This window comes from Salmonella sp. WC3 (assembly GCF_042932255.1).
GTDB classification, from domain to species: Bacteria; Pseudomonadota; Gammaproteobacteria; order Enterobacterales; family Enterobacteriaceae; genus Salmonella; species Salmonella enterica.
Window position 1 is genome coordinate 571908 of sequence record NZ_CP170629.1, and the last position, 57671, is coordinate 629578.

Annotated in this window: 46 protein-coding genes and 2 pseudogenes (1 of these 48 only partly in view); 23 read left to right on the forward strand and 25 right to left on the reverse strand. The window is 52.8% G+C overall.

Translation table 11 applies throughout. The annotated features are described in order from the left end of the window. Positions 1–151, reverse strand: partial view of a YjcB family protein gene (locus tag ACFK9X_RS02665; RefSeq protein ID WP_000719058.1) — the 5' portion only. It extends 131 nt beyond the left edge of the window; the window shows 151 of its 282 coding nt (coding positions 1–151); it begins with the start codon at positions 149–151; the stop codon falls past the left edge of the window. A 560-nt stretch (positions 152–711) separates the two neighbouring features. On the opposite strand from ACFK9X_RS02665, the gene ACFK9X_RS02670 reads away from it, so the two are divergent. Continuing rightward, positions 712–2313: an EAL domain-containing protein gene (locus tag ACFK9X_RS02670; RefSeq protein WP_000083650.1), complete on the forward strand. Its 1602-nt coding sequence runs from the start codon at positions 712–714 to the stop codon at positions 2311–2313. Here the strand turns inward: ACFK9X_RS02670 and soxS are convergent. Continuing rightward, positions 2301–2624: a superoxide response transcriptional regulator SoxS gene (gene soxS, locus ACFK9X_RS02675; RefSeq protein WP_000019483.1), complete on the reverse strand. Its 324-nt coding sequence runs from the start codon at positions 2622–2624 to the stop codon at positions 2301–2303. The two genes, ACFK9X_RS02670 and soxS, sit on opposite strands and share 13 nt — an antisense overlap. Before the next feature lie 86 nt (positions 2625–2710). Between soxS and soxR the strand changes: the two genes are divergently transcribed. The 4 genes from soxR to ACFK9X_RS02695 all read left to right on the forward strand — a co-directional run bounded on the left by soxR (position 2711) and on the right by ACFK9X_RS02695 (position 7622). Then, complete coding sequence (gene soxR, locus ACFK9X_RS02680; RefSeq protein WP_000412686.1) at positions 2711–3169, forward strand: redox-sensitive transcriptional activator SoxR; 459 nt, start codon at positions 2711–2713, stop codon at positions 3167–3169. Positions 3170–3461: 292 nt separating this feature from the next. Then, positions 3462–4130 (forward strand): glutathione S-transferase family protein, encoded by a 669-nt coding sequence (locus ACFK9X_RS02685; RefSeq protein WP_000958575.1) that lies wholly within the window; start codon positions 3462–3464, stop codon positions 4128–4130. Between the two features lie 346 nt (positions 4131–4476). Further along, positions 4477–5826 (forward strand): guanine/hypoxanthine transporter GhxP, encoded by a 1350-nt coding sequence (gene ghxP / locus ACFK9X_RS02690; protein WP_000106901.1) that lies wholly within the window; start codon positions 4477–4479, stop codon positions 5824–5826. A gap of 149 nt (positions 5827–5975) precedes the next feature. Then, on the forward strand, positions 5976–7622 hold the full coding sequence (locus ACFK9X_RS02695) for a Na+/H+ antiporter (RefSeq protein WP_151115454.1): 1647 nt from the start codon (positions 5976–5978) through the stop codon (positions 7620–7622). A gap of 94 nt (positions 7623–7716) precedes the next feature. Here ACFK9X_RS02695 and ACFK9X_RS02700 read toward each other — a convergent pair whose 3' ends face one another. Then, complete coding sequence (locus tag ACFK9X_RS02700; RefSeq protein WP_000354962.1) at positions 7717–8604, reverse strand: LysR family transcriptional regulator; 888 nt, start codon at positions 8602–8604, stop codon at positions 7717–7719. 103 nt (positions 8605–8707) lie between these two features. Between ACFK9X_RS02700 and ACFK9X_RS02705 the strand changes: the two genes are divergently transcribed. After that, the gene (locus tag ACFK9X_RS02705; protein WP_000257347.1) at positions 8708–9118 is read left to right on the forward strand and encodes a CidA/LrgA family protein; all 411 of its coding nucleotides are present in this window, start codon (positions 8708–8710) and stop codon (positions 9116–9118) included. Further along, positions 9111–9800: an LrgB family protein gene (locus tag ACFK9X_RS02710; RefSeq protein WP_001067096.1), complete on the forward strand. Its 690-nt coding sequence runs from the start codon at positions 9111–9113 to the stop codon at positions 9798–9800. The genes ACFK9X_RS02705 and ACFK9X_RS02710 overlap by 8 nt, the downstream gene beginning before the upstream one ends. Before the next feature lie 38 nt (positions 9801–9838). On the opposite strand, the gene actP is transcribed toward ACFK9X_RS02710, so the two are convergent. From actP to acs, 3 genes are all read right to left on the reverse strand, one after another. Beyond that, positions 9839–11488 carry a cation/acetate symporter ActP gene (gene actP / locus ACFK9X_RS02715; RefSeq protein ID WP_000832536.1) on the reverse strand — a complete coding sequence of 550 codons (1650 nt, stop codon included), beginning with the start codon at positions 11486–11488 and terminating at the stop codon, positions 9839–9841. Next, the gene (locus tag ACFK9X_RS02720) at positions 11485–11799 is read right to left on the reverse strand and encodes a DUF485 domain-containing protein (protein WP_000999620.1); all 315 of its coding nucleotides are present in this window, start codon (positions 11797–11799) and stop codon (positions 11485–11487) included. Before ACFK9X_RS02720 ends, actP begins: the two co-directional genes overlap by 4 nt. 245 nt (positions 11800–12044) lie before the next feature. Next, positions 12045–14003, reverse strand: coding sequence for an acetate--CoA ligase (gene acs / locus ACFK9X_RS02725; protein WP_021001033.1), 1959 nt, complete (start codon positions 14001–14003; stop codon positions 12045–12047). A 431-nt stretch (positions 14004–14434) separates the two neighbouring features. Here acs and nrfA point away from each other — a divergent pair, with 431 nt between their 5' ends. From nrfA to gltP, 7 genes and pseudogenes are all read left to right on the forward strand, one after another. Continuing rightward, positions 14435–15871 carry an ammonia-forming nitrite reductase cytochrome c552 subunit gene (gene nrfA / locus ACFK9X_RS02730; RefSeq protein ID WP_151115457.1) on the forward strand — a complete coding sequence of 479 codons (1437 nt, stop codon included), beginning with the start codon at positions 14435–14437 and terminating at the stop codon, positions 15869–15871. A gap of 111 nt (positions 15872–15982) precedes the next feature. Then, positions 15983–16549 (forward strand): cytochrome c nitrite reductase pentaheme subunit, encoded by a 567-nt coding sequence (gene nrfB / locus ACFK9X_RS02735; RefSeq protein ID WP_000115065.1) that lies wholly within the window; start codon positions 15983–15985, stop codon positions 16547–16549. Further along, positions 16546–17217 (forward strand): cytochrome c nitrite reductase Fe-S protein, encoded by a 672-nt coding sequence (gene nrfC / locus ACFK9X_RS02740; RefSeq protein WP_001278035.1) that lies wholly within the window; start codon positions 16546–16548, stop codon positions 17215–17217. The genes nrfB and nrfC overlap by 4 nt, the downstream gene beginning before the upstream one ends. Beyond that, complete coding sequence (gene nrfD, locus ACFK9X_RS02745) at positions 17214–18170, forward strand: cytochrome c nitrite reductase subunit NrfD (RefSeq protein WP_151115459.1); 957 nt, start codon at positions 17214–17216, stop codon at positions 18168–18170. Before nrfC ends, nrfD begins: the two co-directional genes overlap by 4 nt. Continuing rightward, positions 18163–20401 (forward strand): annotated as a pseudogene (nrfF, locus tag ACFK9X_RS02750) (heme lyase NrfEFG subunit NrfF). The gene nrfD and the pseudogene nrfF overlap by 8 nt, the downstream one beginning before the upstream one ends. Further along, positions 20398–21018, forward strand: coding sequence for a heme lyase NrfEFG subunit NrfG (gene nrfG / locus ACFK9X_RS02755; RefSeq protein WP_000083232.1), 621 nt, complete (start codon positions 20398–20400; stop codon positions 21016–21018). Before nrfF ends, nrfG begins: the two are co-directional and overlap by 4 nt. Before the next feature lie 342 nt (positions 21019–21360). Then, positions 21361–22671, forward strand: a complete 1311-nt coding sequence (gene gltP, locus ACFK9X_RS02760) for a glutamate/aspartate:proton symporter GltP (RefSeq protein ID WP_000793278.1) — start codon at positions 21361–21363, stop codon at positions 22669–22671. Positions 22672–22827: 156 nt separating this feature from the next. Here the strand turns inward: gltP and yjcO are convergent, their stop codons facing one another. From yjcO to ACFK9X_RS02790, 6 genes are all read right to left on the reverse strand, one after another. Further along, on the reverse strand, positions 22828–23517 hold the full coding sequence (yjcO, locus tag ACFK9X_RS02765) for a Sel1 family TPR-like repeat protein YjcO (RefSeq protein ID WP_000771454.1): 690 nt from the start codon (positions 23515–23517) through the stop codon (positions 22828–22830). A gap of 176 nt (positions 23518–23693) precedes the next feature. Further along, the gene (gene fdhF, locus ACFK9X_RS02770) at positions 23694–25841 is read right to left on the reverse strand and encodes a formate dehydrogenase subunit alpha (protein WP_151115465.1); all 2148 of its coding nucleotides are present in this window, start codon (positions 25839–25841) and stop codon (positions 23694–23696) included. 354 nt (positions 25842–26195) lie between these two features. Further along, positions 26196–27104, reverse strand: coding sequence for a lipid A hydroxylase LpxO (gene lpxO, locus ACFK9X_RS02775; protein WP_000457037.1), 909 nt, complete (start codon positions 27102–27104; stop codon positions 26196–26198). A 257-nt stretch (positions 27105–27361) separates the two neighbouring features. After that, entirely contained in the window at positions 27362–27796 is a 435-nt protein-coding gene (gene phnO / locus ACFK9X_RS02780) for an aminoalkylphosphonate N-acetyltransferase (RefSeq protein WP_001526214.1), read from the reverse strand. 151 nt (positions 27797–27947) lie between these two features. Continuing rightward, entirely contained in the window at positions 27948–28391 is a 444-nt protein-coding gene (yjdN, locus tag ACFK9X_RS02785) for a VOC family metalloprotein YjdN (RefSeq protein ID WP_001131305.1), read from the reverse strand. 119 nt (positions 28392–28510) lie between these two features. After that, a complete protein-coding gene (locus tag ACFK9X_RS02790) occupies positions 28511–28846 on the reverse strand; it encodes a zinc ribbon domain-containing protein YjdM (protein WP_000056482.1) in 336 nt (111 codons plus the stop codon). A gap of 467 nt (positions 28847–29313) precedes the next feature. On the opposite strand from ACFK9X_RS02790, the gene proP reads away from it, so the two are divergent. Both proP and pmrR read left to right on the forward strand, forming a co-directional pair. Then, positions 29314–30816 carry a glycine betaine/L-proline transporter ProP gene (gene proP, locus ACFK9X_RS02795; protein WP_151115467.1) on the forward strand — a complete coding sequence of 501 codons (1503 nt, stop codon included), beginning with the start codon at positions 29314–29316 and terminating at the stop codon, positions 30814–30816. Between the two features lie 69 nt (positions 30817–30885). After that, a complete protein-coding gene (gene pmrR, locus ACFK9X_RS02800) occupies positions 30886–30975 on the forward strand; it encodes an LpxT activity modulator PmrR (protein ID WP_000844399.1) in 90 nt (29 codons plus the stop codon). Between the two features lie 7 nt (positions 30976–30982). On the opposite strand, the gene pmrB is transcribed toward pmrR, so the two are convergent. The 7 genes from pmrB to melR form a co-directional block, all read right to left on the reverse strand. Then, the gene (gene pmrB / locus ACFK9X_RS02805; protein ID WP_001212189.1) at positions 30983–32053 is read right to left on the reverse strand and encodes a two-component system sensor histidine kinase PmrB; all 1071 of its coding nucleotides are present in this window, start codon (positions 32051–32053) and stop codon (positions 30983–30985) included. 9 nt (positions 32054–32062) lie between these two features. Beyond that, positions 32063–32731 carry a two-component system response regulator PmrA gene (gene pmrA, locus ACFK9X_RS02810; protein WP_000697899.1) on the reverse strand — a complete coding sequence of 223 codons (669 nt, stop codon included), beginning with the start codon at positions 32729–32731 and terminating at the stop codon, positions 32063–32065. Further along, a complete protein-coding gene (gene eptA, locus ACFK9X_RS02815; RefSeq protein WP_151115469.1) occupies positions 32728–34362 on the reverse strand; it encodes a phosphoethanolamine transferase EptA in 1635 nt (544 codons plus the stop codon). Before eptA ends, pmrA begins: the two co-directional genes overlap by 4 nt. Before the next feature lie 133 nt (positions 34363–34495). Continuing rightward, on the reverse strand, positions 34496–35833 hold the full coding sequence (adiC, locus tag ACFK9X_RS02820) for an arginine/agmatine antiporter (protein WP_000093130.1): 1338 nt from the start codon (positions 35831–35833) through the stop codon (positions 34496–34498). Between the two features lie 139 nt (positions 35834–35972). Next, positions 35973–36734 (reverse strand): AraC family transcriptional regulator, encoded by a 762-nt coding sequence (locus ACFK9X_RS02825; protein ID WP_001217071.1) that lies wholly within the window; start codon positions 36732–36734, stop codon positions 35973–35975. A gap of 296 nt (positions 36735–37030) precedes the next feature. After that, on the reverse strand, positions 37031–39298 hold the full coding sequence (adiA, locus tag ACFK9X_RS02830) for an arginine decarboxylase (protein WP_151117891.1): 2268 nt from the start codon (positions 39296–39298) through the stop codon (positions 37031–37033). Positions 39299–39530: 232 nt separating this feature from the next. Beyond that, positions 39531–40463, reverse strand: coding sequence for a transcriptional regulator MelR (gene melR, locus ACFK9X_RS02835; protein ID WP_000106992.1), 933 nt, complete (start codon positions 40461–40463; stop codon positions 39531–39533). Between the two features lie 268 nt (positions 40464–40731). On the opposite strand from melR, the pseudogene melA reads away from it, so the two are divergent. Next, positions 40732–42087: pseudogene (gene melA, locus ACFK9X_RS02840) on the forward strand (alpha-galactosidase). A gap of 83 nt (positions 42088–42170) precedes the next feature. Further along, positions 42171–43601 carry a melibiose:sodium transporter MelB gene (gene melB / locus ACFK9X_RS02845; RefSeq protein ID WP_086813607.1) on the forward strand — a complete coding sequence of 477 codons (1431 nt, stop codon included), beginning with the start codon at positions 42171–42173 and terminating at the stop codon, positions 43599–43601. Between the two features lie 97 nt (positions 43602–43698). On the opposite strand, the gene fumA is transcribed toward melB, so the two are convergent. From fumA to ACFK9X_RS02870, 5 genes are all read right to left on the reverse strand, one after another. Continuing rightward, positions 43699–45345: a class I fumarate hydratase FumA gene (gene fumA / locus ACFK9X_RS02850; RefSeq protein ID WP_000037202.1), complete on the reverse strand. Its 1647-nt coding sequence runs from the start codon at positions 45343–45345 to the stop codon at positions 43699–43701. Between the two features lie 95 nt (positions 45346–45440). Then, positions 45441–46781, reverse strand: coding sequence for an anaerobic C4-dicarboxylate transporter DcuB (gene dcuB, locus ACFK9X_RS02855; protein ID WP_000899149.1), 1341 nt, complete (start codon positions 46779–46781; stop codon positions 45441–45443). 146 nt (positions 46782–46927) lie between these two features. Next, the gene (locus ACFK9X_RS02860) at positions 46928–47194 is read right to left on the reverse strand and encodes a hypothetical protein (RefSeq protein WP_012512896.1); all 267 of its coding nucleotides are present in this window, start codon (positions 47192–47194) and stop codon (positions 46928–46930) included. A gap of 316 nt (positions 47195–47510) precedes the next feature. After that, positions 47511–48230, reverse strand: coding sequence for a two-component system response regulator DcuR (gene dcuR, locus ACFK9X_RS02865; RefSeq protein WP_000611307.1), 720 nt, complete (start codon positions 48228–48230; stop codon positions 47511–47513). Continuing rightward, positions 48227–49858, reverse strand: coding sequence for a sensor histidine kinase (locus tag ACFK9X_RS02870; protein WP_151115471.1), 1632 nt, complete (start codon positions 49856–49858; stop codon positions 48227–48229). The genes dcuR and ACFK9X_RS02870 overlap by 4 nt, the downstream gene beginning before the upstream one ends. Positions 49859–50232: 374 nt before the next feature. On the opposite strand from ACFK9X_RS02870, the gene ACFK9X_RS02875 reads away from it, so the two are divergent. The 4 genes from ACFK9X_RS02875 (at position 50233) to ACFK9X_RS02890 (ending at position 54737) form a co-directional block, all read left to right on the forward strand. Continuing rightward, positions 50233–52662 carry a DMSO/selenate family reductase complex A subunit gene (locus ACFK9X_RS02875; RefSeq protein WP_151115473.1) on the forward strand — a complete coding sequence of 810 codons (2430 nt, stop codon included), beginning with the start codon at positions 50233–50235 and terminating at the stop codon, positions 52660–52662. A gap of 13 nt (positions 52663–52675) precedes the next feature. Next, positions 52676–53302 (forward strand): DMSO/selenate family reductase complex B subunit, encoded by a 627-nt coding sequence (locus ACFK9X_RS02880; protein WP_000816143.1) that lies wholly within the window; start codon positions 52676–52678, stop codon positions 53300–53302. Further along, complete coding sequence (locus ACFK9X_RS02885; RefSeq protein ID WP_000544929.1) at positions 53295–54068, forward strand: DmsC/YnfH family molybdoenzyme membrane anchor subunit; 774 nt, start codon at positions 53295–53297, stop codon at positions 54066–54068. The genes ACFK9X_RS02880 and ACFK9X_RS02885 overlap by 8 nt, the downstream gene beginning before the upstream one ends. A 75-nt stretch (positions 54069–54143) precedes the next feature. Further along, a complete protein-coding gene (locus tag ACFK9X_RS02890; protein ID WP_001524257.1) occupies positions 54144–54737 on the forward strand; it encodes a molecular chaperone in 594 nt (197 codons plus the stop codon). An 83-nt stretch (positions 54738–54820) separates the two neighbouring features. Here ACFK9X_RS02890 and ACFK9X_RS02895 read toward each other — a convergent pair whose 3' ends face one another. Next, positions 54821–56221, reverse strand: a complete 1401-nt coding sequence (locus ACFK9X_RS02895; RefSeq protein WP_023227456.1) for a DUF1996 domain-containing protein — start codon at positions 56219–56221, stop codon at positions 54821–54823. A gap of 303 nt (positions 56222–56524) precedes the next feature. On the opposite strand from ACFK9X_RS02895, the gene ACFK9X_RS02900 reads away from it, so the two are divergent. After that, positions 56525–57430 carry an SdiA-regulated domain-containing protein gene (locus tag ACFK9X_RS02900; protein WP_001268195.1) on the forward strand — a complete coding sequence of 302 codons (906 nt, stop codon included), beginning with the start codon at positions 56525–56527 and terminating at the stop codon, positions 57428–57430. The last annotated feature ends 241 nt before the right edge of the window (positions 57431–57671 follow it).

The window sequence follows — 57671 nt, forward strand, 5'->3', positions numbered from 1 at the left end:
CGGATACCACGCCCAGACCGCTACTGATCACCGCCAGACCAATATAATCTGATTTACGGAAACGGATATTGAGCGTGCTGGCTAAAAACATGAGCACGGCGCTCAGCAGTTGCCAGCGGAGAAGAACGACACCAGTGGTTATGGCAGCCATGAAATATTTCCTCTGAATAGACCTTTGTCCAGGACAGCACGGCGTTGTTCCCGGGAAACGTGGGACATTCTGGCTATCAACGGACGTCACATCAACATCGAATGAAACATTGTTTCTGTTTCATTTTTTTTGTGAACTATATCACAAAAATAGGCTTATTCGCCAGATCGGCAATGTATTTTTTGTGCGTTTTATAACCGTATTTTTTGTGTGACTTCTGCGCGTCCGTAGAGAAACTGCCGGAAAGCAAAGATGTATTATTACTACTCTTTTATTTTTTTCGTGAAATTCAGACCTGATAAAATATCAAGTTATTTATCAAAAGAAAGGAGTAAAGATGTATACCCCATCGTTTACTTAGGTATAAATCTGATATTATCAAAAATATTTAGCGTCCTGCCTGGTATGCGAAAGAGATTGCGCGTAGTTATTAATGGTAAATGTTGATCGGTAAAAGTCTGTTGCTAATATTGATAAATTCATGCACCGTAAACCTCCGTTTGGTTCACGTCTTATTTTGCCAACAATAGTCACAAATAATGCAGGGAAATAGGCTGAAAATGAGTCAAAGCACACGACGCAAGGTGTTGAGATTTCTCGGAACGATCATTGTGGTGTTACTTCCTGTATTGCTGGCGATCTGGTTTGCTCATATCCGGGCAGTCTCTGAAACCAGAAATCAGTTACATTCATTTGCGCAGTTGGTATTAGATAAAACGGAGCGGGTTATCCTGCAAGCAGATTTAGCCCGCGATGCCGCTGAACAATATCAGGGGCAAGCCTGTACGCCAGCCCATCAACAGCGAATGCTGAATATTATCCGCGGTCGTTTGTACATTAATGAGTTGATTTATGCTAAGGGCCAGCGTTTTCTATGCTCTACGGTTATGACGCCAACAAGTCCTTATTTTATTCCCCGCGCTGACTATAAACGAAAGCCTGACATCGCTATTTATTACTATCGTGATACGCCTTTTTTCAACGGTTATAAAATGACATATATGCAGCGGGGAAACTATGTCGCGGTTATCAATCCCTTATCTTATAGCGAGGTGATGTCAGACGATCCGGCGTTGGCCTGGGGAATGTATGATACGGTGACCAACACCTTTTTCTCCCTGAGTGAACAGGCGCAGGCTGATCAGCTATTACCTTTGGTACGACGGAGTGAACCTGTGTTCCAACAGGGTGAACGTTTTTATACTCTGGTTAAATCAGCAAAACGACCGGTTGCCGCGATTGTGTCAACCTCAAAGCAACGCTTTTACCAGAACCTCTTTCATCAGCTTACGTTAACGCTACCGTTAGGGATCATCTGTAGCATTATCATCTTATTTATGTGGTCACGATCCCGGCAGGCATATTACTCACCGCGTCGATTGCTGCAACGGGCCATTACCAGGCACCAGCTTTGCCTTCATTATCAGCCGATCATTGATATCCGAAACGGGACATGTGTAGGTGCCGAAGCGCTATTGCGTTGGCCGGGCTATCACGGTCCGGTGATGAGCCCGTGCGAATTTATTCCGCTGGCGGAAAAAGAGGGGATGATTGAGCAGATCACCGATTATGTCGTCGAAGAGGTATTTAATGATTTAGGTGGTTTTCTGGCCGCGCACCCGCATCTTTATGTCTCTATCAATCTCTCTGCCGCCGATTTTCTCTCTTCCCGACTAATTGTGATGATTCATGAAAAAACGCGTCAGCATTCAGTGCTTGCGCAACAGATAAAGGTTGAAGTGACTGAGCGCGGATTTATTGATGTGCCTAAAATGACGCCGATTATTCAGGCGTTTCGCCAGGCGGGATACGAGGTGGCAATTGATGACTTTGGTACCGGCTATTCGAACTTGCATAACCTGTACTCATTAAATGTCGACCTTTTAAAAATTGATAAATCTTTTGTCGACACGCTAACCACTAATAGCGCCAGCCATTTGATTGTGGAACATATTATTGAAATGGCGCAAAGTTTGCGGCTAAAAATCATTGCGGAGGGGGTTGAAACGGCTGAACAGGTTAGCTGGTTGCTAAAACGCGGCGTTCAGTATTGTCAGGGATGGCACTTTGCGAAGGCGTTACCACCGCAGGAATTCATCGCCTGGCTACAACAAACGCCCGCGCCTCTGACGATACGCGGGCAGACGCCCTACAGGCGGTGACGGTAATCGCTGGGAGTGCGATCGAACTCGCGGCGGAATACACGCGAGAAGGTTTGCTGCGATACATAGCCCAGGTCCATCGCGATATCAAAAATCGGGCGCTCGGTCGTTCGTAGCTCAACGGCCGCCAACAGGAGACGGCGCTGGCGAATATACTCGCCTAATGTTTGATGCGTTACCGTACGAAACATCCGCTGCAAATACCACTTGGAGTAGCCCGATTTTTTTGCCACCACATCAATGTTTAGCGGTTGGTCGATATGTTCATCAATCCATTCGATAAGGGTCTGAATTATCTGCTGATGAGACATATTGTTGCCTCTTAAACAGTATTCGATTCGTCGTTTTGTCTGCGGGCGAGTATAATTCCTCAAGTTAACTTGAGGTAAAGCGATTTATGGAAAAAAAATCTCCCCGTTTAAAAGCCTTACTGACGCCGGGGGAAGTTGCGAAACGTAGCGGTGTTGCTGTGTCCGCCCTGCACTTCTATGAAAGCAAAGGGCTAATTACCAGTATCCGTAATAGCGGTAACCAACGGCGATACAAGCGTGACGTGTTGCGTTATGTCGCGATTATCAAGATCGCCCAGCGTATCGGCATCCCGCTGGCAACTATCGGCGACGCGTTTGGTATCTTGCCGGAAGGACATACGTTAAGCGCGAAAGAGTGGAAGCAGCTCTCCTCGCAGTGGCGCGAAGAGTTAGACCGACGTATTCATACGCTGGTGGCGTTGCGCGATGAGCTGGACGGTTGTATCGGCTGCGGCTGTTTATCGCGTAGCGACTGTCCGCTGCGAAATCCAGGCGACAGGCTTGGCGAACACGGGACGGGCGCCCGGCTGCTTGAAGATGATTAACATGCACTCGGCCATCGGGCTGAGTTCACCTAAAACTAAAGCGCCGCTAAGGGCGCTTTAGTTTGTTTCCGGTCTTTGTCTTTCGCTCTATCCCGCTGATTACAGGAGGGTTTCCCCCGACGTCAACACCCCTCATATCGAGCACGTGGTGGAGGTTCCGGTTTGTGTTGATACTGTAAGTGTAAGCGACGACGCCCTGTTCGCCAGCGAAATGCTGATTTTTTAGCCGAAATTTTTACGGCAACTGCCATAATTTTCTATAGTTAGTTGGCATACCTTACAGGAGACAGCCATGCTGACGGTGCACCATTTAAATCAGTCTCGTTCGCAGCGCATCCTCTGGGCGCTGGAAGAGCTGGCGTTGCCTTACCAGATTGTGCGTTACCAGCGTGAAAAGACCATGCTGGCGCCGCCGGCATTGAAAAAAGTGCATCCGCTGGGCAAGTCTCCGGTTATCGAAGATCACGGTATGGTTATTGCGGAATCGGGCGCCATCCTGGAATATTTGCAGGACACTTACGACAGTATCGGACGCTTTAAACCTGCGGATGCGCAGGGGAAACAACACTATCGATTCTGGCTACATTACGCTGAAGGTTCGCTCATGCCCTTGCTATTGATGAGACTGCTCTTTACCTCTCTGGGTAAACCGCCGGTCCCATTGGGCCTGCGAACGTTGGGCGGCGTTATCGGTAAGGGCGCGCAAAAAGCGTACCTCAATCCGCAACTGGAAACCCATGCGCGCTTTATTGACGGGCATCTGGCAAATCACCCCTGGTTTGCCGGAGAGCAGTTAAGTATGGCGGATATCCAGATGAGCTTCCCGCTATTTGCGCTGCTTGCCCGAGGCGGAATCGCTCATCTCGACCATATCAACGCATGGAAAGCGCGGGTAGAAATGCGTCCAGCCTGGCAGCGAGCGATTCAGCAGGGCGGTCCGTTTACCATTCCCGGCGGATAATGGCGTTTTTGTGAGCAGATTGCGCAACGTATTTGCTAACAGCGATGCGAAAAATTGTTGCTGGATTGCGCAGGGACGATAACGTTTGCGCATCGTCTGGCGATTTATTGAGCATATTAAGCAGAAAAGCATAAAAAGCGGCAAAGTTCAGTTGAAAAAGCGTTGATGATCGCTGGATAATCGTTTGCTTTTTTTTGCCACCCGTTTTGTATACGTGGAGCTAAACGTTTGCTTTTTTGCGGCGCCCCGGTTGTCGTAAATGTAGCACAAGGAGATAACGTTGCGCTGTTAGTGGATTACCTCCCACGTATACCGACGAATAATAAATTCTCAGGGGATGTTTTCTATGTCTACGCCTTCAGCGCGTACCGGCGGTTCACTCGACGCCTGGTTTAAAATTTCACAACGCGGGAGCACCGTTCGCCAGGAAGTCGTTGCTGGCTTAACCACGTTTCTTGCGATGGTTTACTCCGTCATCGTGGTGCCAGGGATGCTGGGTAAAGCCGGGTTCCCGCCTGCTGCCGTCTTTGTAGCGACCTGCCTGGTCGCAGGCGTCGGCTCTATCGTTATGGGGCTTTGGGCGAATCTGCCGCTGGCTATCGGTTGCGCTATCTCGTTGACGGCGTTTACCGCGTTTAGCCTGGTCCTGGGGCAGCATATTAGCGTCCCGGTCGCGCTTGGCGCCGTATTCCTGATGGGCGTACTGTTTACCATTATCTCCGCCACCGGCATTCGTAGCTGGATTTTGCGTAACTTGCCACAGGGCGTGGCCCACGGAACCGGTATCGGTATTGGCCTGTTTTTGTTGCTGATTGCCGCCAACGGCGTCGGCCTGGTCATTAAAAACCCGCTGGATGGCCTGCCGGTCGCGCTGGGCGATTTCGACACCTTCCCGGTGATTATGTCGCTTGTAGGGCTGGCTGTTATTCTCGGTCTGGAAAAGCTGAAAGTCCCCGGCGGCATTCTGTTGACCATTATTGGCATTTCTATTGTGGGTTTGCTCTTCGATCCTAACGTCCATTTTTCCGGCATTTTCGCCATGCCTTCGTTGAGCGATGAAAACGGCAACTCACTGATCGGCAGCCTGGATATTATGGGCGCGTTAAACCCTGTCGTTCTGCCAAGCGTACTGGCGCTGGTGATGACGGCGGTGTTTGATGCGACCGGCACGATCCGTGCGGTCGCAGGGCAGGCTAATCTGCTGGACAAAGACGGACAAATTATCGATGGCGGCAAAGCGCTAACCACCGACTCCCTGAGTAGCGTTTTCTCCGGCCTGGTCGGGGCGGCGCCAGCCGCGGTGTATATCGAGTCTGCGGCCGGTACGGCGGCGGGCGGTAAAACGGGCCTGACGGCGATTACCGTGGGCGTGCTATTTTTGCTGATCCTGTTTCTTTCGCCGCTCTCTTATCTCGTTCCCGTCTACGCAACTGCCCCGGCGCTCATGTATGTCGGTCTGCTGATGCTGAGTAACGTGGCGAAAATCGATTTTGCTGATTTCGTCGATGCGATGGCGGGGCTGGTAACGGCCGTATTTATTGTACTGACCTGTAACATCGTCACCGGGATTATGATTGGCTTTGCCACGCTGGTCGTCGGGCGTCTGGTTTCCGGTGAATGGCGTAAGCTGAATATCGGAACTGTCGTCATTGCGGTCGCGCTGGTCGCTTTTTATGCCGGCGGCTGGGCTATCTAGTTCTGCCTTCATTCTGAAAAACGGGCGGCGTTGATCGCCCGTTTTCATTTTCAGGACACATCACGTTACCTTTTGCGTTAATCTGAAGAAGGTGAAACCGAGGCATGATGCCTCTCTCCATCATAAAAAACATCGCAAACAGGGAACGCATGGAAATTTTCTTCACAATACTCATCATGACCCTTGTGGTCTCGCTGTCGGGGGTATTTACGCGTGTATTACCCTTCCAGCTTCCTTTACCCCTTATGCAGATCGCCATTGGCGCGCTGTTGGCGTGGCCGACGTTTGGTTTGCATGTGGAATTCGACCCGGAACTCTTCCTGGTGCTGTTTATTCCGCCGCTGCTGTTTGCGGATGGCTGGAAAACGCCGACCCGTGAATTTCTTGAGCATGGACGAGAGATTTTCGGGCTGGCGCTGGCGCTGGTCCTGGTAACGGTCGTGGGAATCGGCTTCCTGATTTATTGGCTGGTGCCCGGCATTCCGCTGATCCCCGCCTTTGCGCTGGCCGCCGTGCTGTCGCCGACCGATGCGGTAGCGCTCTCCGGAATTGTGGGCGAGGGGCGTATCCCAAAAAAAATCATGGGCATTCTGCAGGGAGAGGCGTTAATGAACGACGCCTCCGGTCTGGTATCGCTGAAATTCGCCGTCGCGGTGGCGATGGGGACGATGGTCTTTACCGTCGGCGGCGCGACGCTGGAATTTTTTAAGGTCGCTATCGGCGGTATTCTGGCGGGTTTTGTGGTCAGTTGGCTGTATGGCCGCTCGCTGCGTTTTTTGAGCCGCTGGGGCGGCGATGAACCCGCGACGCAGATCGTCCTGTTGTTTCTGCTGCCCTTCGCGTCTTACCTGATTGCCGAACATATTGGCGTCTCAGGCATCCTGGCCGCGGTTGCCGCCGGGATGACCATCACCCGTTCTGGCGTAATGCGCCGCGCGCCGCTGGCAATGCGTTTGCGCGCGAACAGTACCTGGGCGATGCTGGAATTTGTCTTTAACGGTATGGTCTTTCTGCTGTTGGGACTGCAACTGCCGGGGATTCTGGAATCTTCGCTGGCGGCGGCGGAAGCTGACCCGAATGTCGAAACCTGGATGCTCTTTACCGATATCGTGCTGATTTATGCGGCATTGATGCTGGTTCGCTTCGGCTGGCTGTGGACCATGAAAAAGTTCAGCCTGCGCTTTTTGAAGAAGAAACCGATGGAGTTCGCCAGCTGGACGTCGCGTGAAATTCTGATTGCCTCCTTCGCTGGCGTTCGTGGGGCGATCACCCTAGCTGGTGTGCTCTCTATACCGTTACTTTTGCCGGATGGCAGCGGATTTCCGGCGCGTTATGAACTGGTATTCCTGGCGGCTGGCGTCATTCTGTTCTCGTTATTTGTCGGCGTGATCATGCTGCCGCTGCTGTTGCAACATCTGGAAGTCGCCGATCATGCGCAACAGTTGAAAGAGGAGCGTATCGCCCGCGCGGCGACGGCGGAAGTAGCGATTGTCGCCATTCAGAAAATGGAAGAGCGTCTGGCGGCGGATACCGAAGAAAACATCGATAATCAGTTGCTTACTGAAGTAAGCTCACGTGTCATTGGTAACTTGCGTCGCCGTGCCGATGGGCGACACGATGTCGAAAGCTCCATACAGGAAGAAAACCTGGAGCGACGTTTCCGTCTGGCGGCGCTGCGTTCCGAACGCGCCGAGTTGTATCATCTGCGCGCCACGCGAGAAATCAGCAATGAAACATTGCAAAAGCTGCTGCACGACCTGGATTTGATGGAAGCGCTACTGATAGAAAATCAGTAGTCCTTGTGGCCCGGTGGCGCCATGCTTACCGGGCCTACAAGTAGGCCGGATAAGGTGCTTGCGCCGCCATCCGGCAAGGGTCTTAACCCATGGCTTACGGTTGTTTCAGCCAAAACCCTTCGCAACAGGTTAACCATGCCCGGGCGCTGTGCGACAGATACACGCCCTCTCGCCAAATCATGCCCAACTGCCAGCGGAGATCGCTTTCCAGCGGTAGCCAGCGCAGCGTGGCCTTATCCAGACGCTGACAAATCGGCTCTGGCAAAATGGCGATGCCGACGCCCGCTTGCACCATGGCGGCGAGAAAATCCCATTGCCCGCTGCGCACGGCAATCCGTGGTTTTACGTCATGCTGGCTAAATAAGGTCATCAACTGGCGGCTCAGGGCAAAGTCTTCGTTATAGATAAGAAGAGGATGCTCCGCCAGAGCTTCAGGCGCGATGGAGTCGCAGGTTGTCCACTGACCGGAACGGGGAACCAGCACGCACAGCGGATGACTGAACAGCGATAACGTCGTCAGCCCGCTCGCTTCTTCCACCGGGAGCGCGGTCATCGCAACATCCAGCTCGCCATTCATTACCGCCTGCTGTACCGTCAGGCCGCCAAACTCCGAAATTTTGAGTTCAACGCCAGGATAGCGTTGTCGAAACAAACTGATTGGCCCGGCCATCAACATACCGACCATCGGGGGAATACCCAGCCGCAGCACGCCCTTATTGAGATGGTTAATATCGCTCAACTCGGCCTCTAACTGGCGAAACTCAGCGAGGATCGCCAGACCGCGTTCAAACACCACGCGTCCGGTATCGGTCAGCAATAACTTACGTCCGTCGCGGATCAGTAGCGTACAGTTAAGCTCATCTTCAAGATTTTTCAGCATCTTGCTAATGGTGGGCTGGGTGACAAATAACTTCTCCGCTGCGCGGGTGAAACTTTGCTGGCGCACGACCTCGACAAAATAACGCAGCGTTCTGATATCCATGATTATTCCTTCCGACTATGCCTGCAATGATTTTAATTCATTTCTGCCCGTGACGGAGGTTCTCTATACTGGCGCTCCGTATTATTTTTCAGGACATTCCCTCATGGCTGTGGCGATAAGCCGCGTTACGCCTGCCGTTGTGCAACGACTCCAGGTACCGGTTCAGGTACTGCTCTATGCAGGTTTATTCATTTTTTCCCAATATCTTGTCTCCTGGCTGCACCTGCCGTTGCCCGCGAATCTGGTCGGCATGGTGCTTATGTTGGCGCTGATCGTTTGCCGGATTATTCCGCTTAGCTGGGTACGCGCAGGCGCACGCTGGCTGCTGGCGGAGATGCTGTTATTCTTTGTTCCCGCCGTCGTGGCGGTAGTGAACTATGCCCATCTGTTACTGGTGGACGGCTGGCGCATTTTCTCGGTGATAGCGATCAGTACCTTAATGGTACTCGGCGCGACGGCGTGGGTGGTGGATAAAGTGTATCGCTATGAGATGAGCAGGCTAAACCGTGAATAACGTTCAGTTAAGCGTACTGTGCCTGGTGATTACGCTGGGAATTTACTTCGCCAATAAGCGTCTGTATCGCCGTTTTCGCAAATTGCCGCTGATGCCATTAGTGTTGACGCCGGCACTGCTGGTGTTAATGCTGGTGTTCGGTCATATCTCCTGGCAAAACTATATTGGCGAATCGCACTGGCTATTGTGGCTGCTCGGCCCGGCGACCATTGCCTTTGCGGTGCCGGTGTACGATAACCTCGCGATTATCAAACGTCACTGGATGTCGCTCACCGCGGGCGTAGTGACGGCGACGGTGGTGGCAGTCACCAGTTCCGTTTGGCTGGCGCGTCTGTTCACGTTATCGGATGAGATTCAGCGTAGTCTGGCGGTACGTTCCGTGACTACGCCGTTTGCGCTGGCGGCGGCAGAACCCCTGGGCGGGCAGCCGGATCTGGTGGCGCTGTTCGTGGTCGTCACTGGCGTGTTTGGCATGGCGGTCGGCGACGCGCTATTTTTGCGTCTCTCTATCCGGGAAGGCATGGCAAAAGGGGCAGGATTCGGCGCGGCGTCACATGGGGCGGGCACGGCGCGTTCCTATGAACTTGGTCAGCAGGAGGGCGTCGTCGCCAGTCTGGTAATGATGCTGTCCGGCGTGGTGATGGTACTGGCTGCCCCGCTGGTGGCGAGGGTGATGTTCTGATTTTCCTCCGACCCACAGGGCCGGAGGAAACGGTAAGATTAATGCGCACGCCCTTGTTGTACGCCGAATCCCGTTTGGGAGCGGATAAACTGAGCGCGGAACTGCTCACGTTCACGGTTGCCTTCTGCCGAGTTATCGGTGGCCGAGAAGAACCAGATCCCCAGGAACGCCACGCTGATAGAGAACAGCGCCGGATACTCATACGGGAAGATCGCTTTTTCGTGGCCGAGGATCTGCACCCAAATAGTAGGGCCAAGAATCATCAGCACCACCGCTGTCAGTAAACCTAACCAGCCGCCCAGCATAGCGCCGCGCGTGGTCAGTTTTGACCAGTACATGGAAAGCAGAATGATGGGGAAGTTGCAGCTCGCGGCGATAGCAAATGCCAGGCCCACCATAAAGGCGATGTTCTGATTTTCAAACAGGACGCCGAGGATAATGGCGATCACGCCCAGCACCAGGACGGTGATTTTCGACACCTTCAGCTCTTCACGTTCGGTTGCGCCTTTGCGGAACACGTTAGCGTACAAGTCATGCGACACCGCCGATGCGCCCGCCAGCGTCAGACCGGCGACCACCGCCAGAATGGTGGCAAACGCCACTGCCGAAATAAAGCCGAGGAACAGGTTGCCGCCTACCGCGTTGGCCAGATGCACCGCCGCCATGTTATTGCCGCCAATCAGCGCGCCCGCGGCATCTTTATAGGCTGGATTCGCCCCCACCAGCATGATAGCGCCGAAGCCGATAATAAAGGTCAGAATGTAGAAATAGCCCATAAAACCGGTGGCGTAGAACACGCTCTTGCGCGCTTCGCGGGCATCGCTGACCGTAAAGAAACGCATCAGAATATGCGGCAAACCGGCGGTGCCGAACATCAGTCCCAGACCCAACGACAATGCCGAAATCGGATCTTGCACCAATCCTCCTGGGCTCATAATCGCCGTGCCTTTCGGGTGTACCGCCATGGCTTCGGTAAACAGATTATTGAAGCTAAAGCCGACGTGTTTCATCACCATAAAGGCCATAAAACTGGCGCCAAACAGCAACAGGACGGCTTTGATAATTTGCACCCACGTTGTCGCCAGCATCCCGCCGAACAGCACGTACATCATCATCAGCACGCCGACCAGCACCACAGCGATGTGATAGTTGAGGCCGAACAGCAGTTCAATCAGTTTACCGGCGCCGACCATTTGGGCGATGAGATAAAGCGCCACCACTACCAGGGAGCCACAGGCCGAAAGAATACGGATTGGCCCCTGTTTCAGGCGATAAGAGGCAACGTCAGCAAAAGTATAACGTCCCAGATTACGCAGGCGCTCGGCAATCAAAAACAGGATGATTGGCCAGCCGACAAGGAAGCCCAGCGAATAGATCAGCCCGTCATAACCGGAGGTAAACACCAGCGCGGAAATGCCGAGAAATGACGCGGCAGACATATAGTCGCCGGCAATCGCCAGGCCGTTCTGGAACCCGGTGATATTGCCGCCAGCGGTGTAGTAGTCGCTACGGGAACGTACGCGTTTAGAGGCCCAGTAGGTAATACCGAGCGTAAACACGACGAAAATCAAAAACATGATAATCGCCTGCCAGTTGGTGGGCTGGCGTTCAACCGCGCCGCTAATGGCATCCGCCGCATGAGCGGCGAAGGGGAGTGCGGCGGCGAGCGCCGTCAGAACTCTCTTCATAATGCTTTCACCTCATGCAGTACGGCGTTATTAAGACGATCGAATTCGCCGTTCGCCCGCCAGATATAAATTCCGGTCAACACAAAAGAAATCACAATCACCCCGACGCCAATGGGAATTCCTCGGGTGACGCTGGTTCCCGCATGTAGAGGCGTGCCCAGCCAGCCAGGCGCGAAGGCGATCAGTAAAATAAAGCTGATATAAACCGCCAGCATGATAACCGACAGAATCGTGGCAAACCGTTGCCGTTTTTCAACTAATTCCCTGAAACGCGCACTGTCTTCTATCCGCTGATAAATTTGGTCATTCATCACAGAGCTCTCCAGAGGTCCCCCTGCGTCTTTCGCGCTACAGGCGCGTTGGCCGCACTCGCGCGCCCCAGCCACATAGTGAACTTGAACTATGCTGCTGAGGGTGTGCTCGCTTGCCGCCTTCCTGTAACACGAAATCCTTTGGGGGAGGGTTTTTTATATTTCCCTCTCCCGGTTTGAGAGAGGGCAGGGGTAGGGTCGTAGGCCGGGTAAAACGCGTTCGCGTTGCCATCCGGCATTTATGGTTATGACGGCATCGCGATGGCCTGCTTCTCTTCGAGCAGTTTCTCCACCACGCCAGGATCGGCGAGAGTCGAGGTATCGCCCAGATTGCTGGTATCGCCCGCCGCGATTTTGCGCAAAATGCGGCGCATAATTTTGCCGGAACGGGTTTTTGGCAGTGAGTCGGTCCAGTGCAGCACGTCCGGCGTCGCCAGTGGGCCAATCTCTTTACGTACCCAGTTGCGCACCTCCGCGTACAGTTCTGGCGACGGCTCCTCGCCGTGGTTGAGCGTCACATAAGCGTAAATCGCCTGACCTTTGATAGCGTGTGGAATACCCACCACCGCCGCTTCGGCGATCTTCGGATGCGCCACCAGCGCTGACTCGATTTCCGCCGTACCCAGACGGTGGCCGGAGACGTTTAACACGTCATCCACGCGACCGGTGATCCAGTAATAGCCGTCTTCATCGCGACGCGCGCCGTCGCCGCTGAAATACATATTCTTAAAGGTAGAGAAATAGGTCTGCTCAAAACGTTCATGATCGCCGAACAGAGTGCGCGCCTGGCCCGGCCAGGAATCGGTGATGACCAGATTGCCTTCCGTCGCGCCTTCTTGCGGATGGCCTTCGTTATCCACCAGCGCAGGCTGTACGCCAAAGAAAGGACGGGTGGCGGAACCGGCTTTCAGTTCGATAGCGCCCGGTAGCGGCGTGATCATAAAACCGCCTGTTTCAGTCTGCCACCAGGTGTCGACGACCGGACATTTTTCCTTGCCGATCTTCTTCCAGTACCATTCCCACGCTTCGGGATTGATCGGCTCGCCGACGGAACCCAGAATGCGCAGTGAAGAACGGTCGGTGCCTTCAATGGCTTTATCGCCTTCCGCCATCAGCGCGCGGATGGCCGTCGGGGCGGTATAGAGAATGTTGACCTGGTGTTTGTCGACCACCTGGCACATGCGAGCGGGCGTTGGCCAATTCGGCACGCCTTCAAACATTAAGGTGGTCGCGCCGCAGGCCAGCGGGCCATACAACAGATAGCTGTGCCCCGTCACCCAACCCACATCGGCGGTACACCAGTAAATATCGCCAGGGTGATAATCAAAGACATACTTAAAGGTGGTCGCGGCGTAGACCAGATAGCCGCCGGTGGTGTGCAGCACGCCTTTCGGCTTGCCGGTGGAGCCGGAGGTATAAAGGATAAACAGCGGATCTTCGGCATTCATCGCTTCAGGCTGGTGCTCAGGGCTGGCTTTTTCAATCAAATCGCGCCACCACAGGTCGCGGCCTTCTTGCCAGTCAATGTCGTTGCCGGTGCGCTTCAGGACGATCACATGCTCAACGCTAGTGACATTCGGGTTTTTCAGCGCGTCATCGACATTCTTTTTCAGCGGGATACTGCGTCCGGCACGTACACCTTCGTCAGCGGTGATCACCAGCCGCGAGCTGGAGTCGATAATGCGTCCGGCGACGGCTTCCGGCGAGAAGCCCCCGAAGATCACCGAATGCACCGCGCCGATGCGGGCGCAGGCCAACATTGCCACCGCCGCTTCCGGCACCATCGGCATATAAATCGCTACCACATCGCCTTTTTTAATGCCCAGATCCAGCAGTGTATTCGCGAAACGGCAGACATCGCGATGCAGTTCGCGATAAGAGATATGTTTACTCTGCGACGCGTCATCGCCTTCCCAGATAATGGCGGTGCGATCGCCATTTTCCTGCAAATGGCGGTCAAGACAGTTCGCCGCCAGATTCAGCGTGCCGTCCTCGTACCATTTAATCGACACATTGCCTGGCGCAAAGGAGGTGTTTTTCACTTTTTGGTACGGCGTGATCCAATCGAGAATTTTTCCCTGTTCGCCCCAAAACGTATCGGGGTCGTTAATAGACTGTTTATATTTAGTCTCATACTGCTCTGGATTTATCAGGCAACGATCCGCAATGTTGGCGGGAATGGCGTGTTTATGTGTTTGGCTCATGCTGTTGTTCTCCTTGTAGGATGTTAATAATATGTCGCATAAACGTTAAATGTAGGGTCTTAATAAGTTTTGTTTAGTATTTGGGCGACAGATCACGCAAAAAGGGAACTGTGCAAATAAGCAGCAATCTATTTTTTGATTGTGTCCCGCAAAATTAGATAAATTTTCGGGATAACATGACGTTATATGAAATTTTTAAAAAAAGTGATCCGTGTCCGGAAATCAGAAAAGAGAGGGAGTTTTGTCCAGGTTACTAACTCTAAAGTGGTATTTTACATACACTTACAATTGATTAAAGACAACATTTTAAGTGTGGTTATTTGTTACACATAGAGGAGATCAATGTAATAACAGTATTTGTGCGGTTGCTGTTATGGAAAACGATAAAAAATCGCCATTAAAGATAATGGCGCAATCTGGATGAGACCTCTATGGCAAGGAAAACACTACGCGCACGCCGTTTCTTCAGCCTTATATTTCCTTTTTTCTTCATTACCTCTGTTTACGCTGAGCAAACGCCTGAATCCGCAAAAACCGTTACTGTTGAAGCGAAAAATGAAATGTTCGCGCCTCAACACCCCGACCAATATCAGTCATGGAAAGCGACGTCAGAACAGTCTGCCCGTGAAGATGCGCTGGCGGAAGACCCTCGTCTGGTGATCCTGTGGGCGGGCTATCCCTTCTCCCGTGATTACAACAAACCACGCGGCCACGCGTATGCGGTAACTGACGTGCGCGAAACACTGCGTACCGGCGCGCCAAAAACGGCGGAAGACGGCCCGCTGCCGATGGCCTGCTGGAGTTGTAAAAGCCCCGATGTCGCGCGCCTTATCCAACAAGAAGGCGAAGACGGCTACTTCCATGGCAAATGGGCGCGCGGCGGCCCGGAAATTGTTAACGATTTGGGCTGTGCCGACTGTCATAACACCGCGTCGGACGATTTCGCCCAGGGGAAGCCAGCATTAACGTTGTCGCGCTCCTATGCCGAACGGGCGATGGAGGCTATCGGCAAACCGTTTGATAAAGCGGGACGATTTGATCAGCAATCGATGGTCTGCGGCCAGTGCCACGTGGAGTACTACTTTGACGGTAAAAACAAAGCCGTTAAGTTCCCGTGGGATGAGGGCATGAAAGTCGAGAACATGGAGCAATACTACGACACTATCGCCTTCTCTGACTGGACTAACTCTCTGTCCAAAACCCCGATGCTGAAAGCGCAGCACCCGGAATATGAAACCTGGAGCGCGGGCATTCACGGTAAGAACAACGTGGCCTGTATCGACTGTCACATGCCGAAAGTACAGAACGCCGAAGGCAAGCTCTACACCGACCATAAAATCGGCAACCCGTTCGACAATTTCGCGCAAACCTGCGCCAATTGCCACACCCAGGACAAAGCGTCCCTGCAAAAAGTGGTCGCCGAGCGTAAACAGGCGATTCATGACCTGAAAATCAAGGTTGAAGATCAGCTGGTACATGCGCACTTCGAAGCGAAAGCCGCATGGGATGCGGGGGCGACAGACGCGGAAATGAAACCGATTCTGAACGATATTCGCCACGCGCAGTGGCGTTGGGATCTGGCGATTGCGTCACACGGTATTCATATGCATGCCCCGGAAGAAGGTCTACGGATGTTAGGCAGTGCGATGGATAAAGCCGCGGATGCCCGTACTAAACTGGCGCGACTGCTGGCGACCAAAGGCATTACCCATGAAATTCCGCTGCCGGATATTTCGACGAAAGAGAAGGCGCAGAAAGCGATTGGTTTGAATATGCAACAAATCAACGCGGAGAAGCAGGACTTCCTGAAAACGGTCGTACCGCAGTGGGAAGATCAGGCGCGTAAAAACGGTCTGTTAAGCCAATAACCTCACATGTGACAAATTTGCCGGATGACAGCGCAAGCGCTTTATCCGGCCTACAGAAGTCTTGTAGGCCTTAAAGCTGCGCGCCATCAGGCATTATGTAATGGAGTGAATATGAGCGTATTACGTTCGTTATTAACTGCTGGGGTGCTGGCTTCAGGCCTGTTCTGGAGCCTGAGTGGAATCACTGCCACGCCAACGCCGCAGGAGTCGGATCAACGCTGGACGGTCACCCAGCAGCGTAATCCGGATGCTGCCTGTCTGGACTGTCACAAACCGGACACCGAAGGTATGCACGGTAAACATACGGGCGCTATCAACCCGAACAATAAATTGCCGATAACCTGTACCAACTGCCACGGTCAACCGTCGCTTCACCACCGTGAAGGGGTGAAAGATGTGATGCGTTTTAACGACCCGATGTATACGGTAGAGCAGCAGAACAGCGTCTGTATGTCCTGCCACTTGCCTGAACAACTGCAAAAAGCGTTCTGGCCGCACGATGTTCATGTTACTAAAGTGACCTGCGCCAGTTGCCATTCCCTGCATCCGCAGCAAGACACGATGCAGACGCTAAGCGAGAAAGGGCGGATCAAAATATGCGTGGATTGCCACAGCGATCAGCGTACTAACCCGCACTTTAACCCGGCGTCCGTTCCGTTGCTTAAGGAGCAGCCATGAGTTGCACCCGACGTCAATTTATTACCCGCGTCGGCGCGCTGGCGGTGGTCAGTGGGATGGCAGGACGCGTTGTAGCGAACACGTTGAATATTAACGGCGTGCGTTATGGCATGGTACACGATGAGTCATTATGCATCGGCTGCACGGCCTGCATGGATGCCTGTCGGGAAGTCAACAACGTGCCGGAAGGCGTATCGCGCCTGACGATTATTCGCAGCGAGCCGCAGGGGACGTTTCCTGATGTGAAATATCGCTTCTTCCGCCACTCGTGCCAGCATTGCGACCATGCCCCCTGCGTTGACGTCTGCCCGACCGGCGCATCATTCCGCGATGCCGCCAGCGGTATTGTCGACGTGAACCCGGACCTTTGCGTCGGCTGCCAGTACTGCATTGCCGCGTGTCCCTACCGCGTGCGCTTTATCCATCCGGTCAGTAAGACGGCGGATAAATGCGATTTCTGCCGGAAAACCAACCTGAAAGCGGGCAAACAGCCCGCCTGCGTTGAGTCATGCCCGACGAAGGCGCTGACGTTTGGTAATCTGGACGATCCCAACAGCGATATTTCCCGTTTGTTGCGGCAGAAAACCACCTATCGTTACAAGCTGGCGCTGGGCACAAAACCGAAGGTCTACCGCGTTCCCTTTAACTATGGGGAGGTGAGCCAATGACATCCGCTTCTGCATTTCATTTTGCATCACTGGTGTGGGACTGGCCCATCGCCATCTATCTGTTTCTGATTGGCATCTCCGCCGGACTGGTTACGTTGGCGATTCTGCTGCGCCGCTTCCATCCGGAGGCGGGCGGTTCGGACAGCACGCTGCTGCGCACTACGCTGGTGTTAGGGCCGGGGGCGATTATCTTCGGTCTGCTGATTCTGGTCTTTCACCTGACGCGCCCGTGGACCTTCTGGAAGCTGATGTTCCACTACAGCTTTACCTCGGTGATGTCGATGGGGGTGATGCTGTTCCAGTTGTACATGGTAGTGCTGGTGCTGTGGCTGGCGAAAATCTTTGAAAAAGAGGTGATTGCCCTGCAACAGCGTTGGCTGCCGCGGTTAGAGATCGTGCAGAAAGTGTTGGCGCTAATAACGCCGTTTCATCGCGCGCTGGAGACGTTAATGCTGGTGCTGGCGGTCCTGCTCGGAGCGTACACCGGCTTTCTGCTGTCGGCGCTGAAATCCTATCCGTTCCTGAATAACCCGATCCTGCCGGTACTATTCCTGTTCTCTGGAATTTCCTCCGGTGCGGCGGTGGCGCTGATCGTTATGGCGTTACGCCATCGTAGCAACCCACACAGCACCGAGGCGCGCTTTGTACATCGCATTGAAACCCCAGTGGTATGGCTGGAGATCTTCCTGCTGGCGGCCTTTTTTATCGGGCTGGCGCTGGGCGATGACGGCAAAATGCGCGCGCTGGCGGCGGCGCTGGGCGGCGGATTCTGGAGCTGGTGGTTCTGGCTTGGGGTCGTAGGGCTGGGATTGATTATCCCGCTGCTGCTGAAGCCCTGGGCAAACCGTAGCGTCACGTTTCACGGCGTGCTGGCCGTTTGCGGCGCCAGTTTGACCGGCGTGCTGCTGCTGCGCTTTTTCATTCTTTATGCGGGACAGCTAACGGTTGCATAATCTGGACATCTTCCTTCCTGAAGCCGGATTTCTGGCGCTGTTGTTGAGTCTCGGGGTCAACGTGTTGACCCCGCTGGCGACGTGGTGCGGGATGGGGCAGCATTGGCGCGGCGTCATGCGCCTGACGACCTGCGGCGCGTGGACGGCGTTCACGCTGCTGCTATTGGCGTTTGCGATTCTGGTTAGCTGTTTTCTGACCAGCGATTTTTCGGTCGTTTATGTTGCGCAGCATAGCCATAGTCAGTTGTCATGGGGACTGAAACTGGCGGCGGTATGGGGCGGTCATGAAGGCTCGCTCCTGCTGTGGGCGTTGCTTCTTTCGGGGTGGACGGCGCTATTCGCCTGGCGCTCCCGGCATGAATCTGACGCGCTTTTTCCGCTGACCCTGAGCATCTTGTCCCTCATTATGGCCTCGCTGCTGCTATTTATTGTGCTGTGGTCCGATCCGTTCCTGCGTATTTTCCCTCCCGCCATGGAAGGGCGCGACCTTAATCCCATGCTGCAACATCTGGGGCTGATCTTACATCCGCCGCTGCTCTATCTGGGTTATGGCGGCCTGATGACCGCGGCGAGCGTAGCGCTGGCCTCGCTACTGTGCGGCGGCTTTAACGCGGCAACCGCCTGGGTGTGCTGGCGCTGGGCGTTACCCGGCTGGTGCGCTCTGACGCTGGGGATCATTCTCGGATCGTGGTGGGCGTATTGCGAACTGGGCTGGGGCGGCTGGTGGTTCTGGGACCCGGTGGAAAATGCCTCGTTGTTGCCGTGGCTTGCCGCCAGCGCGTTGCTGCACAGTCTGTATGTCAGCCGCCAGCGCGGGAGCTTCCGTCACTGGTCGTTGCTGCTGGCGATACTGACGCTGATCCTCTCGTTGCTGGGAACGCTGATTGTGCGTTCCGGCATTCTTGTTTCGGTACATGCCTTTGCGCTGGATAACGTGCGCGCGGTGCCGCTGTTTACCCTTTTTGCCGCGTTAAGTCTGGCATCGCTTGTTCTGTACGGCTGGCGGGCGCGGGAGCCGTATCCGGCGACGCGTTTGGGCGGCGGAAAGTGCGAAACGCTCATTCTGGCGACGCTGCTGCTCTTTAGCGCCGTCTTGTTGATCGTGCTGGTCGGGACGCTCTACCCCATGATTTATGGTTTGATGGGCTGGGGAAGGCTTTCGGTGGGCGCGCCCTATTTTAATCGCGTCACGCTGCCGTTTGGCCTGCTGATGCTGGTAGTTATCGTGCTGGCGACAATCAGAAGCCGCAAAGTCTCTGTGCGTTGTCAGCTTCCGGCGTTGCTGGCGCATACGGGCGTATTTATCTTCGCCGCCGGGATCATGGTTTCCAGCGGCAGTCGGCATGAAATCAGTCTTAACCTCAGCCCCGGTCAGCAGGTGGTACTGGCGGGCTATACCTTTCGTTTCGAGCGTCTGGATCTGGAGGCCAAAGGCAACTACACCAGTGAAAAAACGCGGATCACGTTGTGGCGGAATGAAAAACGCATTGGCAGCCTGCAGCCTGAAAGGCGCTTCTATGCCGCGCGTCGTCAACAGATGATGGAGCCGGGGATTCACTGGAACCTGCTACATGACTGGTACGCGGTGATGGGCGAAAAAACCGGACCGGATCGTTACGCCATGCGCTTATACGTGCAGACCGGCGTGCGCTGGATCTGGGGTGGGGGATTGTTGATGGTGTGTGGCGCGCTGCTGAGCGGATGGCGGGGGAGGAAGCGTGACGCGTAAATTACTCACAGCGTTGCCGGATGGCGGCGTAAACGCCTTATCCGGCCTACAGGATGCGCAAACCGTAGGCCGGATAAGCGTAGCGCCATCCGGCAGAAAGTTTTTACTCTTAACGATCGTCCTGTTTTTAATCACCTTCGCCACCCACGCCCAGGTGGTGGATACCTGGCGCTTTGACAATCCGCAACAGCAGGAAAAAGCGCTGTCTATTGCCAGTCAACTGCGCTGTCCGCAGTGTCAGAACCAGAATTTGCTGGAATCCAATGCGCCCGTGGCGGTCAGTATGCGCCATCAGGTTTACAGCATGGTGGCCGAAGGTAAAAGCGAAGCGGAAATCACCGCCTGGATGACCGACCGTTATGGTGATTTCGTACGCTACAACCCGCCGTTGAATGAGCAAACGCTGCTGTTGTGGGCGCTGCCGTACCTGCTGTTATTGCTGGTGGGTGTGGTGGCCTGGCGGGTGAGAAAGCGTCAGCACGCAGAAAAGGGGGAACAATGAGCCAGTCTGAACACTCCACTGCGCCGTTACGTCCCATGCCCGTAAAGCGTCTGGCGGCTGCGGCGGTGTTGATGGTGGCTGCCTGTGTCGGCGGCTATCTGTTGACGCCGAAATGGCAGGCTGTGCGTAGCGAGCAACAGCGTCTGGCCGATCCGCTACGTGACTTTACGAACCCGCAAACGCCAGAGGCGCAGCTTTCCAGGCTGCAAGAAAAAATCCGCGCCAATCCGCAGGATAGCGAGCAATGGGCGCGGCTGGGCGAGTATTATCTCTATCGCAATGCGTATGACAATGCGCTGCTGGCATATCGTCAGGCGTTGCGTCTGCGAGGCGATAACGCGCAGCTTTTCGCCGCGCTGGCAACGGTGCTGTATTACCAGGCCGGGCAACATATGACGCCTGCGACGCGTGAAATGATTAATAAAGCGTTAGCGCTGGATGCGACAGAAGTGACCGCGCAGATGCTGCTGGCGGCGGATGCGTTTATGCAGGCGGATTATGCGCAAGCCGTGTCGCTGTGGCAAACCTTACTGGATGCCAACTCGCCGCGAGTGAACCGCGCGCAGCTGGTAGAGGCCATTAATTTGGCTAAATTGTTACAAAATCGGCAGAAATAATTTTTTCTTTTTTGTGACTTTTGTCATGTGTGCTGTTTAAAAAAACGGCGAATGAGACACAAGTAAAAATTAATTACCTCTGTATTATTCGTTTTTGACGAAGTAAAAAACTTTCCATAACAAATAGTTATCCATCATTAACGCCATAAACTCGCGTTATTATGCATAAAAACAGCCAAAAGCCCTGTTATGAAAGGGTTGCGCAAGACGCTATGCAAATGATACTGATTATGCGCGTTAAAAAACTCTACAAACCAACGCAACACAAATCATACCCTTTCAGTATGTATTGCTCTCATGCTTTCGGCGGAGAGCAACGCTTCATCGAGGAAGTCTGTTGTTATGAAAAATTTGAAAGTCAGCCTGGCCTGGCAAATTTTGCTGGCTATGGTGCTGGGCATTCTGTTGGGCAGCTATCTGCATTATCACAGTGACAGTCGTGAATGGCTGATTGCCAACCTGCTGTCGCCTGCTGGCGATATCTTTATCCATCTGATTAAAATGATCGTCGTGCCGATCGTGATCTCGACTCTGATTGTCGGCATCGCCGGCGTTGGCGATGCGAAACAGCTAGGCCGTATCGGCGCCAAAACCATTCTCTATTTTGAACTGATCACCACGGTGGCGATTATCCTCGGCATTACGCTGGCGAATGTCTTTCAGCCAGGCTCAGGCATTGATATGTCGCAACTGGCGACCGTCGATATTTCGAAATACCAGAACACCACGGCGGAAGTACAAAGTCATGCGCATGGGCTGATGGGGACGATACTGTCGCTGGTGCCGACCAATATCATCGCATCGATGGCCAAAGGGGATATGCTGCCAATTATCTTTTTCTCGGTCCTGTTTGGGCTGGGGTTGTCGTCCCTGCCGGCAACGCACCGCGAACCGCTGGTGACGGTATTTCGTTCCATCTCTGAAACCATGTTTAAAGTCACCCATATGGTGATGCGCTATGCGCCAGTGGGCGTTTTTGCGCTGATCGCCGTCACGGTGGCGAATTTTGGTTTCGCGTCGCTGTGGCCGCTGGCGAAACTGGTGCTGCTGGTACACTTTGCCATTATCTTCTTTGCGCTGGTGGTGCTGGGCATCGTGGCGCGCCTGTGCGGGTTAAGTATCTGGATTCTGATTCGCATTCTGAAAGATGAATTGATTCTGGCGTACTCGACCGCCAGCTCCGAGAGCGTACTGCCGCGCATTATCGAGAAGATGGAAGCTTACGGCGCGCCAGCCTCTATCACCAGTTTCGTGGTACCGACCGGTTACTCATTTAACCTCGACGGCTCCACGTTATACCAGAGCATCGCCGCCATTTTTATCGCGCAGCTATACGGTATCGACCTGTCGTTGTGGCAGGAAATTGTACTGGTGCTGACGCTGATGGTGACGTCGAAAGGGATTGCCGGCGTGCCTGGCGTTTCCTTCGTGGTGTTACTGGCGACGCTGGGAAGCGTGGGCATTCCGCTGGAAGGGCTGGCGTTTATCGCTGGTGTCGACCGTATCCTCGACATGGCGCGTACTGCGCTAAATGTGGTGGGGAATGCGCTGGCGGTGCTGGTGATCGCCAAGTGGGAACACAAGTTTGACCGCAAAAAAGCGCTGGCCTATGAGCGCGATGTGCTGGGCAAATTTGATAAAACCGCCCAATAACGGATTGCCGGATGGCGCTTTGCTTATCCGGCCTACAAAGAAAGAAAATGTAGGTCGGATAAGGCGTTCACGCTGCCATCCGCAACCTGCTCCGGGTTGCCTGATGGCGCTACGCTTATCAGGCCTACAACGACTACGTTCATCCGGCAATAAACATCAGCCATTTGTTAGCGTTTCGAACTCTTCGCAACCGGTATCAAACCCTTCCAGACAGCTTAGATTCAACCAGTGCAACGCCTTCTGCTTGTTCTTTTCAATAAAGCCCGGTTCACCGTTTAAAAACATCATTCCCGCCCAGTATTCTGAATAGCCGGTACGGGAAATAGCGGAACTGCGTTTGAAATACCAGGCGGCTTTTTCATCATCGGCGGCAATGCCCACGCCGTTGGCGTAAATCAGGCCAAGCAACATTTGCGCATCCACCGCGGAGTCGTTATCCAGATCTTCAGAGGCCTTTTGCAGCAGCGAGATGGCTTTTGGGTAGTCCGGGCGCCCGGCCTGGGTGTTGACCAGGATCCGCGCCAGCGTAATTTCTCCCGCTTTACTGCCCGCGTTAGCCGCCTTTTCAGCCAGCTTTTTCGCGTCGGGATAATCCAGGCTTACCGGATTAGTGATTTTGATTTGCGCCAGTAGCGCGCAGGCGTCGGCGTCGCCACTGTCGGCGGCTTTTTGCGCCCAGTATTCAGCTTTGTTCAAATCGCCATAGCTCAACCAACTGTCGGCCAGAAAATATTGTGCGCGTCTGTCACCTGCCTCTGCTGCCTGCAAATACTGGCTACCCGGCTCAGGATCTGCGGCATGGGCAAAGAATGTCATAAACAACATCAATGCAAGAAGTAGTTTCATTTTGAATTTTATTTAGGGTACGGAAAAGACAGTATAAAGAGATCGTATGGATAAAAAAACAGCCTCCGGACGGAGGCTGTTATAGGGAAAATGCCTGATGGCGATGCTAATGCATCTTATCAGGCCTACAGTAGACGCAGGCCGAATAAAGCATTCTGATGCCGCCATCCGGCAGATCAACCCATTGCGCTTTCGCGCAGGCGGGTTTTCAGCTTGTTGTACTCATCAATCACATACTGCTCGGCGGCTCGCTGATCGGCGATCGGCTCAACGCGTACGGCGCAGTATTTGTACTCCGGCGTTTTGGTAATCGGGCTGAGGTTTTCAGTCACCAGCTCGTTACAGGCGCCAATCCACCACTGGTAGGTCATGTAAATCGCCCCTTTGTTCGGGCGATCGCTGACTTGCGCGCGGGTGATGATTTTACCTTTGCGCGAATGAACCCACACCAGCGCTTCATCTTCAATGCCCAGACGCGCGGCGTCGGCGGTATTGATTTGCGCATAGCCCGGTTCATCGGCCAGCGCGGCCAGCGCCGCACAGTTACCGGTCATTGAGCGGCAGGAGTAGTGGCCGACTTCGCGCACCGTCGACAGTACCAGCGGGTACTCTTCGGTGAGCTTATCGATAGGCGCTACCCAGTCGCAGGTGAAGAACTGCGCCAGACCGTTGGGGGTATCGAACTTCTCTTTAAAGAGGTACGAGGTTCCCTGATCGGCATCCGACGTGTCGCGGCACGGCCACTGGATATAGCCCAGCTCGCCCATTTTCTCGTAAGTGGCGCCGTAGAAATCCGGGCACAGATGACGCAACTCATCCCAGATCTCCTGGGTGTTGTTGTAGTGCATCGGATAGCCCATCCGGGTGGCGATTTCACTGATAATCTGCCAGTCGGTTTTCAGGTCCCACTTCGGTTCAACGGCTTTAAAGAAGCGCTGGAAGCCACGGTCAGCCGCAGAGAAGACGCCTTCATGCTCGCCCCAGGAGGTGGAGGGTAAAATCACATCCGCCGCTGACGCGGTTTTGGTCATGAAGATATCCTGCACGATGACCAGTTCCAGATCCTCAAACGCTTTACGTACTGCAGAGAGTTCCGCATCGGTTTGCAGCGGATCTTCACCCATAATGTACGCCGCGCGCACTTCGCCATGCGCCGCACGGTGCGGCAGCTCGCTGATGCGATAGCCGGTATGCGCAGGCAGACTTTCTACGCCCCAGGCTTTAGCGAACTTCTCGCGGTTTTCCGGGAACTTAACGTACTGGTAGCCCGGATAAGTATCCGGCAGCGCGCCCATATCGCACGCGCCCTGAACGTTGTTCTGGCCGCGAACCGGGTTAACGCCCGCGCTTGGCTTGCCGAGGTTGCCGGTCAGCATCGCGAGGCTGGTCAGTGAACGCACGGTTTCCACACCCTGATAGAACTGGGTGACGCCCATACCCCACAAGATCGCTGCGCTTTTCGCGCTGGCATACATCTGCGCCGCCTGACGAATTTCCTGTGCGCTCACGCCAGTGATCTCTTCGACGGACTCCGGCGTATAGCCTTCGACAATCTTACTGTACTCTTCAAAACCTTCGGTACGGCTGGCGACAAACGCTTTGTCGTACAGGTTTTCTTCAATAATGACATGCCCCATGGCATTGAGCAGCGCGATATTCGAGCCGTTTTTCAACGCGATATGCATGTCAGCGATGCGCGCGGTTTCAATTTTGCGCGGATCGCAGACGATAATTTTCGCCCCGTTGCGTTTAGCGTTAATCACATGATTCGCCACGATAGGGTGGGAATCCGCCGGGTTATACCCGAAGACGAACACTAAATCAGTGTTATCAATTTCGTTAATCGCATTACTCATTGCGCCGTTACCGACCGATTGGTGCAGACCTGCAACCGATGGGCCGTGTCAGACGCGAGCGCAGCAGTCAACGTTATTGGTACCAATAACGGCGCGTGCGAATTTTTGCATTACATAGTTGGTTTCATTTCCGGTACCGCGAGAGGAGCCGGTTGTCTGGATTGCATCCGGACCGTACTTCGCTTTGATGGCGCTCAAACGTTCAGCGACGTAATTAAGCGCTTCATCCCAGGAAACAGATTCCAGTTTGCCGCCACGCTGGCGACGGATCATTGGGGTTTTCAGGCGCGGGGTCAGGATCTGGGTATCATTAATAAAATCCCAGCCGTAGTAGCCCTTCAGACACAGGGTACCCTGGTTGGTTTTCCCCTGCGCCGCCTCAGCCCGGACGATTTTGCCGTTATCGACCACCAGATTGATTTTGCAACCTGATGCGCAATACGGGCAAACCGTGACGACTTTTTTCATCGGTTTCGCTCCAGTTAATCAAATCGCGCATACGCGCTGTCGCCCTCAGTATGCATGTTTTATGCCACTTTTTTAGTCTGGGCTTTCCCTGATATTACGGGCGAATTTTGCTCAAAACCCTGACGAAAAACAGGCTATCGTCAGTTTTGACGTGTCGAAAGAAAATGCCGCATGACATTTATTATGGGGAGAAACGCTGAGCGCAGGCCAGATAAGGCGGAGCCGCCATCCGGCAATCTGCTCTGCCTGAAGTGGAAATTATCCGGATGGATAGACTCAAGGCCAGGGAACGCTTTGAGACTAACGCCAGGATAGAACGGGCCGCGGCAGGCAGTTTCATACCGCGGCCCGGCTTCAGAGGAGGCTGAAAAGGATTATCGCGGCAAAAATAGCGGCAATAACGAGATATTTCAGCGCGTAATAGAGAGTGCGGTTTTTCTTTTTCAGCCGTTGCCCGGCATCGCGTGCTGCGTGAACGTATTTAAAGATGCGATTAATCGCACCGGTGCGATCGTTCTCGTCGTTTGGCGAACTGGCGGCGGACATCAACGATGCGCCGACCCAGTGGTTTACGCTCTGCGCCCAGCGCCATTTCATTGGACGCTCAATATCGCAAAAGAGGATAATACGCGTCTGCTCAGTTTTATTTTCCGCCCAATGAACGTAGGTTTCGTCGAAGATGACGGCTTCGCCGTCGCGCCAGCTATGGCGCTGTCGATCAACTTCAATAAAACAGCGGTCGTCATTCGGTGTGCTTAATCCAAGATGGTAACGTACTGAACCGGCATAGGGGTCGCGATGTTTTCCCAGATAGGCTCCGGGAGGCAACTCGGCGAACATCGCCGCTTTAATAGAGGGGATGCTGTTGACCAGCTTTGTCGTTATCGGGCATAACGTTTCCGCCGACGGGTGGGCATCGGAATACCATTTAAGGTAAAACCGTTTCCAGCCGCGCTTGAAAAAGGTATTGAATCCGGCGTCGTTATTGGCCTGCGCGGCTTTTATGTGATGCTGAAGCCGTAGCGCCTCTTCACGAATCACCTGCCAGTTTTCCGTCAGCTTCTGCAGCTCTGGAAATACCGTGGTATCAAAGTACGGCTGCTTTGCCGGTAACGTTGAGAAGCGAGTCATGAACATATTGATCGGCGCCATAAACGTCGAGTGGTCAAAGAGCTGACGGGAAAGTTTTTGTTTTTCCACACCGCGTGAATGCGCATAAATGACGCTGATAATAAAAATACCGATAATGATTGCTGCGAACATAACGTCACTGTCCTTCTAAGAAAACCTCATCCCGGGATTTTCAGGCAACCCTCCCGGTGATGCCAAAGAGAAAAGTGTAGTTCGTTGACAATAAATTTACATTTCTACAACTTAAAAGGGCCATTTTTGCTAAAGAAGCGAGTCGGCCCGTTTAACCTTTATCCAGGCTTGCCGACAGTAGAATTGAGATGGCTCCGCTACTTCACCCGGTGACGGTTGATTACGTTATGCCTTATCTCCCGATGACGGCTGCCCGATCACAATGCTTTCGTAAACCGAAAATGACTTTGCTTGTAACCTTCGCGAAGATAAAAACGGTGTGCATCGCGGCGTTTAATATTTGTGGAAAGCTCCGTTAGCTCGGCGCCCGCCTGACGTGCTTCTTCTTCTGCCCAGGCCAGAAGCTGACTGCCAATTTTTTGTCCCCGCATCGGCGGTAATACCACCAGCTCCTGAATTTCGCCAATCCAGTTGGCATGATGGAGATGAAACTGCATATGCAGGCTGATCATGCCGACTACCTCTCCGTTGCGCAGCGCTAAACGATAATGAACGTTGGGGTCCAGTAAATTAGCGGCGAACCCATCCCTGAAAGCCTGATAATCAAGCTCATTTTTAAGTAACTCACAGATAAGCGCGTAAACAGAATCGGTATCCTCTGTTGTCGCGTGGCGTAATTCACAGACTGGCATAATGTCCTCCCGACGCTTCATCAGGATCAACCATCTTTCGACAGACTGTAGCAAACTACCGTCATTATTTATTCTATGACAGTTAAACGGCGGATAACGTACAGCCAAAGATCACTCTGATGGCAAGGGGGAGGGCGAGCCTCCCGGGGAATTAGGTGGCAGGCTGATGTTTAACCACGTTAATCATCCACGGCACACCGAAACGATCGCTGACCTTGCCGAAACCCTGCGCCCAGAAGGTCTCCTGCCAGTCCATTTCGATTTGCCCTTGTGCGGCAAGGTTATCAAACCAGCGCTTCCCTTCTGCTACATCCTGGGTATCAAGCACCAGCGTAAAGCCGGAATAATGCGCCGTTCCCGACGGGCTGGCATCACTCATCATGATATCGCTGCCGGCAATGCGCATGTTGGCGTGGGCGATAGCTGTATCGGGAAAGCGCATTCCTGACGGGCAACCCTCTTCGTTATCCGCCGCCGAGGGGGGCATTTCACCGAAGCTGAGTTTATAAAGCAGTTCTGCGCCTAACGTTTGTTGATAATACGCGATGGCGTCGGCACAGTTGCCGGCAAAAGAGAGATAGGGACTTAACGGCATGATGGTTACCTCAGGTAAGAGATGCTCGTTAAGTGTAGTTCGAAATTGGCACAATATTGTCGGTGGCAGGGCCGCTCAGGCCCGGTAAGCAAGGCGCTACCGGGCAATGACACGGTAAATCAGTTCTTTTTCACGAACTCGGATTTCAGTTTCATCGGGCCAAAACCATCGATTTTGCAGTCGATGTTATGGTCGCCTTCAACCAGACGAATGTTCTTCACTTTGGTGCCGATTTTCAGCATGGAAGAGCTGCCTTTTACTTTCAGATCTTTCACGATGGTGACGCTATCGCCGTCTGCCAGCAGGTTGCCGTTGGCGTCTTTGACAATCAGCTCATCGCTCTCCTGAGCGGGTTCCGCATCGTTCCATTCGTGAGCGCATTCCGGGCAGATGAACATGCCGTTATCTTCGTAGGTATATTCGGAGTTACATTGCGGGCAGTGGGGTAATGACATGTTGATATCCTCAAAAAGTCAGCGGGGGCAAACGCGCCCAAAAATGGCAGATCGCCGAAAAAGGCCGCAATTATACACAAAATCCTTAGCGTTGTCGGGACTATTGCCGCTTTTATAAAAGGGTCTGCGCCACGCCAGTCAGCAATGGTTTACACTCAAATAACCGCTTTTTTACTGTCACCACAGCGCATTAGGGCGTCCTTATTTACACCTTTTGACCGAATTGACATATATGTGTGAAGTTGATCACATATTTAAACCCTGTTAGGGTAAAAAGGTCATTAACTGCCCATTCAGGCGTCAACAGGTTCGGTTGTACAGTCCGTAACCGGACAGTGTAAGTAAACCTGCTACGCTTGTATGAGGGATAGCGTTCGCGCCCCTCCCTCCGCTCGACGGCGACGCTGGCGCGGTATGCCAGTGCCCGCCGTATATAGCGCTACAGGGCTTAGCCTATGAGGACAGCTATGCTGAAAAGGAAAAAAATAAAACCGATTACACTGGGCGATGTGACCATCATTGATGATGGTAAACTTCGCAAAGCGATTACCGCCGCCTCGCTGGGCAACGCGATGGAGTGGTTTGATTTTGGTGTTTATGGATTTGTTGCCTACGCGTTGGGTAAAGTCTTTTTCCCCGGCGCCGATCCCAGCGTCCAGATGATTGCCGCGCTGGCCACGTTTTCCGTTCCCTTCCTGATTCGTCCGCTCGGTGGGTTATTCTTTGGTATGCTCGGCGATAAATACGGGCGCCAGAAGATCCTGGCGATCACGATTGTGATTATGTCGATCAGTACCTTCTGTATCGGGTTAATCCCCTCTTACGCGACGATCGGTATCTGGGCGCCAATACTGTTGTTGCTGTGTAAAATGGCGCAGGGCTTCTCGGTTGGCGGGGAATATACCGGCGCGTCGATCTTTGTCGCGGAATATTCGCCGGATCGTAAACGCGGATTTATGGGAAGCTGGCTGGATTTTGGTTCCATCGCCGGGTTCGTGCTGGGCGCGGGCGTGGTGGTCTTAATCTCGACGATTGTCGGCGAGGAGAATTTCCTGGAGTGGGGCTGGCGTATTCCGTTTTTTATCGCCCTGCCATTGGGAATTATTGGTCTCTACTTACGCCATGCGCTGGAAGAGACGCCAGCGTTTCAGCAGCACGTGGATAAACTGGAGCAGGGCGACCGCGAAGGGTTGCAGGATGGGCCGAAAGTCTCCTTTAAAGAGATTGCCACCAAACACTGGCGTAGCCTGTTGTCATGTATCGGTCTGGTGATTGCCACCAACGTGACCTACTACATTCTACTCACCTACATGCCGAGCTACCTGTCGCATAACCTGCACTATTCTGAAGATCACGGCGTGTTGATTATCATCGCCATTATGATCGGGATGCTGTTTGTGCAGCCGGTGATGGGGCTGCTGAGCGACCGTTTCGGTCGACGTCCATTTGTGATTATGGGCAGCATTGCGCTGTTTGCGCTGGCGATCCCGGCCTTCATCCTGATTAACAGTAACGTTATTGGCCTGATTTTTGCCGGTTTGTTGATGCTGGCGGTGATTCTGAACTGCTTTACCGGGGTGATGGCCTCGACATTGCCGGCGATGTTTCCGACGCATATTCGTTACAGCGCGTTGGCGGCGGCTTTTAATATCTCTGTATTGATTGCCGGTCTGACGCCAACGCTGGCGGCCTGGCTGGTGGAAAGCTCGCAGGATCTGATGATGCCGGCGTATTATTTGATGGTCATCGCGGTGATAGGCTTGGTTACCGGTATTTCCATGAAAGAGACGGCCAATCGTCCGCTAAAAGGCGCAACGCCAGCGGCGTCGGACATCCAGGAAGCGAAGGAAATTCTGGGTGAGCATTACGATAATATTGAGCAGAAAATCGACGACATCGATCAGGAAATTGCGGAGTTGCAGGTCAAACGTTCGCGTCTGGTACAGCAACATCCGCGTATCGATGAATAAATTTCGCGCTTAAGGTTCGCTTAATCTCTCGCGGGCATACTCTCCTCCATACCTTTGGAGGAGAGCGTCATGAAAAGCTATATTTATAAAAGTTTGACGACCCTGTGTAGTGTGCTGATTGTCAGCAGTTTTATCTATGTGTGGGTCACGACGTATTAAACGCCTGTTATGCCTTTTTCAACAGCACCCAGGCACGGGTGCCTGTTCTTTCCGTACGGTTTTGCAGGAAAAACTGTCCCTGATGTAGTTGGGTGATGCGGCTGACGATACTCAGCCCCAGGCCAATTCCGCCATAACGGCTGTCCATCCGCACGAACGCTTCGCTTAGCTTCCCGCATTTGCTTTCATCAATACCCGGCCCCTCGTCTTCGACCGCCATAATAGCGTCGGGGTCGGCGCTAATGTGGATAGTGATATGGGTTCCTTCAGGGCTATAGCGATGCGCGTTTTCCACCAGATTTCGCAGCAGCATACGCAGTAACGTCGCGTCACCGCGCACCACCACGTCCGCCGCGCTTTCCGGCAGCAACAGAGTTTGCTGGCGCGTTTCCAGCATGGTGTTCAGCTCATCGTAGGAGGGGAGGATCACATCTTCCAGCAGTTTTACTTCCTGATAATTCCCGGAAGAGAATGACTGGCCCACGCGCGCCAGTTGCAGAAGCTGGGAGACGCTATCCATCATCTGGTCAAGACGGGCGATAAGCGGCGCGACATCAACATTGTGGGTTTTTGACAATAATTCCAGGTGCAAACGCACCCCCGACAGCGGCGTGCGTAGCTCATGGGCCACATCGGCGGTAAAAAGGCGTTCATTGTCGAGCGTGGTGGTCAAACGCGTAACCAGTTGATTGATCGCCGAGACGACGGACTCAATCTCAAGCGTGGAGCTGTGAATGGCGATCGGCGCCAGATTATCCGCCGTCCGCGCTTCCAGCTCTTTTTGCAGTTCGGCGAGCGGACGGGTAATACGCCGTACCGCCTGGTAACAAATTAGCAGCGTCAGGCTAACCATAAATACGCCGGGGACGATCAGGCTGGCGACCGCCTCACGAATTTCGTGCATGATATGGCGATCGTTGTTGCGATTATCCCGCAGCGCCTGCTCGAACAATTGGATTTGCTCAGTGCTTTCATGCCATAACCAGAAGGTACTGATTAACTGGAACACCAGCAGAATAAGACCAATTGTCAGCATTAAACGCTGGCGAAGGGTCATCGCTCTTCGCTGAAAACGCATCAGGCTCACTTAGCTTTCCTCAGTGGCAACCAGCATGTAGCCAAACCCGCGAACCGTGCGAATGCGCGACTTGCCGACTTTGTCGCGCAAATTATGTATATGCACTTCCAGAGTGTTGGTCGAGGGTTCGTTATCCCAGTTGTAGATATCGTTATAAAGAATTTCCCGGTGCACCGGACTGCCTGCCTTGAGCATCAACCGTGAGAGCAACGCGTACTCCTTAGGCGTCAGGGTCAGTTCCTGTCCATCCCTCCATGCCTGATGGCGGCCTATATTGAGCGTCAGATTGCCAACCGTCAGTTCACTTTCACCCTGGTTATTATGGCGGCGCAGCAGCGCGCGGATGCGGGCGTGCAACTCCTCCAGGGCGAAGGGTTTAACCAGATAATCATCTGCGCCGACATCCAGCCCGGTAATGCGGTCATTGAGCGTATCGCGGGCGGTCAGAATGAGTACCGGCAGGGTATATTTTTTCTGTCGGATTCGCGTCAGGAAATGCAGGCCATCCTCATCGGGCAGCCCTAAATCCAGCACCATCAGACTGTAATGACCAGACTCCAGACTATGCTCGGCGGCACGCGCTGTCGAAACGCCATCACACGCATAGCCTTCGGTTTGCGCGGCGAGTATTAACCCCTGTAATAATAGCGTGTCGTCTTCAACAATCAGTATCTTCATTCGCTTAGTCTCCTGCACGGTTGCAGAATATCATCTGCGGCCTGGTAATACGTCGTTTGTACGCCGGTTAATCCCAGCATGGTTGAGAAAAGATTGTCCTGTGAATAATCCAGCGTGCTCGCCCGTTTTTGCAGGCACACCTGATAACGCTGTTGATAATCTTTAGAAAGCCAAATGAGCATCGGGACATGTTTTTGCGTATCCGGCGCAATGGAATACGGCAGACCGTGTAAATAAACGCCATTTTCACCCAATGATTCGCCGTGATCGGAAAGATAGACCAGGCTGGTTGTAAATTTATCCTGATGGGATTTCAGCAGGTTAATGGCTTTATCTACAATATAGTCCACGTACAGCACGGTATTATCATAGGTGTTGATCAACTGCTGTTGGGAACAGTTCTGAATTTCGTTAGTGTCACAGGTTGGGGTAAATTTTTTAAACTGCGGTGGATAACGGTTGTAATAGGTTGGGCCGTGGCTGCCGATGGTATGTAATACAATAACGCCATCGCCTTTCAAATGGTCGATATAGTCTTCCAGACCGTGAAATAACACTTCATCGTAGCACTCGCCGTCGATACATTGTCCGGGCAGGTTTAGCTCGGTGACATTTTGATGCGGAACGCGATCGCATGCGCCTTTACAGCCGCCGTCATTATCATTCCACAGTACGTTAATCCCCGCGCGCTGGATAATATCCAGCAGCCCTTCCTGGTGATGCGCCAGCTCTTCGTCATAATGTTTGCGCGGCATATCAGAAAACATGCAGGGAACGGAGATCGCGGTCGCCGTACCGCAAGAGGTGGTATGCGGGAAATAGATCACATCGTCTTTCGCCAGCCGCGGATTGGTGTCGCGCGGATAGCCGCCAAGAGAGAAATCATCGCCGCGCGAGGTTTCGCCAACGATGAGAATCGTCAGGTTTTTGCGATCGCCTTTCAGCATTAATGGATTGCGATGGGCATCCTCGCCAATGCGTACCAGCGGCAAATTCGCCAGCCGTTGATGCGAATACCATGACCAACTGGCGACAATACTGTTCGATGGGCTTAACGATTTGATCAACTGTTTATTATTTCGAAATAGCGAGGCGTAATCTTTATAGAAAAAGGCGGCGACCAGAATAACTAATAAAATAGAGATCAGGACGCTGGCCAGGCGGTAAAGCCCGCTACGTAAGCGCGGCGTCGCCGGGCGGATTTTGACCCAGAAGGCAATCACGGCTGCCAGAACGCCGCTTAATCCCAGCGTCAGCACCATTTGCGGCGTCATCAGCGCAAAGGTTTCCGCGGGCGTGGTATCCATCATATTGGCGATCATGGAGCGATCGATGATGATGCCGTAAGTCAAAATAAAATACTGCGCGGCAGCGCCGACCAGAATAAAAACGCAGGCCAGCAGTCGGTTTAGCCAAATAAATGAGGCCAGCGTCAGCACACTATTGACCACGCTAAACGCGACGACCGGCATGGAAATAAACACCAGCACATTGCGCAGCGAGTTTAACGGTAGGTCTTGTAGTACCTGCTTGTAGAACGCAATGTTCAGGCAGACGGCAATATAAAAGGAAAAAAGCAGAAGCCAGGCGATTTGCCCAAGAACAGGTCTTTTAAGAAAGCGCTTTAACATGTTGATGCGTCCATCGATTCGGTGACGCTAATCGTGACAAAGTAAAATTAAGTTAACCTTAAGAACTTAATGTTGGTGGCGGCCGGATAACCTGCGCTATCCGGCCTGTTGCGATAACATTAACTACACGTGGTCAATCCTGTTTAACCGGCGCATCCAGCGGATACGGGTTTTTGTGAATGCGGTTGTAGTTCAACGCATACAGCGCGGTGATCACCATCAACGTGACGAACGACCACATCACTTCTTTGGCGCCGGAACCGATGACCGCCCAGATGCAATACACAAACGCGACGAAGGTAATCAGCAGATACAGCGGGCGCGCTTTACCAAAGTGACCGTGGCCCAATAGCAACAGCGCGGCACAGGTGTAAAGATAAGGCACCAGGGTGAAGATCACCGACACGGAGGAGACCAGACCAAACTCTTTCGCGGCGTTCGGCGACATACTGCTGAACTGGAAGATAGTCATCAGCACGCCGACGATAAGCAACCCAGCCACTGGCGTACCGGCTTTATTAACCCGTGCGAAGATTGGCGGGAAGAGACCATCGTCCGCCGCCGCTTTTGCGGTTTGACCGGCAAGCAGCGTCCAGCCGCCGAGAGAGCCCAGGCAACCTGCTGCCGCACAGAAGGAAACAATAGCCCCTGCGGTATCGCCCAGCGCCATACGCGCCGCGTCACCGAAAGGCGATGCCGATACACGCAGCGCCGCGTTGGGGATCATCCCCATAATCGCCGTTGTGGAGAGCACATAGCAGACGGCGGCGATCAGTACCCCGCCGATGGTGGCGATAGGCACGTTGCGTTTCGGGTTTTTGACCACACCGGCCGCAACGGAGGCGCTTTCTACCCCGATGAATGACCACAGCGTAACGTTCAACGTGCTTTGAATCGCGCCGAAGGTATTCATGCCGCTCACGTTCCAGGCCGCCATATAGGTTTCGCCTTTAAACCAGAACCAGCCGAAGACCGCAATCCCTACGATAGGCACCAGCGCCAGTACGGTGGCGACGGCCTGTACGCGGGTAATCATTTTCGGCCCGACGATGTTCAGCAGAACAAAAATCCACAGCACCGCGACGCAGGTAAGCGTTAATACCAGCGGATCTTTCAGAATCGGGAAGAAATAGCTCAGATAGCCGACGCCGATAACGACCATCGCGATATTACCGATCCAGCATGCCAGCCAGTACAGCACGTTCGTTTGATAGCCCAAAAACGGCCCGAAGCAGCGGCGTGCGTAGGCATAAGAACCGCCGGGACTGGGATCTAAGGACGACATTTTGGCATAAACCATCGACAGCGCCAGGGCGCCGATGATAGTGACCAGCCATCCGTAGATTGCAATCCCGCCAGTGGCCGCCAGATTGGCAGGGAGTAAGAATACCCCTGAACCCATAATATTCCCCGATACCATTAAGGTGACGGGGATTAGGCCCACTTTGTGAGCATCAGCATCCGAAGACATAATTTGGACTCCTGAAAAGGTGACTTCGTTACGATAAATTACGTCGTATCATACCCCCTCAGAATGCCGCTGAATTATGTCGGAGACGGGTTATCGCCAATGCTGCTATTATCGTGTCTTATCGTTGAGTGTAGAAACATTAGGCAGCCGATCGTTCCCGATGTTGGCTAACATAATGCAGGGGGGTCATACCATAAAACTCTTTAAACACGGAAATAAAGTATGATGTGCTGTTATACCCACACAGCTGTGAGACTTGAGAGATATTCTTCCCGTCCATTAATAACTGGTTTACGGCATAACGCATTCGGCAGGTCGTGATTATTTGGCTATAACTGGTATTCTCGTTTTTGAGCTTTTTCTTTAACAAGCTTGGACTCAGGCACAGGCAGCTGGCAACGGCGCTCAGATTCCAGTCTTTATGAATATCGCTCTGAATGATGTGGTAAACGCTGTCACTGATGCGGCTGCGTAGCATGTGCATTAACAAAGAAATAAATTTTTTGTGGTCAAGAAAGCGGGATAAAACGGTGAAAAGGAGCGCACGGGTACGTTCACTAACAATTTCATCCGGTGTTTCCATCGCGCTGTAGCGGGCGGCGACCCTGAAGATATCCGGCGTCAGACAGTTGGCGGTCAATAAGGGATCGGCGTTGCGTTGCCAGACAGGAAGGTGTGAGAGATCTTTATTCAGGAATTGTAAATAGTCTTTAATATTATTGCGACTCACTTGTATTACTAGCACGCTATTTAATGATGAAATGTCAATAACGTTATTTTCACAAGCCAGAATGGCCATATGATTCGCTTTTAAGTTGATTGGCTCCTTACCATTTACTCGTAACCATGTATCTTTTTCGGTTAATAACACTATGCAAGGTTCGTTGCTGCAAATCCTCATACCCGAACTCCTGGAATATGAACATAAAATACCGGATCTCGCCAAACGGGAGAGATAACGGGGACTGAGTCAATTGTGTGATGAATTGAAACTGCACTAAAATAACTTTCCTGAATAATATTACAATATTTGTACGATGAATTAGGGTGTACAAAAATTTGTACGCGAGTGGAAACTTGTCATTTTTGTATAAAAAAAGCGCGGGATGGGGCCCGCGCAAAAAGGTATGACAGTATTATTGTTTTGCAGCAATACTCAGGGAATACATGCCATCCTCAAAAAAAGACTCTTTGTGATTAGGCTTTCACGCACATAACGTGATATACGCCATCAATAATTTCCGTGCCTTCGGTTTCATGCTCAAAGCCAGGGAAGTGATGATCCCAGGATTGCAGTGAGCGTAAGTAACCCACCTGCGGACTGTTTTCATCGCCAAAGTTTTCGCCGGAGAGCAGCATCGGGATGCCTGGCGGGTAAGGAATAACGGAGTTCGCCGCAATGCGACCCGGTAGATTTTCAATCGCCACCATTTCAATATTGTTGTTCACAATCGCGTTGTAGGCGTCGCGCGGGGTAATCTCCGCAACCGGCAGGGTGGAATAGGCGGCGTTGAGACGGGCGCCCGGGTTATTTTCACGTAGCCAGGCAAACATTTTATCGCCCAGGTCATGAATACCCATGTTCGCGTAAGTGTCAGGATAATCCTGCACCAGTTCCGGCATCACCTGCGCCAGCGGCGTATTCGCGTCGTAATGATGTTTGAAGGAGCACAGCGTGTTGATCAGCGTTCCCCATTTCCCGCGAGTTACCCCCATAGAGAACAGGAACATAATCTGAAAGTCGGTGGTGCGGGTCGGCACGATACCGTGGCGGCCAAGCCATGCTGTGACCAGCGCAGCAGGTACGCCGGATGCTTCCAGTTCGCCATCGTCGCCCATACCCGGCGCCAGGATACTGACTTTAATCGGGTCCAGCATACTCCAGTTATCCGGCAGGTCTTTAAAGCCGTGCCAGGTTTCCCCGGGGCGCATGACCCAGCAGTTCTGGTCAGTGGTCAGCAGTTTTGCCGGCGCGTCAGCGAAGTCATATGTTTTACCGGTTTGTGGATCGGTGACGACGTCTTTATTCCACGGTTTAAAGAACCAGTCGCCTTCATCGGTAAACTCTTTATAAAGACGCGCCATCGCCTGACGGAAATCAACCGCTTCGTCAATCACCTCTTGAGTCAGGGACAGGCCGCTGTTACCGTCCATCATCGATACCGCCACATCGTTGGATGCGCAGATGGCATATAACGGAGAGGTGGTGGCATGCATCATATATGCCTGGTTGAAGCGGGAGAAATTCACCGCGCCACGGCCTTCACGGACGTGAATGTAGGAAGCTTGTGAAAGCGCATTCAGTAGTTTGTGCGTGGAGTGGGTGGCAAACACGGTCGGACCGTTATGGTCGCCTGGCTCGCCGCGCATCGCGTAGTGATCGAAATAAATCGGGTTGAAGCGCGCATAGCCGTACCATGCTTCGTCGAAGTGAATGCGATCGCTGGTTTTTGCCAGCAGATCCTGCGCCTCTTTGGCGTTATAGCATACGCCGTCATAGGTACAGTTGGTCACTACGCTGTAAGACGGTTTCTGTCCGGCTTTGGTTTTGGTCAGCGGGCTGGCGCTGATTTTTTTCTGCAAGGTTTCAGGCTGCATTTCCTGCGGGTAGATTGGCCCGATAATGCCGTAACGGTTACGGCTTGGCACCATATATACCGGTTTGGCCCCAGTGAGGATCAGCCCCTGCTCGATGGATTTATGGCAGTTACGATCCAGTACAACGACATCATTATTCGTCATACAGGCCTGCATAATAGTACGGTTAGAACCGGAGGTCCCGACAACCACGGACCAGGAGCGGTCAGCACCGAATACGCGGGCGGCGTTTTTCTCGCTTTCGCCAAACGCGCCGGTATGGTCGAGGAGTGAACCGAGCGTGGTACGCTCAATCCCCATATCGCTGCGGAACAGGTTTTCGCCATAATAATCGTGATAAAAGCGACCGGCAGGCGTTTTAGTGAAACCGACGCCGCCCTGGTGTCCCGGCGCCGCCCATGAATATTCATGAATGTCGCTGTATTTCATCAACGCGTTAAACAGCGGCGGTAACAGTTGCTGGCGATACCGGGTCATGGCGGCAACGGCGCGTCCGGCGATAAAGTCAGCGGTGTCTTCCAGAATCCAGGCGAATTCATCGACAAGCTCCAGCAGGTCGCGGTCCAGCGATGCCGTCGCTTTTTCCCTGTCGCCTAACAGGAAAACGGGCACGTTTTGCTGACGCTCGTGAAGCTTACCGATCAATTGCCTGACGCTCAGGTGCTCATCCGGTTGTTCCATTTGGTAGCTAAACATCAGACAGTCAATGGCTTCGTTCGCGGACAAGATGGCATAGCCGTCATCGAAGGATGTCGATTTAATGACGGTAACATTTTGTTGGCTCAAGGCATCTGCCAGACGCTCAACCGCGTTGCCAACCCAGGTGTCCTGATGCAGAAACTCACTTTCAACAATTAATACTTTCATCATCTTTTACCCGGTTGTGGAGGCCGTGCAATTTACGCCTTGCCGACCCGCCGTATGAATGTGACGTGGGCAAGTATTACCCCGTCAAATAGGGGGTGTAAAGTGATGGAATAATGGTCATTTATTAGTGTTATTGTTTAATAAACAAAGGGTTAATTATTGATAGCTAGCGATTTCACCTGCCGTTTATCGACAGGTGAATTATTTTTTTGGCTGATAGTGGTATCCGGCTTTAGCCGGGCATCGTCTGGCGTCGTTGCTGGCTTAGCTTGCGGTATTGTTGCGGCGACATACCGACAAATTTGCTAAAAGTACTGTAAAAACGGCTGCTGGATCGGAACCCGGCAGTCAGAGCGACATCGAGGATCGTTTTGTCAGTATCGCTCAATAAGGCACGTACGTGATTGATGCGCATCGCCGTGATGTACTGCTTCATCGTCAATTGCATAACCCGCTGGAATATTCCCATCGCGTAATTAGCATTGAGTTTGACATGCTCCGCGACGTCGTTAATGGTGAGCGCCTGATCGTAGTTATCGGCAATAAATCCCAGCATCTGGCTTACGTAAAACTGCGCATGGCGTGAGACGCTATTCTTGTGGGTGCGTGATGTTTTATTGAGCAAAATGGGCTGCCAGCCGGAAAGGCTAAAGCGTTTAAGCATCAGGCCGATTTCATCGATCGCCAACTGGCGAATTTGCTCATTCGGGCTGCTTGTTTCCTGCTGCCAGCGCAACACTTCAAAGGTGCTAAGCTGCTGGGTCGCCAGTGATTTAACCACCATCCCGTGCGTGACATGGTTGATAAGATCGCGATCCAGCGGCCAGGAGAGAAACAGGTGCATCGGCAAACTGAAAATCGCCATCTGGCGGCAGTTGCCGGGGCGGGTAAGCTGGTGTGGCGTACAGGCCCAAAACAGGGTGATATGCCCCTGCTTTATCTGCACGACTTCATTGTTGATTAAATACTCCACATCGCCGTCAAACGGAACATTCACTTCTACTTGCCCATGCCAGTGACTGCTGGCCATTCTGTGCGGCGGCCTCAGTTCAACGTCCAGTCGTTGATATTCGGAATAGAGCGACAGCGGGCTACGGGTTTGCTTTTCATCGCCGTTGCACATGTGCGGGTCGGGCGGGAGGAGGGATATTGCTTGCGTACTCATCGTCACTCCATTTCCTGAATTATCAGAATTATGCCCCTTTAGCTGGGAGGAAACCGGGAATCCGGACACAGAATCCGTCGATATTGTAGAGCGTAGCCTGACTATCAGGCCGAATACTCTGCTTTTTACGCCATTTTGTCCCAAAAACTCAGATCTCCCGCGCGCCAGCATACGATCTGAGTTTTCGGGAATGCTCATCGGGGAAGACGGAGGTTTTCACCGGGAACGCGTGCCACCATGAAGGTGTTCACTACTGTTCTGGAGAGTCATGATGACGGCACCCAAAATTACCTTTATCGGCGCAGGTTCTACGATTTTCGTCAAAAATATCCTCGGCGATGTGTTTCACCGCGAGGCGCTAAAGTCAGCGCATGTCGCCCTGATGGATATTGACGAAACCCGGCTGGAAGAGTCGCACATTGTGGTACGGAAACTGATGGACTCAGCGGGCGCTTCTGGCCGGATTACCTGCCATACCAACCAGAAAGCGGCGCTACAGGATGCGGATTTCGTGGTGGTCGCCTTTCAGATTGGCGGCTATGAACCCTGCACCGTGACCGATTTTGAGGTTTGTAAGCGTCATGGCCTGGAACAGACGATCGCCGATACGCTGGGGCCGGGCGGCATCATGCGCGCGCTGCGGACCATCCCGCATCTGTGGCGGATTTGCGAAGACATGACGGAAGTCTGTCCGAAGGCCACCATGCTCAATTACGTCAACCCGATGGCGATGAATACCTGGGCGATGTATGCCCGTTATCCGCATATCAAATAGGTCGGCCTGTGCCATTCGGTACAGGGAACGGCGGAAGAACTGGCGCGCGACCTGAATATCGATCCCACCTCGCTGCGCTACCGCTGCGCCGGCATTAACCACATGGCGTTTTACCTCGAACTGGAGCGCAAAACGGCTGACGGGACTTATGTCAATCTCTATCCTGAATTGCTGGCGGCCTATGACGCCGGACAGGCGCCGAAGCCCAATATTCACGGCAATGAACGCTGCCAGAACATCGTGCGCTATGAGATGTTCAAAAAGTTGGGCTACTTCGTCACTGAGTCATCAGAGCATTTTGCCGAGTACACGCCGTGGTTTATTAAACCGGGACGCGAGGATCTGATTGCGCGCTACAAGGTGCCGCTGGATGAATATCCGAAACGCTGCGTAGAACAACTGGCGAACTGGCATAAAGAACTGGAGGAGTATAAAACCGCCGAGCGTATCGACATCAAACCGTCCCGCGAGTACGCCAGCACCATTATGAACGCTCTGTGGACCGGCGAGCCGAGCGTGATTTACGGCAATGTGCGTAACGAGGGGCTGATTGATAACCTGCCGCAGGGAAGCTGCGTGGAAGTGGCTTGTCTGGTGGATGCCAACGGCATTCAACCGACGAAGGTGGGGACGATCCCTTCCCATCTGGCGGCGATGATGCAGACCAACATCAACGTGCAAACGCTGTTGACCGAAGCCATCCTCACGGAAAACCGCGATCGCGTGTATCACGCGGCGATGATGGACCCTCATACCGCAGCGGTGCTGGGTATCGAAGAAATCTATGCGTTGGTTGACGATCTGATCGCCGCGCATGGCGACTGGCTTCCGGCCTGGTTACGCCGTTAATCTCCAGCCGCGCTGGACGGCAGATCCGGCGTTTAACCTCTACTAACAGAAGGCGGGCGCTGGTAACAGCGACCCGGTACCCTATGAGCATCTCTCTGACAACAAAGCTGAGTTACGGGTTCGGTGCGTTTGGTAAGGATTTCGCCATCGGCATTGTGTATATGTACCTGATGTATTACTACACCGATGTGGTGGGACTCTCGGTCGGCCTCGTCGGCACCCTCTTTCTGGTCGCGCGAATCTGGGATGCGATAAACGATCCCATCATGGGCTGGATTGTCAACGCCACGCGTTCGCGGTGGGGGAAATTTAAGCCGTGGATATTGATCGGCACCTTAACCAATTCGCTGGTGCTTTTCCTGCTGTTCAGCGCTCATCTTTTTGAGGGAACCGCGCAGGTTGTATTTGTCTGCGTAACCTACATCCTGTGGGGCATGACGTATACCATTATGGATATCCCATTTTGGTCGCTGGTGCCGACCATTACGCTTGATAAGCGAGAACGCGAACAACTGGTGCCGTTCCCGCGTTTCTTCGCCAGTCTGGCTGGCTTCGTCACTGCCGGTATAACGCTGCCGTTTGTGAACTATGTTGGCGGGGCGGATCGTGGGTTCGGCTTTCAGATGTTTACGCTGGTACTGATTGCGTTCTTTATCGCCTCGACTATCGTGACATTACGCAACGTCCATGAGGTGTACTCCTCCGACAACGGTGTAACGGCAGGCCGCCCACATCTGACGTTAAAAACGATCGTTGGATTGATATACAAAAACGATCAGCTCTCTTGCCTGTTGGGAATGGCGCTGGCGTATAACATTGCCTCCAATATTATCAATGGCTTTGCGATCTACTACTTCACCTATGTGATTGGCGATGCCGATCTTTTTCCCTATTACCTTTCTTACGCCGGCGCGGCGAATCTGCTGACGCTGATTGTTTTCCCCCGGCTGGTGAAAATGTTATCGCGACGGATATTGTGGGCGGGCGCCTCCGTGATGCCCGTTCTGAGTTGCGCAGGGCTCTTCGCGCTGGCGTTGGCGGATGCCCATAATGCCGCTTTAATCGTGGCGGCGGGTATTTTCCTGAATATCGGGACCGCGCTCTTTTGGGTACTTCAGGTGATCATGGTGGCGGATACGGTCGATTATGGGGAATTTAAGCTCAATATTCGCTGCGAGAGTATCGCTTATTCCGTACAGACGATGGTTGTGAAGGGCGGCTCGGCGTTTGCGGCGTTCTTTATCGCTCTGGTGCTGGGGCTGATTGGCTACACGCCGAACGTGGCGCAGTCTGCGCAAACCCTGCAGGGGATGCAGTTTATTATGATTGTCCTGCCGGTACTGTTTTTCATGATGACGCTGGTTCTCTACTTCCGCTACTACCGTTTGAACGGCGATATGCTGCGCAAGATTCAGATCTACCTGCTGGATAAATACCGGAAAACGCCGCCATTCGTCGAACAGCCGGATAGCCTGGCGATTTCTGTGGTAGCGACCAGCGATGTAAAAGCGTGAGCATGGTCTCTCGTGCAGGCCGGATAAGCCGGATAAGCGTAGCGCCATCCGGCAATTAACCGATAACGCGGCCCGGGAGAACACCGGGCCTGCCAGGTTATTTCGCGCAGTTAGCGCACTGTTTGCTGACAATCTGCTGGAAGAAATCGTTGCCTTTGTCATCCACCAGGATAAAGGCCGGGAAATCTTCTACTTCAATTTTCCAGATAGCTTCCATGCCGAGTTCCGGATACTCGACGCACTCCAGATGCTTAATGCTCTGCTGTGCCAGTACCGCCGCCGGGCCGCCGATACTGCCCAAATAAAAGCCGCCATGTTTTTTACAGGCATCCGTGACCTGCTGGCTACGGTTGCCTTTCGCCAGCATGATCATACTGCCGCCGTGGGATTGCAGTAGATCGACATAAGAGTCCATTCGGCCTGCGGTGGTGGGGCCTAATGAGCCAGATGGATAACCTGCCGGGGTTTTGGCCGGGCCTGCGTAATAGATGGGATGGTCTTTAATATACTGCGGCAGGTCTTCGCCGGATTCAATACGCTCTTTTAGCTTCGCGTGGGCGATATCGCGACCTACGATAATGGTGCCCGTCAGCGACAGGCGAGTCGAGACCGGGTACTGCGATAGCTGGGCGAGGATCTCTTTCATCGGACGGTTGAGATCGACTTTCACCGCGTCGCCTTCGCCCGCCTGACGCAGCGCTGGCGGAATATACTGGCCCGGATTGTGTTCCAGTTTTTCGATCCAGATGCCTTCGCGGTTGATTTTCGCTTTGATGTTACGGTCTGCCGAGCAGGAGACGCCCATCCCCACCGGACAGGAAGCGCCGTGACGCGGCAGGCGAATTACGCGAATATCGTGGGCGAAATATTTCCCGCCGAACTGGGCGCCGAGGCCAAGTTTTTGCGCTTCTTCCAGCAGTTCCTGTTCCAGGTGGAGATCGCGGAATGCCTGGCCGTGCTCGTTACCTTCCGTCGGCAGCGCGTCGTAATAGTGGGTGCTGGCGAGCTTAACGGTTTTCAGCGTGCTTTCCGCCGAGGTGCCGCCAATGACAAAGGCGATATGGTATGGCGGACAGGCTGCGGTGCCCAGCGTGCGCATTTTCTCAACGAGGAAGTTTTTCAGCTTGCCTGGGGTGAGCAGCGCTTTGGTCTCCTGATAGAGATACGTTTTGTTTGCTGAACCGCCGCCTTTCGCCACGCAAAGGAACTTGTACTCGTCGCCATCGACGGCATAGAGATCGATTTGCGCTGGCAGGTTGCTGCCAGTATTGACCTCTTTGTACATATCCAGCGGCGCGTTCTGCGAGTAGCGCAGGTTATCTTCGATATAGGTATTAAACACGCCTTTGGAGAGCGCGGCTTCATCGCCGCCGCCCGTCCATACGCGTTGGCCTTTTTTACCCATGATAATCGCCGTGCCGGTATCCTGGCAGGTCGGCAGAACGCCTTTGGCGGCGATTTCGGAGTTTCTCAGGAATTGCAACGCCACATATTTGTCGTTTTCGCTGGCTTCGGGGTCATGGAGAATGGCGGCGACTTGCTGCTGGTGTTCAGGACGGAGCATAAAAGACGCATCATGGAAGGCTTGCTGAGCCAGCAACGTTAACGCCTGCGGCTCAACGTTGAGGATAGATTCTCCATTGAATTCACTGACGCTGACATAATCGGAGGTGAGCAGATAATACTCTGTTTTGTCCTCTCCCATCGGGAAAGGCGCCTGATAGATAAACTCTTTTTTCGACATGTGCTTCCAGCCTAATAGTAAGAAAATGTATTAAGAGCCTCATAGGCCAGGCTCTAAGTCGCGCGCCGCGCATAACCGGGCGGCGCGCGCGGCCATTACAGGAATCCGTACATTGCGGCAAAGATCCAGCCAAAGACGCAGGAGACGCTCACGCCAATCAAACCCGGCAGAATGAAGCTGTGGTTAATGACGAAGCGGCCAATACGGGTTGTGCCGGAACGGTCAAACTGAATCGCCGCCAGATCGCTTGGGTAGGTCGGCAGAATATAGTAGCCATAACATGCCGGCGCAGAGGCCACGATATACGCCGGATCGACACCGATAGCCAGCGCGACGGGAACAATCGCCGCCAGCGCCGCTGCCTGGGAGTTAACAAACTTGGAGACCAGCAGCAGAACGATGGCATAGGCCCACGGATACTCTTTGACCATTTCGCCCAGCACGCCCTGAATTTCCGACATATGCGCGCCGAACATGGTTTCCGCCATCCAGGCGATCCCGTATACCGCGACAATCGCAATCATACCGGAACGAAAAACTTCGTTTTTTGAGATAGACGCAGGATTGGTTTTGGTCAGGATGATAATGAGCGCCCCGGTCAGCAGCATAAACATCTGAATGACCAGCACCATCGACAACGGTTTGCCGCCGAAGGTTGGACGTAAGTCGGAGTCCGCGCCCAGGAGAGCGACCACGGCAATCGCCGCCAGGAAGATCCACATCGCCAGCCAGTTGCTTTTCGGCAGTTTTTTATCCAGCAGCGTCGCGGTATCGCCGTACACGTACTGACGGTTTTCCGGTACGGAAATAAATTTCTGAAACGCTTCGTCTTTATCCAGATCTTTACCGCGGAACCAACTAAAAATACCGATTGCCAGGATACCGAGCAGGGTAGACGGGATGGTGATCGACAGCAGATCGAGGAACTCCAGATGTTTTCCGTCAAATGTCACGTTGCCCAGCATCGCTACCAGAGAAACAACGGCGACGGAAACTGGACTGGCGATGATACCCATTTGCGCGCCGATAGAACTGGCCGCCATTGGACGTTCCGGACGGATATTATTCTTGATCGCCACGTCATAGATAATCGGCAAAATGGTGTAGACCACGTGGCCTGTCCCACACAGAATCGTCAGGGTACAGGTGACGAACGGCGCCACAATAGAGACGTATTTGGGGTTGCGACGCAGCAGCTTTTCGGCAATCTGCAGCATCACATCCAGCCCGCCTGATGCCTGCAACGTCGCCGACGCGGCGACTACCGCGATAATGACCAGCATTACGTCAACGGGCGGTTTACCTGGCTGGAGATGGAAAACAAACACCAGAATGACCAAACCGATACCGCCCAACAACCCGAGCGCGATGCCGCCCTTTCGGGCGCCATAAAACAGACATATTAATATTATGAGAAGCTGTATACTAAATAACATTTTTATTTATCCTCGCGATAAACCCAGTCAATTTTGATAAATGGATCACAGCCATCTTCTGATTTGTGTGAATGAGCATCAGGAAATGGCGAATATTCAATGCGCCAGTGGCGACGATTAACGATTAAGCTTTTTACAGAGTTGCTTTAAGTAATTATTTTCTTGCGATAGTGATGTTCAGAGGGGAGTACCCTCTGGCGATGGGCAGGTGGAGTCAGCGAGAGCAGTAAATTATGATTTGTCTGTTTTAAAAACAGGCGTTTATTCTTTAATTTTTGTGTCTCGCCATCAGGTAAATCACGAGATAAAGCGAACAGAATGTGACTTATGTGATCATTGTCACGCCATTTTTTTAAATTATTAGTATGGCGTGTGGAGACGCGTATCTGCTCACCAATATACGTATTGTCCATAGGCGTAGCACAAGCTCCATTGCTACAAACATAATTTTATTTAAGTGTCAGGAAAATTCCGGACAAATCCCTTTTTTAATAAAAATACACACTCTCGGCATGGGATAATACTTAATTAACTTTTGTTAGCGTTTTGAAATTAAAAACAGCGCAGAGCGCTGTAATAATAGAAAATAACGTTAACAGGCCTGGGTTGAGTATATTTGATCTGACACAATTTCCCAGGTTTGTTATTAATGTGATAGCGTTTTTATTGGCATTGTTATAATAAATGTTACCAGGATATAACGCTTCGCGTCGGCTTTATGCGGTATCCTTACTGACAATATTGTTTCAGTAAAGAGTAATGTTCCGGCTGAACGCGGTAGCGGTAAACCGGCCTGCCGGTCACGCCGTAATGAATACTGGTAAACAAGATATGGCAATTCACCAGCCAGATGAGATATTTACGGCAGGAGACGCGCGAGATATTCACTTCGTTGGCCAACTCGTCGGTAGAAAATTCCTGCTCCTGATGCGCATCAATCCACTGGCATAAGGTGCGTAGCGTTTGCTGCGTCAGCCCTTTTGGTAGCCGACGAGGCTCCTGCTCGCTGGATGAATTACCGTGAATGAGCAGGTCAAGCTCAGACTGTTCGTAATACTGGCGTTTTTCCATCGCCGTTTTCTTACGTAGCCAACCGGTCAACGCTTCTTCAAAGCGCGTGGCCTGAAAAGGCTTGATCAGATAATCCACCACGCCGTAGTGAAGCGAATCTTTAATGGTGGCGGCGTCAGCGGCAGAAGAAATGACAATAACGTCGCTTTTGCAGCCTGCGCTGTGCAGGACAGGCAGCAGATCCAATCCGTTTTCCTGCTGCATGTAGATATCCAGCAGGATTAGGTCAATGTGATTTTCACTGTTGAAGATAAACTCTTTCGCTTTTTCCAGCGTCGAAGCGGTTCCACAACAATGAAAACCGGAGATTTGCGCGACATAGCGGCGATTTAACTCCGCGACCATCGCATCGTCATCGACAATTAATACATTGATCATAGGCTGGTCCTTTTTCCATCCCAGGGTAACTGTACAAAAAATTGTGTGAAGATCCCAGGCTCGGACTCCACGGAAATTACGCCGCCAAGTGCTTCAACCTGCTGTTTAACCAGCGCTAAACCGACGCCGCGTTCGGCGCCTTTCGACGAGACGCCTTTTTCAAAAATCGCCTCGATGCGCTCAGGTTCGATACCCGGACCGTCATCGCTCACTTCGCAATGCAGCCAGCCATGATGGTAGTGTAACGAGACGCTGATTTCGCCGCCGGATTCCTGGCTCAACGCTTCCAGAGCGTTTTCAATCAAATTACCCAGCGCCGTAATCAGCACCGTAACCTGATCTTCATTGTTATTATCCGGTAACTGGCTGTCGCTGCTTATCACCAGGCTGTGCCCGAAATCAGAGGCGCGAGTAATCTTACTGAGCAAAAAGCCAGCGATAATCGGCGACTTTATTTTACCTAGCAGCAAACCGATCTCTTCCTGATAGTTATTGGCCGTCTTGATAATATACGCTTCAAGCTGCTTATAACTCTTCAGGTGCAATAATCCCAGAATCACATGTAATTTGTTCATGAATTCGTGGGATCGTTCACGGAGCGCATCCGCGTAGTTCACCATCCCGTCCAACCGCTGCATCAGTTGGCGAACTTCTGTTTTATCCCTGAAGGTGGATATCGCGCCGATAATTTCGCCGTTGCTGCGCACCGGAACGGTATTCACCAGCAGCAGGCGGCCTTTGACGATGATCTCTTCATCGCGGCGCGGCGTACCGTCACGCAACACTTCGCTAATGTCCACCACCTGTGACCAGGCATGACTCAGGGTGGATAATCTGGCGTCATCCTGCGTTTTTCGATAATCGAGCAGCGCCTGCGCCGCATGGTTAATCAACGTGACTTCGCCGCTATCATCCACGGCGATAACGCCCTCTTTGATTGACTGCAGCATTGCCTGGCGTTGTTCAAACAGGGTTGAGATCTCATAGGGTTCGAGGCCAAACAGGATACGTTTCAGCACCTTGACCAGCGCATACGTGCCTAATAACCCCACCAGAGCGCCGAACAGAATGGACCAGATAATACTGCCGCGGCTATTGTTGATCTGCTGCGTAACGTGACTGAGTTCCAGGCCAATCGCTACCACGCCGATCTGCCGGTGGTGTTCATCATAAACCGGTGTGAAAACGCGCAGCGCTTTGGCAAGAAAGCCGCGATTAATGGCAACGTTTTCCTTTCCCTGCAGCGCGAGCAGAATGTCATCGCCTTTGAACGGTTGGCCGATTCGCTGCGTTTCTGGGTGCGAATAACGGATGCCCTGCATGTTGGTCACCACAATAAACAAAAAGCCATTATGCTGGCTCACCGCTTCGGCGAGCGTCTGAATGCCGCTTTCCGCAGGCGGTTTTTTCAGCCCCTCGCGAACTGCCGGAGAGTCCGCCAGCGAGCGAGCCACCGCCAGCGCTTTATCTGCCAGCGCGTCGCGCGTCATGCTGCTGATTTGCGAAAAATAGATCAGATGGACCACAACGAGCACCGAAAACAAAACGGCGCTGACCATCAGAATGACGGTAGTGCCGAGTTTCATGGGGCGTTTGCGTAACGCCCGGCATGGCAGGGAGTGTTTCATAGTGGACCTGAGCGGACGAATCGTAAGGTTATTATCCCTGATGAGGCGTCTAATTCAAAGGCATAGGCGATGTTGCTCCAGTGTTGAAAAGCCCGTCTTGCCTTGCAGGGGGCGCTACCTGCTCATGTCGACTGGCAAACGTCATGTCGTTAATTAATATCGCCGGATACCGTGATGGGTAATTTATTTTCATCAGAATTACATAAAATAATTTTTCATTAATTTTTATAATAACGTATGCGGTATCACATTTTATTTTTACTGACGTTCAGAATGCGTTTGATCACAATCAATCAGCGCTAATATTTAATCTATTATGATTAGTTTTCATTACATATTATTAATAATTATGGAAGCAATGTGAGAAATAAAAAATGGAAATAAAAAAATGGCTGAACACAACCATAACCCGACGTGATGCTATTGTCGCTACCGCAAAAGTAGGGGCGGCGGTGACGCTAAGTCAGGCGATTACGCTGCCTTTTGCTACCACTGCCCAGGCGCAGGATACCCCGATACCGAAGGATGCCAACGGCGAAACCGTCAGGCACAGCGCCTGTCTGGTCAACTGTGGCAGCCGATGCCCGCTTAAGGTTATCGTGAAAAATGATCGCATTGTGCGTATTGAAACGGAAGACGCGAAAGATGACGCGGTATTCGGCGAGCATCAGATTCGTCCCTGCCTGCGCGGGCGTTCCAGTCGCTGGCGCGTCTATAGCCCGGATCGCATTAAGTATCCGATGAAAAGAGTGGGAAAACGCGGCGAAGGAAAATTTAAACGTATTTCATGGGATGAGGCCACAGCCTTTATTGCGGCAGAATTAACGCGCGTTAGCGAAAAATATGGCCGGGAAGCTATTTATTATAATTATCAATCCGGCGCGTATTATCACACGCAGGGCAGACCCGCCTGGATAAGATTACTAAATCTCACCGGCGGTTATTTAAATTATCACAACACCTATTCCACGGCGCAAATCGCCACCGCCACGCCTTATACCCACGGTGATTATGTCGGTAGCCATTTTACGCAGATCGCGCATTCCGATCTGGTGGTGCTATTTGGCCTGAATCTCTCAGAAACGCGGATGTCCGGCGGCGGTCAGGTTGAAGAGCTGCGCCGGGCGCTGGAGACCTCGAAAGCCCGGGTCATTATTATCGATCCGCGCTATACCGATTCGGTGATTACCGAACACGCCGAATGGCTACCGATTCGCCCAACCACGGACGCTGCGTTAGTCGCCGGCATAGCGCATACGCTGATTACCGAACAGCTTCTCGACGAGGCGCTGGTAAACCGCTATTGCGTCGGCTATGACCGTAGCACCTTGCCGGACACGGCTGCGCGTAACGCCAGCTATAAAGATTATGTTCTTGGCACGGGCGACGACGGTATCGCGAAAACCCCGGAATGGGCGGCGGATATCACCGGTATTCCGGCAACGCGTATTCGCCAACTGGCGCGCGAAATCGCCTCGGCGCGCGCCTGCTATATTTGCCAGGGCTGGGGGCCGCAGCGTCATGCCAACGGCGAACAAACCGTGCGTGCTATTCAGACGCTGCCAGCGTTAACCGGCCACTTTGGGCGGCCCGGCACCAACAATGGCAACTGGCCTTACGGTACGCCGTATGGCGTGCCATTGTTGCCTGTCGGTAAGAATCCGATCACAACCTCTATTCCTTGCTATCTGTGGACGGACGCCATTCAGCATCCGGAGAAAATGACCGCGACGACAATGGGTGTGAAAGGCGCGGACAGGCTAAAAACCGGAATTAAGCTGTTTTTCAACCAGGCCGGTAATACCTTGCTGAATCAGCACGGCGAAACGAACCGCACCCGACAAATTCTCGCGGATGAATCGCTGTGTGAAACCATTATCGTGATTGAAAACCATATGACGCCCAGCGCGATGTATGCGGATCTGCTGTTGCCGGAGACCAGCTATCTTGAGGCGGAAGACCTGGTGGACAGCTCCTATGCGGCGGGATCGCATAACTATATGATTGCGATTCAGAAAACCGTTAAACCGATGTGGGAAGTGCGCAGCACGTATGACATCTGCGCGGATATCGCCGGGCATCTTGGACTGCGCGAGCAATATACCGAGGGCCGAACTCAGGCGCAGTGGGCGGAGATGCACTATCAGCAGATCCGTGAAAAACGTCCATACCTGCCGGAGTGGAGCGTGGCGAAAGAGATGGGCGTGATTGACCAGCGTATCGCTACCGAGCAGCAGAGCCTTGCGTTTGCCGATTTCCGCGCCGACGCCGAGGCTAATCCACTCTCCACACCGTCGGGCAAAATTGAAATTTACTCCCAGGCGCTGGCGGATCTGGCGCAAGCGTGGACGTTGCCAGAAGGCGAGCGAATTCCCGCATTGCCGGAATTTTGTCCGGCGAAAGAGTCGCATCTTAACAAAGCGCTGACGGCGAAGTATCCGTTGCAGTTAAGCGGCTTCCATACCAAAGGGCATACCCACTCGACCTACAGCAATGTGCTGATGCTGCATGAGGCGGTGCCGGATGAAGTCTGGATTAACCCGATTGACGCCAGCGCTCGCCAATTGAAGTCCGGCGATCGGGTGCATGTATTCAATGACCGCGGCGTGGTGGAGCTTCCCTGTAAAGTGACCCAGCGCATTTTACCCGGCGTGGCGGCGATGCCGCAGGGCGCGTGGACGCGGCTTGACGGCAACGGCGTTGATGTCGGCGGCTGTATTAATACGCTGACCAGCCACCACCCTTCGCCGCTGGCGAAAGGCAATCCGCAGCATACCAATCTGGTTGAAATTAAACGCGCTTAAGGAGTGATGTACGATGAAACAGTATGGCTTTTATGTTGACTCCTCGCGCTGTTCAGGCTGTAAAACCTGCCAGGTAAGCTGCAAGGATAATAAAGATCTGGATGTCGGTCCGAAACTGCGCCGCGTCTATGAATATGGCGGCGGAAGCTGGGTGAAAGAGGGGGAAAGCTGGCATCACGACACCTTTACCTACTACCTCTCTATTGCTTGTAACCATTGCGATGAGCCGGTATGTGTCTCCGGCTGTCCGACCGGGGCGATGCATAAACGCAAAGAAGATGGTCTGGTCGTGGTGGATGACAGTGTATGCGTCGGCTGTCGCTATTGTGAAATGCGCTGCCCCTACGGCGCGCCGCAGTTTGATACGCAAGCAAACGTGATGCGTAAATGCGACGGTTGTCTTGACCGACTGGAGAACAATCTGCGCCCTATTTGTGTGGATTCTTGCCCGCAGCGAGCGCTGGATTTCGGCCCTGTCGATGAATTACGGGCAAAATATGGCACGGAGAATCAAATCGCGCCGCTACCTTCGGCGTCGTTCACCCATCCTAACCTCATTATTAAACCGCATCCGAAAGCGAGACCCACGGGCGATACGGAAGGCGCAATCATGAACATTCGGGAGGTGCGCCATGCATGAGTTACCGCTGGTCTTTTTTACGGTCTTTACCCAGAGCGCGGTCGGCGCGTTTATTCTGCTGCTGATTGGCGGCGCAATGGGGCTGGTCGCGCCGCGGCGCAAGGCTATTGGTCTGTTCTCGGTGATGTGCCTGTTTGGGCTTGGCGTCATTGTCGGCACCTTCCACGTCGGGCAACCGCTGCGTGCGCTGAATATGCTGCTGCGCGTCGGACATTCGCCGATGAGTAACGAGATTGTCTTGTCGGCGGCTTTTGCGGCGCTCGGCGGTCTGGGGGCGCTCGGTTTGTTGCTGAACCGGGCGACGCCGCTGTGTAACGCGTTGGTCTGGTTGGCGGCGATAGTCGGAGTAGTCTTCTTATACGCCGTTCCGCAGATTTACCAACTGCCGACGGTGGCGACCTGGCGTTCATCTTACACCACGGCAATGATGATATTGACGCCGTTGATTGGCGGCGGCGCGTTGGCGGCATTGTTTGGCGTGCGCCGTCTGGGGCTACTGGTCAGCGTATTGGCGATTTTGGTGAGCTTTTGTCTGCGCCCGGGCTATATGGCGACGCTGATGAGCGCCGATAGCGCTCTGACCGCTGCGCAACATAGCTGGTTTACCGCCCAGGCGATATTGCTGGCGGCGGGCGTGGTCGGGGTGGTGGTCTGCGCACGCCTGAAATCGAGCGCTGCGGTGCTGGCCATGACGGCAGTGGTGGTTATCGCGGCGGAGTTGGCGGGTAGGATTGCGTTTTACAATCTGTGGACGCTGCCAATGTAGTTTTTTGCCCGGTTTATGCCATGTAAGCCTGATAAGCGTAGCGTCATCAGGCGAGATATTTCAGGAGCTATTGCTATGCCTTCCCGTGCTGTTTTGCCGCGTATCCTCGGCGCACTGTTTTACTACTCCCCTGAGAGGCCGGAGGTGAAAGCGTTGTTCGATTGTTTGCCAACGTTGCCTGAGCTTTACCCCTGGCGCGATCGTGGACCTATTGAATCACTGTGTGCGTCATGGTCGCTACCGGATGATGATGCGCTTACATGGCAATTTTCTGTGTTGTTTGAAGGCCAGGGAAAGATGCCCGTCCCGCCCTGGGGATCGGTCTATCTGGAAAAAGATAATTTGCTGATGGGGGAAACCACCGCCGATTATCGAGCTTTTTTACAGTCGCAGGGAATGGTATTCACTGACCGTGAACGCGAGCCGGAAGATCAGTTTGGCCTGATGCTATTAGCCTGTAGCGATCTGCTGGCACGAGGCGACAACGTGGCGGCCAACCGGTTACTGGAGGCGCATCTGCTGCCCTGGGGATTCCGCTATCTGGAATTGCTGCAACGCAATACCGTTAGCGCCTTCTATGCCCGGCTTGCCGTCGTAGCGACCTGTTATCTGCAGGATGTTCAGCAGCAACAGGGGCTACAGCCTGAGAATAAGCGGTTGTTTTTCTGAGGTATTGGTCAGGTTCTGATGACGTGCCGTAATGCTTGTGCCGCCATCGTGCCCGCTGTTGCGTCAGCGGGCACAGTTTACTATTACAGCTCCGGCGTCTTTTTGAAACCGGTCAGCATCAGCACCAGGCTCTGTTTTGAGTCCGCTGGCGTGAAGTCGTAGTGATTTCCCTGACGGTCGCCGCCGATATACCAGGATATTTCCGTTTTCCCTTCCGCCAGCGCTTTGCGCACCGCTTTATCGACATCAACCATGCGATACTCATGTGAATGGTCCAGATATAACACGGCATCGGAACGGTAGTTGATCGCCGGTTTATTGTTCCAGGACACGGTACTGACGTGCCAGTCACTGCTGGTCGGGTAAAAGAAAATTTGATCGGCGCCGTTCGTTTCCGTTTTGCCGCCAAAAAGGCGAATACGGTATTTGAATAGCGAAGCGTCCATATTGGCAGGCAGGGGCGGGATCTTGAATTTTACCAGCGTGAGCGTTTCCGGGTGCTGCGTGCGTCCGCCATTTGTCCAGTCATCCTGTACGTACAAGGTATCGACGCTGGCATGAGGCTTGTCGTCTTCGCTGCTTACCCAGGTATTTTCTTCCGCTTTACTGTAGGCGTAAGGAACCGTAGTGCCGCAATCCAGTCCCTGATTCATACACAGATCCGTCATAAACTGCGCGCCATCTTCCGTCCAGCCATTCATAAAATCGGCATGGGCGGTATAAAGACTTCCCCAGCGCTCTTCCCGGGTTTCGCCATGCATTACCGGGTCCATCGACAATTCCACTTTGGACGTATCCAGCGAGGAGATCTGCGGGAGTACCCAGGCGATGTTCATATTCACCGTTGGGATTTTGACCGGATAGTCTGCGGAACATTTCCCGTGGTCGGCATAGATAGCGTTATTGTGGCTATGGGTTGGTTTCAGGTTGACGCCATCCCAACAGTTGGGGAAAGCGATCCCGATATTAAACTGGACGGCATCGCCCGCTTTACGCAGGCCGCATATTTCGCCTACCTTGTTGGTGTAACCTTTGCCGTTGGCACATAAAAAGGTGATTGCGGTACTGGGGCCAGTACCGTGATGGTCGCCGGCCAGTAACTCCAGCCCGGCCGGGAATGGATGGAGCGGATATTGCGCTACATTTGTGGATTGATAATAGGTCTTTTGGTAGGCCGGATTTACGATTTCACCATCAGGTAATTTCATGGACGGCGCCCAGTAAGCGGAGCTGTCGGCTTTATTATCACAGGTGGTATCGGGTTGCGCGCGCAACGTCTGGTAGGTAGAGACCGCATCGGTGTGGGTGTTGCCAAAAAAGTCATGCCACATCGCCTGATTCGCTTTACCAAACATCATAATCGCGTCATCGCCCAGCGTGTGGTGATAGCCGCACACGACATGCGCCTGAGGACCGGCATGGGCCGGGAATGCGCCAGCGGCAACGAGCGTAGCCAGGCTGACGGTAATAAGGTTGAGTTTCAATTTTTTGCTGCCCGGTTGAATAGAAGTGGGAGCAGCAATAGCAGATCAAATTGCGGTGTTACATCTCATTAATTATCACTTTTTGTCATTTGCCCTGCATACAGGGGCGAATTTGCAGACGTACTATTTAAATAATTAGCCGAAACTACCCTCCTCTTGATTATGTCAATTTACAAAAAGGGTACGTTAGTGATTAAAATCGGGCTTTTTGTGATAACCCTCACTATTTCATTTTGCCTATGCTAATGGCGCTCGCCATAACCGAATAACGATTCTATCGGACATCGGCTTTATTTTTAAGAAATGCGTTACGACATCAGTCGTGACGCGATCTGCTATGGATTTTTTATGAGATTACTAAAACGCGTTATTGTGGTTGTACTCTTGGGCGTGATTTTATTTATGGTCAGGGACGATATACGCTATGTTTATCAACTGATCCTCAAATATGGTGATAAACCCTCGGCGCTAGCACTGAGTAGCTATAAAGCGGTTATTCAGCAAAAACCAGTCGCAGGAGTTAAGAGTAACCTTTCAGGTTTGACCTACTCCGCCGAAGACAGGATGCTTTTCGCCGTTATTAATAATCCCCCTGAACTGGTCTGGTTAACGACAGAAGGGCAGCTGGTAGGGCGGATGCCGCTGCAGGGTATCCACGACCCGGAGTCTATTGCATGGAGTGGGGGCAACCAGTTCCAGATAGGCAGTGAGAAAGATGGAGCGGTCTATAAAACACAGGTGGATATTCAGCGCGGCGCCATGCAGATAATCTCCATGGTGAAGCTTGAGGGCTATGACAAAGCAAAAAATAAAGGGCTGGAAGGTACGGCATGGGATGCGAAAAATGAGAGATTATATGCCGCAAAAGAAAGAAAACCCATTATGATCAAAGAAGTAGAGATGAGCAAAAATGGTATCACCAGAGCGTTGCCTTCTGCCATCACTGCGAGTGTGAGCGATGTCTCCGGACTTGAATACCATGCCCCAACGGATTCGCTGCTGGTGTTGTCGGACGAGTCAAAAATGATTCTGGAGGTCAGTTCCGAGTGGCGGGTGCGCGATCGATTGTTCCTGACGGCGGAGTGGTCAGGGCTCAGAGACGATATCCCCCAACCAGAAGGGATTGCCATGGATAATGAAAATAATTTGTATATTGTGAGTGAACCAAATCTGTTTTATAAATTTTCGTGTGATATACAGAATGACTAAAATCTATTTTTACTGTCATAGTATGCTAAAACAGAACAAGGTTATTAATACCATGATTTGACGATTGCTTGATTCGTTGATTCATTGTTGGGTATATTTATGTTTTACTTACCTCAGTAACGGATTACTTTGTGGTGTAGCGTAACGGTAATTGTCCTCCTCATATTTGCGGCAGCGTAGTCTGCCGCTTTTTTTTATAAATTAACTCTCCATGTAATAATTAACAGACAATAAATATTAC

Excerpts from the sequence above, each read along its gene's own strand:
- ACFK9X_RS02670 (WP_000083650.1), top strand. The coding sequence starts at position 712 with ATGAGTCAAAGCACACGACGCAAGGTGTTGAGATTTCTCGGAACGATC.
- soxS (WP_000019483.1), bottom strand. The coding sequence starts at position 2,624 with ATGTCTCATCAGCAGATAATTCAGACCCTTATCGAATGGATTGATGAA.
- soxR (WP_000412686.1), top strand. The coding sequence starts at position 2,711 with ATGGAAAAAAAATCTCCCCGTTTAAAAGCCTTACTGACGCCGGGGGAA.
- ACFK9X_RS02685 (WP_000958575.1), top strand. The coding sequence starts at position 3,462 with ATGCTGACGGTGCACCATTTAAATCAGTCTCGTTCGCAGCGCATCCTC.
- ghxP (WP_000106901.1), top strand. The coding sequence starts at position 4,477 with ATGTCTACGCCTTCAGCGCGTACCGGCGGTTCACTCGACGCCTGGTTT.
- ACFK9X_RS02695 (WP_151115454.1), top strand. The coding sequence starts at position 5,976 with ATGGAAATTTTCTTCACAATACTCATCATGACCCTTGTGGTCTCGCTG.
- ACFK9X_RS02700 (WP_000354962.1), bottom strand. The coding sequence starts at position 8,604 with ATGGATATCAGAACGCTGCGTTATTTTGTCGAGGTCGTGCGCCAGCAA.
- ACFK9X_RS02705 (WP_000257347.1), top strand. The coding sequence starts at position 8,708 with ATGGCTGTGGCGATAAGCCGCGTTACGCCTGCCGTTGTGCAACGACTC.
- actP (WP_000832536.1), bottom strand. The coding sequence starts at position 11,488 with ATGAAGAGAGTTCTGACGGCGCTCGCCGCCGCACTCCCCTTCGCCGCT.
- ACFK9X_RS02720 (WP_000999620.1), bottom strand. The coding sequence starts at position 11,799 with ATGAATGACCAAATTTATCAGCGGATAGAAGACAGTGCGCGTTTCAGG.
- acs (WP_021001033.1), bottom strand. The coding sequence starts at position 14,003 with ATGAGCCAAACACATAAACACGCCATTCCCGCCAACATTGCGGATCGT.
- nrfA (WP_151115457.1), top strand. The coding sequence starts at position 14,435 with ATGGCAAGGAAAACACTACGCGCACGCCGTTTCTTCAGCCTTATATTT.
- nrfB (WP_000115065.1), top strand. The coding sequence starts at position 15,983 with ATGAGCGTATTACGTTCGTTATTAACTGCTGGGGTGCTGGCTTCAGGC.
- nrfC (WP_001278035.1), top strand. The coding sequence starts at position 16,546 with ATGAGTTGCACCCGACGTCAATTTATTACCCGCGTCGGCGCGCTGGCG.
- nrfD (WP_151115459.1), top strand. The coding sequence starts at position 17,214 with ATGACATCCGCTTCTGCATTTCATTTTGCATCACTGGTGTGGGACTGG.
- nrfG (WP_000083232.1), top strand. The coding sequence starts at position 20,398 with ATGAGCCAGTCTGAACACTCCACTGCGCCGTTACGTCCCATGCCCGTA.
- gltP (WP_000793278.1), top strand. The coding sequence starts at position 21,361 with ATGAAAAATTTGAAAGTCAGCCTGGCCTGGCAAATTTTGCTGGCTATG.
- yjcO (WP_000771454.1), bottom strand. The coding sequence starts at position 23,517 with ATGAAACTACTTCTTGCATTGATGTTGTTTATGACATTCTTTGCCCAT.
- lpxO (WP_000457037.1), bottom strand. The coding sequence starts at position 27,104 with ATGTTCGCAGCAATCATTATCGGTATTTTTATTATCAGCGTCATTTAT.
- phnO (WP_001526214.1), bottom strand. The coding sequence starts at position 27,796 with ATGCCAGTCTGTGAATTACGCCACGCGACAACAGAGGATACCGATTCT.
- yjdN (WP_001131305.1), bottom strand. The coding sequence starts at position 28,391 with ATGCCGTTAAGTCCCTATCTCTCTTTTGCCGGCAACTGTGCCGACGCC.
- ACFK9X_RS02790 (WP_000056482.1), bottom strand. The coding sequence starts at position 28,846 with ATGTCATTACCCCACTGCCCGCAATGTAACTCCGAATATACCTACGAA.
- proP (WP_151115467.1), top strand. The coding sequence starts at position 29,314 with ATGCTGAAAAGGAAAAAAATAAAACCGATTACACTGGGCGATGTGACC.
- pmrR (WP_000844399.1), top strand. The coding sequence starts at position 30,886 with ATGAAAAGCTATATTTATAAAAGTTTGACGACCCTGTGTAGTGTGCTG.
- pmrB (WP_001212189.1), bottom strand. The coding sequence starts at position 32,053 with ATGCGTTTTCAGCGAAGAGCGATGACCCTTCGCCAGCGTTTAATGCTG.
- pmrA (WP_000697899.1), bottom strand. The coding sequence starts at position 32,731 with ATGAAGATACTGATTGTTGAAGACGACACGCTATTATTACAGGGGTTA.
- eptA (WP_151115469.1), bottom strand. The coding sequence starts at position 34,362 with ATGTTAAAGCGCTTTCTTAAAAGACCTGTTCTTGGGCAAATCGCCTGG.
- adiC (WP_000093130.1), bottom strand. The coding sequence starts at position 35,833 with ATGTCTTCGGATGCTGATGCTCACAAAGTGGGCCTAATCCCCGTCACC.
- ACFK9X_RS02825 (WP_001217071.1), bottom strand. The coding sequence starts at position 36,734 with ATGAGGATTTGCAGCAACGAACCTTGCATAGTGTTATTAACCGAAAAA.
- adiA (WP_151117891.1), bottom strand. The coding sequence starts at position 39,298 with ATGAAAGTATTAATTGTTGAAAGTGAGTTTCTGCATCAGGACACCTGG.
- melR (WP_000106992.1), bottom strand. The coding sequence starts at position 40,463 with ATGAGTACGCAAGCAATATCCCTCCTCCCGCCCGACCCGCACATGTGC.
- melB (WP_086813607.1), top strand. The coding sequence starts at position 42,171 with ATGAGCATCTCTCTGACAACAAAGCTGAGTTACGGGTTCGGTGCGTTT.
- fumA (WP_000037202.1), bottom strand. The coding sequence starts at position 45,345 with ATGTCGAAAAAAGAGTTTATCTATCAGGCGCCTTTCCCGATGGGAGAG.
- dcuB (WP_000899149.1), bottom strand. The coding sequence starts at position 46,781 with ATGTTATTTAGTATACAGCTTCTCATAATATTAATATGTCTGTTTTAT.
- ACFK9X_RS02860 (WP_012512896.1), bottom strand. The coding sequence starts at position 47,194 with ATGGACAATACGTATATTGGTGAGCAGATACGCGTCTCCACACGCCAT.
- dcuR (WP_000611307.1), bottom strand. The coding sequence starts at position 48,230 with ATGATCAATGTATTAATTGTCGATGACGATGCGATGGTCGCGGAGTTA.
- ACFK9X_RS02870 (WP_151115471.1), bottom strand. The coding sequence starts at position 49,858 with ATGAAACACTCCCTGCCATGCCGGGCGTTACGCAAACGCCCCATGAAA.
- ACFK9X_RS02875 (WP_151115473.1), top strand. The coding sequence starts at position 50,233 with ATGGAAATAAAAAAATGGCTGAACACAACCATAACCCGACGTGATGCT.
- ACFK9X_RS02880 (WP_000816143.1), top strand. The coding sequence starts at position 52,676 with ATGAAACAGTATGGCTTTTATGTTGACTCCTCGCGCTGTTCAGGCTGT.
- ACFK9X_RS02885 (WP_000544929.1), top strand. The coding sequence starts at position 53,295 with ATGCATGAGTTACCGCTGGTCTTTTTTACGGTCTTTACCCAGAGCGCG.
- ACFK9X_RS02890 (WP_001524257.1), top strand. The coding sequence starts at position 54,144 with ATGCCTTCCCGTGCTGTTTTGCCGCGTATCCTCGGCGCACTGTTTTAC.
- ACFK9X_RS02900 (WP_001268195.1), top strand. The coding sequence starts at position 56,525 with ATGCGTTACGACATCAGTCGTGACGCGATCTGCTATGGATTTTTTATG.